Below are 56301 nucleotides of genomic sequence, written 5' to 3' on the forward strand. Positions count from 1 at the left end.
CGACGATCGGCAGGGTCACGACGAGCACATGGCCGTTGTGGAGCGCGGGCCTGGTGACGCGGGCGAGCTCGCGGCCGGCGCTGTGCAGGACGACGAGGGCGCCGTCGCTGTGCTCGGCGGCGGTCGGCGTGTAGATGCGCAGGCGCAGCTCGGCGGCCTCGCCGAGCTGGAGGACGATCGGCCCGGGGCGCAGCTGGTCGAGGGTGATCGGCGGCAGCTCGATCGGCTGGACCAGCCACGGGCGGGCCGGCGGCTGCGCGGGGGGCTGGGTGTAGAACTCGAGGTCGGGGCTGCCGACCTCCACGCTCGGGGTGTGGATCTCGACACCGGTGCCGGCGAGGATGCGGAGGGCCGCGACCTGGTCGGCGCGCGCGTGCAACAGATGAGCGCCGAGCGCCGCCGCGATCGCCTCGGCGGTGGCCGCCTCGCGGCCGCCCGCCGCGAGCTCAAAGGGCACGAGCACGACGCGGAGCGCCGCACGCAGCCAGGCGCGCAGCTCGGCCACCGATGCGAAGTCCTCGCCGCCGTAGACCCGCGCGACCACGGCCTCGCTGGCGCCCTTGACCCCGAGCAGCGCGCGCGCGTAGGGCCGCAGGCGCAGCCACATCTCCTCGAAGCGGTCGTCGCGGACGACGCGGGCGTGGTCGGCGGACTTGCGCAGGCCGTCGAAGCAGACCACGCCGCCGAGCGGCGCGCCGGCGATGAGCTCGTGCTGGACGGACTCGATGAGCACGCCGCGGGTGAGCAGGGCGAACTCCGCCTTGCCGCCGATCTCGCTGCGCAGACCGATGGTGCCGTAGAGGTCGCCCTCGTCGAAGCTCATGTGGCGACGAAAGCCGATGATGCCGGGGACCCGCCGGGTCGAGTGTCCGAACACGGCGACGCCGTTGTAGAGGATCGGCACCGGCGCGGCGAGACAGCGGGACTCGATCATCCCGAGCTCGCGGTTGGGGCGGAGCTCGCCGCCGCCGCGGAGGCCCTCGGCGCGGATGAAGGTGCCGGCGAGGGCGTGGTCGGGGCGACCGACGTCGAGGCGGTCCTCGCCGGCGAACAGCTCCATGCGGGTGGTGCCCGCGAGCGTGCCGTCGCCCGACTCGATGATGATCTTGCGCGGGCTGTAGACCATCAGGGCGTTGACGCCGATCGCCAGCTCGCGCAGGTAGCCGAGGTCGGCGCGGTCCTTGGAGGCGAACAGGAAGTCGAACAGGCGGCCGAGCGCGGCCTCGGGGATGCCGCCGCCGACGTACGCGAGGGTGACGGTGTCGTCGTCGCGTTCGACCTCGATCCACGAGGCGCCGTTGGCGATCGCCGACTGGACCAGCTCGAGGATGTAGCCGGCGGGGTCGGCGAGGGCGAACTGGCGCAGCTTCTGGATCGCCTGCGTGCGCGCGAGGGTGAAGCGCTTGCGCTCGCTGAAGCCACCGGCGCGGCGAGCCTCGGCGATGACGGCGTCGATCGAGCTCATCGCCGGCCTCCGCTGCGGCCACCACGGACGGACGCCGCGGCCTCGCTCGGGCGGGCCGCGGCCATCAGCGCCATATCGCGTCCGAGCAGGCGGTCCTCGACGAGCAGCAGGTCCTTGGCCAGGCAGTAGGCCGCGAGCTCGGGGGCCCGGCGCTGCAGGGCGAGCCAGCGCTGGAACAGCGGGTGCGCGCGGTGGACCGCGGCCTCGGGCCGACGCGGGCGCTTGGCGAGGAACAGGCGGCCGTCGGGTGGTCGCTGCATCATCGGGGCGATCGCGCGGCCGAGCACGAACAGCGGGCCGCCGTCGTCGAGCGCGCACAGGACCAGGCGGCGGTACCCGGCGTCGATCGCCGCGAGCAGCTCGGACGCGGCGGTGACGAGGCGCTGCTCCTCGGGGCTCGGCGTCACCGCCACGACGCGCAGGAACACGGCCTCCGGCGCGGTGACGTGGAGCTCGGGCTCAGCCAGCGGCAAGCCGAGCGCGGCGAGGCGGCCGCGCAGGCTGCGACGGTGGCGGTGACTCGCATAGCGGGCGGCGAGGCGGGCCGGCGCGCCGTGGCTCGACAGCGCATCCGACTCGCCCCCGAGGCCGGCGCGCAGCAACACCGGGGTGCCGGCGGCGAGCAGCTGATCCTCGAGCGGGCCGGCGGCGTCGCTGCAGAACACGCGGCGGTCCTCGCTGGCGGCGTCCCACAGGCGTGCGAGGCTGATCGCGCGGCCGTCGACGGTGCGCAGGAGCGGGCGATCGTCGTGGCGGGCGAGCGCCGCCTCGGGCTCGCTGGCGAGGTAGCCGAGCAGCTCGGCGTAGCGGCGCAGGTCGGCGATGGTCCACGCCGGGCGGGCGCCGAGGGCCTCGAGCTCGGCGACCAGGGCGGCCTGCAGCGGGCCGTCGGCGGCCGCGAGCACCAGCTCGATCGCCTTGAAGAAGTTGCCCTCGCGGACCACCGTGTCGCGGCTGAGGGTGTGCTCGAGGTAGCGCGACTTGACCTTGAAGGCGACGTGGGCGAGGCGGCTCGCGTGCTCGCCGAGCAGCGCGGGGCCGTCGCTCGAGACGGAGAGCGCGAGGCCCTTGTTGTAGAAGCCGTACTCGGGCTGGCGGTGGAACGCGAGCACGACCTCGGTGCCCTCGGCGGCGCTGCGGGTGAGGCACTCGCCGACGACCTCGAAGGGCTGGTTGACGGGCTCGGGTCCGGCGCCGAAGCTGCGGTCCTCGAAGCTGATCTCGGCCTCGGAGTGGACGCACCAGCGGCGCAAGGTGTCGCGGCTGCCCTGCACGAGCTCGCGGTAGCGGGCCCGGTCACCGGCGATGTAGAGGGTGATCTGGGTGCCCTCGACCGGGGTTTCGAGGCGGGTCTTGGTGAAGCTGCGGTCGGGGTGGAACAGCACCTCCCAGGCCTCGCCGCCGCGGCCGGTGTGCAGCAGCACGGCGCGCGGGTCGGGGGCGAAGATCGAGACGAAGCCGATGCCGAACTTGCCGATCTTGGTGAGGTCGCCGTCCTTGCTCGAGGAGAACAGGCGGGTCAGCTGGTCGTCGATGATCGCCTCGTTCATGCCCTCGCCGGCGTCGTCGACGTGAATCGCGATCGTGCCCTCGTCGCCGGCACCGTCGCCACCCGCGTCGCCACCCTGGTCGGTGGCCAGGAACTCGAGCCACACCTCGATCGCGGCCGAGCCGGCGTCGATGCTGTTCTGGACGAGCTCGCGGTAGAAATCGAGGGCCGAGCTGAACTGGGTGACGAGGTTCTCGACCGCCTGGACGGTGAAGTCGACCTCGAACTCGGGCTCCACGGGCATCGGCCGGCCATGTTAGGCGGGCCCGCGCGAACGCACCAGGCCCGACCTGCGGGGCCCGGCGCGGGCGCGGACCCGCCTATCACTCGTAGGCATCGACGCCGGCCTGGATCTCGGCCTGGGACATCTCCTTGATCTTCTGGGTGACGCGCCAGATGTGGCCGAAGGGGTCGCGGAAGCGGCCCGATCGGTCGCCGTAGAACTGGTCGGCGATCGGGTAGACCACGGTCGCGCCGGCCCGCTCGAGGCTGGCGCCGACGGCGTCGACATCCGCGACCTCGAGGGTGAGGATCACCGGCGAGCCGCCGAGCGAGGTCGGGGCGTCGTTGTGCCACTCGCGGTGCTCCTCGGAGATCGAGAATTGTTGGTCGCCGATCGCCAGCTCGGCGCACACAATCTGGCCGCCGAGCTTGGCGTCCGCGTAGCGCGACAGCTCGCGCGCGTCGAAGGCGGCCTTGTAGAAGTCGATGGCGCGGGGACAGTCGGCGATGACGAGGTGCGGGTGAAGCTTGGGCATGGGCGCGGTGTGGTGGGTGAGCGGGGCGCGATGCGGCGCGATGCGGCGCGATGGGGCGCGATGCGGCGAGCATACGCCGCGAGCGGGCTCGCGCGGAGCGGGGCCTCGCGCCTCACCTAACAGCGTTCAATCACCGCATTCTCTGGCGTCGCGACGGCCTCATCTCGTATGCTGGCCGCCTCGTCGATGGACCCACGCATCAAGATCCCCGTGCTCGCCCTGATCGGGCTGAGCCTCACCGAGTGCGGCAAGGATGACACCATCGTCGGCACCTGGACGGCGGTCCAGGTCGACATGGAGAAGTTCCCGATGGTCGAGATGATGGACGGCTACTCGTCGCGCTTCGGGGCCGAGCTGCGGGTCGAGGACGACCTGTCCGGCGACTTCGGCTACTACGCCGCGTACAGCATGGACGGGGTCGGCGTGCGTCAGGAGCAGCGCTTCGGGGTGACCGTCGATGATGACGACGCGCCGCGTTACCACATCAGCATCGACTACGTCCCGGACGTTCAGTCCGAGCCGCCTGGCGTGCCCTACGAGGGCCCGGTGCCCGCGGACGCGATGGGTCCGCTGGGCAGCTTGCGGGCGCGGAGTATCCCGCTGGCCGCGGAGACCTCGCCCTACTTCGACTGCGAGCTCGCGGGCGACCGCCTCGACTGCACGCTGACTGGGGTTGGTGAACCGGGCTCGCCGCCGGCGGAGTGGCACTTCGTTCGCAAGTCGGAGGAGGGCTGATGGACCCGCGCAACCGGATCCCCGTGATCGCCCTGCTGGGCCTCAGCTGCAGCGAGTGCACCGAGCGCGACGGTGAGGTCGACCCGCTGGTCGGCGAGTGGGAGGCGATCGAGATCGACGGCGAGAAGTACCCGATGGTCGACACCGGCCCGAGCGGGGGCCCGGCCGTGGAGCTCCGGCGCGGCTGGGACCTGCAGGTCACGGCGGCCCACAGCGGCACCCTGTCCTACTTTCAAGAGTACGGGGACGGCCACGCCAGCTACGGCTTCGAGTATTACAGCGAGCTCGAGATCGACGCCAACGACGCGCCCAAGTACCGCCTGTCGATCCGCGGCGACCTCGTGCACATCGGCGGCGATGAGTACACCACGGGCTACGACACCGGCTACGACACCGGCTACGACACCGGCTACGACACCGGCTACGACACCGGCACCGGCACCGGCACTGGCACTGGCACGGACACTGGCACGGACACTGGCACCGGAACCGGCACCGGCACCGATACTGGCTACGCGACCAGCACGGGAGCGCTCGACGACGACGAGCTGGTCTTCGATGAGTTCGAGCGCCAGCTGGTCGACCCCCCGCGCGAGACCCGGGCCACCGCGCTGATGATCCTCGACTGCGAGCTCAAGGCCGAGCAGCTGCACTGCGTGCGCCAGATCGGCGCGGGCGACGATGGTGAGAAGAAGACGTGGACCTTCGCGCGGGTCGCCGACGACGCCTAGTGCACGTCGTCAGGCCCGTCGTCTGGTGGTCCGCACATATCTGATCACGGCACGATCCAGCGCAGGACCGCCTCGGCGGTGGTGTGCGGGGAGCTGTTGAAGCAGAGCTTCGCGTCTGGCGCAGCGCTGTGGATCAGGTTGACGATCTGCTCGAAGAGCAGGAAGTGCGCCGGGACCACGCGGACGCCCGCGCCGATCAGGACCGCCGCGAAGCGCTTGGCGGCGAAGCGCTCGCGGATCTGCGGCTCCGCGGACGCCCACACGTGGTCGGTGAGGCACCACTCGGCGTCGAAGCCAGCCTCGCTCAGCTGGTCGAGCGCGGCCTGCAGACCGGCCGCGAGCTTGTGCTCGTCGAGGCCAGGGAACTGCGTGTAATCGACGACCTTCGGGTCGAGGCCGATGAGGAGGACGGACTTTCGCGGGCTGTGGGTCATGAGATATGGGAGGCTTCAGAGAGGGATCGCGCAGATGCTGTGATGCTGGCCTCAGGCCCGGCGGCGGCGCGGACGGGCCAGCAGGGCCAGCCCGGCGAGCGCGAGCAGGCTGTCCCCCGGGACATGTCCGCTGCGACAGCCGCAGCCCTCGTCGCTGTCCTTCTGGCCGAGCCCGGTGTCGCTGCCGCCGGCATCCGTGTTCGACGCGCTGGCATCCGTGTCCGACGCGCTGGCGTTCGTGTTCGAACCGCCGCCATCGGTGGTCGGGGTGTCGCCGGTCGGGTCGGTCTCACCGCCGCTGGCGTCGCCGGTGCTCTCGGGCTCGGGCGGGTCGGGTGTGGGGGCGGGCTTGTTGACGCCGATGCACACGGGCGTGGCCTCGCCGATGTTGCCGGCGCGGTCGAGGCCGGTGGCGCCGATGCAGTAGCCGCCGGTGGGGAAGGAGGGCTTGAACTCGTAGGGCTTGAACTTGGCGAGGCCGCCGGGGACGGGCTTGTCGTTGACCAGCAGCTGCACCGATTCCATGCCCCAGCCGTCGTCCTGGGCGTCGATGGTGACGGTCACCTGCACGTTGCCCATGCCCATGAACTCCTCGCCCGCCATCGGCGCGACGATCGTCACCGTCGGCGGCGTGGTGTCCGGGGTCGGATCGAAGGCCGCCCCGCAGGTCGCGCTGTAGGCCCCCACGGGCCCGCCGGAGCAGCCGTCGGGCCAGGTCCTGCCGCCGGCCGCGGGGGTGCTCGGGAACTCCTGGCAGTCGAAGCTGGGGGCCCAGGTGCCGTCGGCGTCGTGGCAGGGGGTGAGGTCGAGGCCGGTCTCCTGCTCGAACCACTGCATGCCGTTATGCATCATCGAGTACACGCCGCCCTCGCCGCAGTTCTGGCCGTAGGAGGTGATGCCGAACACGCGCCAGGTGCCGTCGGCGACCTGCAGGAACACTGGGCCGCCGGAGTCGCCGTAGCAGCTGTCCTTGCCGCCGCCGCCGATCAGGATCTCCTGGCCATCGAACCCGGTGATCGTGGTGGTGACCTCGCGCTTGAGCCCGTAGGGGCCGTTGTCGGCCTCGCCGAAGCCGACGATCGTCACCGTCTGGCCAGGCTGGAGCAGGTCGGTCTCGCAGCCCATCAGCACTGGCACGATCGGGACGTCCTGGACCGGCTCGCTGAGCTTGCAGAACGCGAAGTCGCTGCCCGTGCCTGGCCCGCCGTTGGGGTAGGTCTTGCAGAACTCGGTGAACACCGTGCGCTTGGGCTGGTCGACGTTCTCACCGAACCCGATCTGGGAGAAGCCAGTGCCGCAGTGCTGGGCGTAGATCACCACCTGCGGGTGCACCAGCGTGCCGGTACAGCTGCCCTCCATCGACACCGTGGTCGGCCATCCGCACAGGGCCACCTCGGTGCCGCCGTAGATCGTCTGCGGGTCGGTGGGGGTGGCGCGGAGGCCCTGCGGATCTCCTGCACGCGCGGGTGTTGCGACCAGACCTGCGACTGCAACCGAGAGGGTGAGACGGAGAGGCGTCATGGCAGGACGGTCGCCTGGCCGGTTTAGGAATACAAGCTTCCACGCGTCGAGCGTCGTCTCACATCGCGCGGCACTCACCGTGAGGCGCATCGGCGCCGCGAGGTATCGCGGTTGCGTGAGTTTTGCTAGCGTGGCGTTCAGGAGACCTGGGGACCATGACGATCGAACAGTGCATCTCGCGTGCGTGGATGGTGGTGCTGCTGAGCGCGGCCTGTGGCGGCGGCGACAAGGCTGACGATAGCGACACCAGCGGCGGCGAGAGCACGAGCGGCGGCGAGAGCACCGGCGACGAGGCGGTGACGACGGGCGAGCCGCCCGGGAGCACCAGCGACGACCCGGGCACGAGCAGCGGCGGCAGCAGCAGCGGCGGCGAGGACGGGCCCGAAAAGCCTGCGGCCTATGAGAAGTGGCTGAAGGTCGAGCTGCCGGGCACGGTGTGCGGCAACAACAGCCAGTACAAGTTCTTCATCAATTACAAGGAGGGCGCGAAGGACCTGATGATCATGCTCGAGCCCGGCGGCGCCTGCTGGGACTTCGACGGGTGTTCGGGCAAGACCGACCTCGGCGCGGCCAACCCCGACGGGATCATGGACAACCACATGAACGCGGCCGGCACCGCGGCCAACATCTCGCCGCTGATCCGGCGCGACCTGGGTGCGCCGACGGCCGACTGGAACCTGGTCTATATGCCCTACTGCACGGGCGACGTGCACACTGGCAACAACGTGATCAAGTACAAGGATCCGAAGGGCCAGGAGCCGGACCTCGAGTTCCACCACGCCGGTCACACCAACTCGGTGGCGGTGGCCGACTACCTGGCCAAGCAGTTCCCGGCGACCGACCGCCTGTTCGTCACCGGCTGCAGCGCGGGCGGGGCGGGCTCGCTGATCAACTACTACTTCTTCCGCAACACGATCGACGCGCAGCGCGGCTACATGATGGACGATTCAGGGCCGATCTTCCCCAGCGACGGCTACTCGATGCCGCTGCACACCAAGATCCGCTCGTCGTGGAACGTCGACTCGATCTTCGCCGAGCTGCCGCCCGAGTATCCGATCGCCGACGACTTCGGCGTGCTCAACCGCCACCTCGCCGACATCTTCCCCGACGATCGCCTGAGCACGGTGTTCTTCCAGCGCGACTACAACTACTCGCGCTACTCGTACGAGAACTTCTACCCCGACGCCAACGCCAAGGACGACATCATGAGCTACTGGGCGTCGGACACCAAGCAGCTCGTCAATCTCTACAAGACCCGCGACAACCTCGGCTACTACCTGCCCTATTGGCGCAAGCTCAACACCAGCCACTGCGTCTCGATCGTCAACTACGACGAGACCGACATCGAGGAGCTCGGGATGGACCTCGGCGACTACATCGATGAGCTCTTCGACGACAACGTGCCGGTCGGGCGCTACATGGAGAGCGTCCAGCCTGACGAGGACGTCTGAGGGGCGAACGCGAACGCGCCCGCGCCTTGCCGATTGACGGACCTGGGCGGGTGTGGTGCTCTCCCTCGGAGGAGAGCGCATGGACCTGAGCGGGCGCTGGGAGTTCAGCTTTGACCGGACCTTGAACGGGCAGCTCGTGCCGACGAGCGTGCCCCACGAGCTGATCGTCATCATGCTCGACGAGGTGAATCTGGTCGGCCGCCTGGTGTTCCCGGCGGACGACATCAGCCGCTTCAACGGGCACCTGAGCACGACCAGCCAGGGCACCCTGTTCTCGCTGCATCAGGTCAACGACAAGACCGGCTACCAGGCGCTGTACATCGGCAAGGTCGAGGGCAGCTCGCGCATCGCCGGCATCTTCACCGACCTCGCGGGGCCCGACGGCGACTTTCGCCTGCGGCGGATCCCCTGAGGGCACCACCTCGGGTGGTTAGCGCTGGCGCCTCGCCTTGTGCACGCTCGGGACGCGCTCGATGCGGCCGAGGATGCGGACCAGCTGCTCGTTGCTCGAGACCTCGAGCACCGCGGTGATGAGCGCGGTCTGGTCCTTGCGGTTGGTGGTGACGGTCGTCTGGGTCATGCTGACGCCGAGGTCGGCGAACACCTCGCTGATGTCGCGCAGCAGGCCGACGCGGTCGCTGGCCTGGATGGCGATGGTGGCCGGGTAGCGGCTGCGGTTCTGGCCCCAGCTGATGTCGATCAGGCGCTCGGGCTCGGGGCTGCTGACGATGTTGGGGCAGTCGCGGCGGTGGATGGCGATGCCGCGGCCGCGGGTGATGTAGCCGATCACGTCGTCGCCGGGGACTGGCGTGCAGCAGCGGGCGGGGTGGCTGAGCACGCCTTCGACGCCGTCGATGCTGACGCCGCCGGCGGCCGCGGCGGGGCGCGAGGGGCGGCCTGCTTGGGCTCGGGCGGCGGGGCGGCGGCGGCGAGGCGGGCGGCCTCGGCCTCGGCCTCGGCGGCGGCGGCGGCCCGCTCGGCGTCGAGGACCTTGGTGGCGACCGAGGCGGTGGCGATGTCGCCGAAGCCGATCGCGGCGAGCAGGTCATCGACGCTGCTGATCTTGGGGACGAGGGCGACGTAGTCCTCGAAGCGCGGGCGGTCGATGCCGAGGCGCCGCAGCTCGCGCTCGAGCGACTCGCGGCCCTGCTGGATCGCGGCGTCGCGGCCCTGCAGGCGGAACCACTGGCGGATCTTCTGGCGCGCGCCCGAGGTGACGACATAGCCGAGCTGGGGGCTCAGCCAGTCGCGGCTCGGCTGCTCCTTCTTGTGGGTGAGGATCTCGACGCGGTCGCCGGTCGCCAGCTTGTGGTCGAGCGGCACGATCTGGCCGTTGACCAGGGCGCCGCGGCAGCGGTGGCCGACGTTGGTGTGCACGCGATAGGCGAAGTCGACCGGGGTCGCGCCGAGCGGCAGGTCGAACACGTCGCCGCCCGGGGTGAATACATAGACTTGATCCTGAAAGATGTCGGTCTTGAGCGAGGCCACGATGTCGCGCGGGTCGACGACCTCCTTCTGCCAGTCCATCAATTGCCGCAGCCAGTTGAACTTGGCGTCGGCCTGGCGCCCGGCCTTGCGGCTCTCTTTGTAGGCCCAGTGGGCGGCGACGCCGTACTCGCCGAATGTGTGCATCTCCTGGGTGCGGATCTGGACCTCGAGCGGGCGGCCGCCGGGGCCTACGATCGCGGTGTGCAGCGATTGATAGCCGTTGGGCTTGGGCTTGGCGATATAATCGTCGAACTCGCCGGAGATCGGGGTCCACAGGCTGTGGACGATGCCGAGGACGGCGTAGCAATTGGGGATCGTGTCGACCAGCACGCGCACGGCGCTGACGTCGTAGATCTCGTCGAAGCCGACGCGCTTGCGCAGCATCTTCTTGTAGATGCTGTAGATGTGCTTGGGTCGGCCGCTGATCTTGCCGCTGATCTCGACCTCGGCGAGCTTCTGCTCGAGCACCGCGATCGCCTCGTGGATGTAGCCGGTCCGCTCGTCGCGGCGGGCGGCCAGGGCGGCGCCGATCTGGCGGTAGATCTCGGGCTCCAGCTCGCGCAGCGCGAGGTCCTCGAGCTCCCACTTGAGCTGGAAGATGCCGAGGCGGTTGGCCAGCGGCGCGTAGATCTCGAGGGTCTCACGGGCGACGTGTCGACGCTGCTCGTCGGGGCGGCTCCGCAGGCCTCGCATGTCGCGCAGGCGCAGCGCCAGGGCGACGATCACGACGCGCACGTCGGCGGCGACGGCGATGAACATCTTGCGCAGGCTCTCGGCGACGTCGGCGTCGAGGCGGTCCCAGCGGAAGGTCGCGACCCGCAGCACGCCGTCGACCAGGCCCTGGGTGTCCTCGCCGAGCTGCTCGCGGATGTCGGGCAGCGCGAGGCGGCCGTCGATCGCCAGCTCGGCGACCATCGCGGCCGCCAGCGCGGGCGGGTCGAGGCGCAGGTCGGCGAGCAGGTCGCAGGCCTCGATGCCGCGCGTCGCGGCGTCGGCGTCGACGCGGGCCACCGCCGCGTGGGCGCGCTGGAGCAGCGGGGCCTCGCCCGGGTAGCTGCGGCTCAGCTTGTCGCAGACGCTGTCGAGGGTCGCTTCGGCGGGCTTGACCATGGGCGGCCGCGAGCCTAACACCGCGAACCCGCCGCGGGCACGCCGCGGGGCCGGCCGATCTTGCGGGCCGCGGGATCGGCGGCGGTCCGGGCTCTGGTACGGTGAGCTGCGATGCGGAGCGGCCACGATCTCGGGGTAGACGGCCAGCGCGGGCTGAGAGGCGTGAACGTGCAGGCTTCACGGGCCGCGTGGAGAGATTCATATGTCCGCCGCGGTGAAGGGGTACGATCGGCCGATGGCGCAACCTCTCGTGATCTCGCTCGCCCTGATCACGTCGCTCGCCCTCGCGGCCTGCGACGCCTGTCCTGCAAAGACCACGACGCACAGCGAACCCGCGCAATTCGCCCCGCCGGGCGCGCCGAGTCCGCTCGCCTGCCAGAGCGACGACGAGTGCGTCCCCGGTCCCTTCGTCGATCCGAGCAACGGCTGCTGCGACACAGGCCTCGCGCTGGGTGTGTTCGGCAAGCAATACGTCGAGTGGCGCGCCGGCTGGGTCCGCGAGCACTGCGCCTCGGCTCAGTGCCCGCCACGACCGTCGCCGGCGCTTCCCCGGCCATGCGCGACGCAGGGGCGTTGCGCGTCTGGGTCCTGCATGGACCGCTGCCCCGAGCCATCGTCGGCGCCGACGAGCGTCGAGCGGGCGATCCTTCCGGCGGAGGTCGCCGAGCGCGTGGGTGTGTCGGCCGCAGCGACGGCGTGGCCGCCGACGCTGGAGGAGCTTGAAGGCGCCGATCGACTGCTGACGACCTGCATCCCGACGCTGCCGTCGGTCGACGACGAAGCCGAGCAGGTGCCGAAGATAATGGCGATGCTGCACCAGTATCGCCGCCAGGTCGTGGCTTTCCGCGGCGAACAGGGGCAGCGAATGCTCTGGCTCAATCTCTTCCTCGACCGCACAGGGGACCGGCATCCCAAGTGGCGCTCGGAGTACGTATCGGTGCGCGGCGGCGGGTCGCAATACTTCTCGATCCTGGTCGACGTCGACGCCCAGCGCTGCTCCGACCTGCGGATCAATTCGGCGCGTTGAAGCAACGACTGCTCGAGCGCCTCGATTCGCGTAGTGATGGTGGAGGTCACGCCGGGTGCCGGTCTGGCATGGAAGCGCGCGGGCACGCCGTGGGGCCGGCCGATCTTGCGGGCCCGCGGGATCGGCGGCGGTCCGGGGCTCTGGTACGGTGAGCTTCGATGCGGAGCCTGCTCACGGTGCTGTCGATCGTCGGTGTCGTGCTCGCGGGGTCGACCCTCGCTACGGCGACGGACCCGCTGATGGCGCCGAACCCCGCGGCCGCGACGCGGCTCGACGGCGTCGAGCTGCGCCTCGCCGTGTCGCCGAAGGTGTGGGAGGGCGACAAGCCGCCGACGCTGACGCTGACCTTCGTCAACCACGGAACGGCCAGGGTCCGCGTGGTCTCGCCGCTCGATGGATCGTGGGAGGGCATGCGGGCCCCGGGCTACACGCTCGAGATGATCGACGAGCGCGGCGCCGTGGTGCAGGACGTGCTCGGCGTGCCCGGCGGGCGCTGCGGCATGACCAACCCGCTGGTGCCGGAGCAGGACATCCTGTCCCTTGAGCCAGGTGCACGCATATCGGCGCAGCGCAGCCCCAACACCTTCCCCTTCTACGGCACGGTCCTCGCCGACGCGCGTCCGGGCAACTACCGCGCGCGCGTGCGCTACCGGGCCGACGCCGCGGAGTTACCGGGGGCGACGGCGCTCGAGCTGGTGTCGAACTCCGTGGCGGTGACGGTGCGGGGCGGCAACCTGGCGCTGTGGCAGTGTCAACGCGAGCAGAAGCGGCTGGCGATGAAGCAGCGCTACGTCGCCATCGAGCCGCTCGACCTGCGCGCCACCGGTGACGGGACGCTCGCGCTGTACCGGGCGCAAGAGACGACGGTGACCGGCGCCACCTCGCGGCGAAGCGGCGAGCTGTTCCTGCAGCGGCTCGGGCCGACCGGCGCCCCCTCCCCCCGGTGGCCGGCGCTGTCGCTGGCCCGCGCCGACGGCCTCGCGCTGGCCCGGGTCGCCGCGATCGACGGCGGCGCGCTGGTCCTCTACACCGTCGACGCGCGCGTGCACGGGACCGGGCCGGAGACCCTGCACGCGGTAGTGCTGCGCGGCGCGGACGATGCCTGGCAGGTCGGTCCGGCCCGACAGTGGGCGACCGTGGCGACCGCCTACGGCCTGGCGCTGGCGCGCTCGGGCGATCGCCTGGCCGCGCTCTACCTGAGCAAAGGGACAGGTCCGATCGGACAGGCGCTGAGCTTCCAGGCGATCGACCGCGCGGGCGCGGCGATCGGCGAGCCCGTGCGCCTCGCCGCGAGCGCGGGCCTCGACGCGCAGCTGGCCGTCGACCCGCGCAGCGGCGAGTTCTGGGCCGCGTGGACCGACACCGGCAAGAGCTTCGTCCAGGCCCTCGGCGCCGACGGGCGGGCCAGCACCCCGGCGATCGCGATCGGCGAGGGCTTCGGCTCGCTCGACGAGCTGTGGCCGCAAGCTCCTGGCTTCGCGCTGGCCTACCAGAAGAACTTCACCCGCGGCGAGATCGCCAACGACGCGATGGCCTACTACCTCCAGGGCTTCGACAAGACGGGCGCCAAGCTCGACAAGCCGGGGCTGCTGTCGCCGCCGTCGCGCGGCGACCCGCACTGGGGCGAGCTGGCGTGGAGCGAGCGCGGGGCGGCGCGGGCTTACGTGCAGCAGCGAATCAACCGCGACGGCCGCCAGCAGGAGCCGTCGGATCTGATGTTCGGGCCGCTCGGGCTCGACGCGCGGGTGGTCGCCAGCAGCCTGCTCGGCGAGCCGACGATCGCGGCGAGCGGCGAGGAATTCGTGGTCGCGTGGAGCGACGCGCGCGACGACGGCTCGAAGGCCTGCCTGCGCCTCGGCGCCTGCGTCGGCGAGCTCTACGTCGCCAGCTGGCGCCTGGACGGGACCCAGCGGCTGGCGCCGACCCGGCTCACCCGCCTGGCCGTGCCGCGCCCGCCGGTGGCGATCGACGACCGCTGGCGCGAGCTGTGCGAGTGAGGCCGGGCTCCACGCCGCCTGGCACCACATACGCCGCGAGCCGGGGCACCGCTGTTGTTGCGAGCTGGAAATAGCGTGGATCCTGCTCGATGCCGATGCTGTGATAGCCGTTGAACTCGGCCGCCGCGATCGTCGAGCCGCCGCCCATGAATGGGTCGAGGACGATGCCCTCGCCCAGCGGCAGCGCCGCTCGCACCACTTGTCGCATGAACCGCTGCGGCTTGAGCGACGGGTGGTTGGCGATCTGACGCTCCGACGATCGCGTGGGCGAACACTGGATCACGTCGGTGAACGGGCGCTGCGCGGATTCACGGCGCAGCCCGCCGGTCTTCCACTTGCGCAGATTGTCCTGCACGAGCCCCTCGCAGGGCTTGCGGAACAGGCCCCACGGCTCCCACGCCGATCGCGGCATCACGCTGACGTCGGCAAATTCCGCGTGCGCATTCTTCGGCCGGTCGCCGCCCCGCAATGTCTGCACCAGGCGGATGACCTCGCCTCGCTTCTCGAAGCCCGCCTCGAGCATCGGCATATAGGCGAGGTGCGAGACGAGGGGATTCGCGGCCAAGAGAACATGACCGCCCGGGACCAGCACGCGGAGGATTAGGCGGGCCCACTCCGCGAAGAAGCCGCGCATCGCCAGCTGCTCCGGGCCCGACAGCGTCGTGAAGCGCGGCAGGGGCATCCGCTTGCAGCCGTCCAAGGCCGGGGGGATCCGCCACACGCCGCCGCGACCCGCGCGGAGCTTGGCCTGCTCGACCGCGTTGAACTCGCGCAGGCCGTAGGGAGGATCGGTGACGACCGCGTGGATCGAATTGGCCGCGCGCTCGCGGAGCCATTCGAGGCAGTCCGCGTGGACCAGGGTCGCCCGACCCACGCTCAGCGCTTGCGCTCGTGCAACCATACGCCGATACCGCCGAAGCCGAGGCCGAGCACCAGGCCGACGCCGTGGGCCCAGTTGGCGATCGGTCCGACCGCGCCGGTGAGGCACACGCAGAACCAGATGCCGACGAACAGCGCGTTGTTGGCGCTCATCACCATACCGGCCGAGGGGGCGAAGCGGGCCATGAGCAGCACATAGCCGAACAGCCCGAAGACCACGCCGGACATGCCGCCGAACGACGGGCCGTCGGCGAGGTATTGCGCGTAGTTCGAGGAGCAGCCGAGGACGAGGACCAGGAACGCGAGGGTGAGGGTGCCGCGCGAGGCCTCGATCTGGCGCCCGAGGTCGAAGATCCACATCATGTTGAACAGCAGGTGGATGAAGCTCATGTGCACGAAGCACGGGGTGAGCAGGCGCCAGACCTCGCCGCCGCGGATCTCGTCGAGGCCGTTCCAGCCGATGCGGGCGACGTCGATGCGCTCGATGGTGGCGATCGTCAGCTTGGCCAGGCGCGGCGAGTAGGTCGGTTCGAATTGCGTGTAGATCGCGACCACCACCGAGAAGGCGATCAGCGCCAGCGCCAGCGGGGTGCCCATGAGGCCGACGCGGACCGCCGCCGGCACGCCGCTGGCGACGGCGGGCGCGGGGCGAGGCGCCGCCGGGCGAGGGGTAGCTACCTCGGCCTGGCGGGCCTGTTCGCGCAGGCTCTCGGCGGCGCGCGAGAGATTGTAGCGGGGGTCGTCGGGCGCGGCGAGGAAGCGCGGCAGCTCGGCGCGCACCTCGGCGAGGCGATCCTCGTCGTGGACCCACACGGTGTAGCCCTCGGCGCCGAGATCGAGGCGCGCCGAGATCCCGCGGGTGAGCAGGAAGTCAGCGAAGCGACGGGCCTGGGCCTTGTCGCGGATCGTGCCGGCCGAGCGCATGCGAGGGGTGCGGCCGAAGCTAACACAGCCGCTCAGGCCGCGGGTGCGTGCCCGTGGAGCGCCCCGAAGCGGCGGATCTCGGCGATCTTGGCGGTCAGCGGGGCCCAGTCGTCGGGCCCGGCGATCGCCGACCACAGGGCCTCGACCTCGTCGATGAGCAGGGCGCACGGGCCGGCGCCGGCGTAGTAGGGATCTGCGAGCCGCTGCGGGGCGACGGGCTCGTGCTCCGACCACGCCCGCCGCAGCTCGGCGAAGGCCTCGCCCTGGTACTGCCCACCCGCCGGCCCGGCCAGCGCCCGGGCCTGGCTGGCCTCGCCGCCGTACCAGTCGAAGAAGAAGCGGTCGTACTCGACCTGGCTGGCGTGCAGGAAGGCGTAGGCGGCGTCGACCAGGACCTCGTCGGGCCCGACCCCGCGCGGCCGCAGGCCCAGGCGGGCGAGGAAGCGGCGCACCAGCTCCGCGGCGTAGGTCGGCGCGTAGACCCGCAAGCTGTCCACAAGGACAGCCTCGGGCGCGAGCGCCAGCAGCGACTCGGCCAGGCGCTCGAGGTTCCACAGCACGACCGAGGGTTGGCGGCCGAAGGCGTAGAGGCCCGACTCATCGAAGTACGCGGCGGTGAAGCCGGGGTCGAAGCGCGGCAGCCAGCGCCACGGTCCGTAGTCGAAGCTCTCGCCGCTGATGTTCATGTTGTCGGTGTTGAGCACGCCGTGGACGAAGCCCGCGACCATCCACGCCGCGGCGGTGGCCGCCGCCCGCTCGGCGACGGCGCGCAAGAACTCGCCGGCGGTCGCTGCGAGCCCTTGCCGCTGCGCGTCGGGGTAGAAGAGGGCGACGCTGTGCGCGAGCAGACGCGCGAGGCGATCGTGCTCGCCGAGGTAGGCGAGGCGCTGGAAGCTGCCGAAGCGGATGTGGCCGTGGCTGAGGCGGACCAGCACGGACGAGCGGGTCGGCGAGGGCTCGTCGCCACGGACCAGGCGCTCGCCGGTCTCGAACAGGCTCAGGCTCTTGCTGGTGTCGACGCCCAGCGCCTCGAGCTGCTCGGTGGCGAGGAGCTCGCGCACGCCGCCCTTGAGCGTGAGCCGGCCGTCGCCGCCGCGCGCGTAGGGGGTGGCCCCGCTGCCCTTGGTGCCGAGGTCGAGCAAACGATCGTCGACCGCGTCGCGCAGCTGGGCGAACAGGAAGCCGCGACCGTCGCCGAGCGCCGGGTTGTACGACCGGAACTGGTGCCCGTGATAGCGCAGCGCCAGCGGCTGCCTCAGGTTGTCCGGCAGCGGCGCGAAGCCGGCGAGGTGGGCCTCCCACTCGTCCGGGGTCAAGCTGTCGAGGCCGACCCGCGCCGCCCAGCGGTCGTTGCGAAAGCGCAGGACGTGCCGCGGGAAGCGGGCCGCGGCGACGACATCGGCGAAGCCCTCACCGAGCTCCTGGTGGCGAGGATCGGGCCGGTAGCGCGGGGACACGGGCACGCCGCGACCTTGCCACGCGCCCGCCCCGGCGACCAGCGTGCACCTGGCGCGAAGGACAGGTGACTGTGCGCCCTGTCCGGGCCAGCGCCGCGAGGTCGCAGGCCCTGGCATCGCGTCGCCCGGGCCAGCGCCGCGACATGAACTCGCGCTGCCCGGGCCATCGCAGCCGGTGCCCGTGATATAGAGCGGCCGTGCGTCGCCTCGCGCTGCTGCTCGCGCTGTCCGCCTGCGCCCCGCGCCTCACCTCGGATGCGCTCGCGCCGATCGACCCCGTCGCGCAGCCGCAGGGCGACGACCCCGACGCGCCGCTCACCGACCTCGCCGGCCTGCGGGCGATCGTCGGCGCGGCGCGGGTCGTCGGCCTCGGTCAACCAGGGCCGGGCGTGCGCGAGCTGACCCGCCTGCACCACCGCTTCCTCCGCTTCCTCGTCGAGCAGGCCGGCTTCACCGGCCTCGCCCTCGACGTCGACGCGAGCACCGCGGTCGCCCTCGACCGCCACGTCCGCGGCGGCGCGGCGGACCTCGACGCCACCCTGCTCACGCTCGGTGATCGCACCTTCGCGACCCACGAGCTGCGCGCCGTCCTGCAGTGGATGCGCAGCCACAACCAGGCCCATCACGCCGACCTGCGGGTCTTCGGCCTCGCCCCTGGCGACCCCGAGACCGCCCTCACTCTCGTGCGCGTCTGGCTCGCGCAGGCCGATCCTGCCCACGAGCCCGAGGCCACGCTGCAGCTGCGCAGCGGCGACCTGCGGGCGATCGATGCGGTGCTCGCCCGCCTCGACGAGCGCCGCGACGCCCTGATCGCCGCGACCAGCCGCGACGCGTGGGCCACCGCCCGCCAGCAGGCCGAACTCGTCGCCCAGTACTGGCGCCTGGCCGCGAGCTGGGACTACCGGGCCGGCGAATTCATGCGCGCCCGCAGCGTCGAGTGGTCGCTCGCGCAGCTCGGCCCCAATGGCAAGTTGATGGTGTGGGCCGACAACCGCAGGATCGCCGCCGAGGTCCCCGGCAACGACCCGTCGATGGGCGACTTCCTGCGCCAGTGGCTCGCCGCCGACTACCGGGCGATCGCCACCAGCGTCGGCGCCGGCTCGCATCTTGTCATCCGCGACGCCGTGAACCTGTGCGGCGCGATGCTGCCGCCCGCGCGCGCGGGCAGCCTCGACGACGCGCTCGCCGGCCCCCTGCCCTTCACGCTGATCGACCTGCGAGGGCTTCGAGGGCTGCGAGCTCCGGCCCTCGGGCGCCCGCAGCGGCTGCGCGGCTTCTCCGGCGACGGCGACATCGCCGAGCTTCGCGTGCGCCCGGCGATCGCCTTCGACGCGATCGTGGGCGTCCAACATGTCCACCCCGCGACGCCGCTGGCCGCCGGCCCGCACGCGAGGCAATACCCCGAGGGGCCCTGCTACCAGCACATCGGCGCGTGAGGCAGGTCAGCGCACTTCCACGCATTGTCGATCTGGACGCTGGCCGGCGCCCGCGTAGTTCTCCCCGCTGTGATAGGGTCCTGCGATGGCGCTTCGCTGCAGCATCCGCGGGTTCTTCCTCATCGGCATTCACGGTGCCCTCGCGCTCGGCTGCGGCGACGACTCGCGCGCGAGCGGCTCGGCGGGGCAGACCGAGGCGAGCGCCTCGGCCACCGGCACCGGCGGCGCCGGGACCGGCACTGGCAGCGCCACCGACACCGCCACGCCGACCACCACCGACGGCAGCGCCTCGAACTCGGCCTCGCAGGGCGACAGCAGCAGCGGTGATCCGCTCACCACGACCAACGCGAGCCTCGGCACCAGCACCGGCGAGGACGCGAGCAGCGGCGGGCCCGGCAGCAGCAGCGACGGCACCACCGGCGCGGTCGACCCCTGCGCCGGCGAGATGGGCGGCTTCGACTTCAGCTACCTGTGGGTCGCCAACACCAGCCAGGGCAGCGTATCGAAGATCAATACCAAGACCCTGATGGAGGAGGGTCGCTATTACGCCGACCCGAACCCCGGCAATGCCAGCACCTCGCGCACCTCGGTCAACATCGACGGCCACTTCGTGGTGGTATCCAACCGCCAGGGCTACAGCCTGACCAAGATCGCCGCCAACGTCGACGATTGCGTCGACAAGAACGCCGACGGGATGATCACCACCTCGCAGAACAAGGACGACCTGCTCCCGTGGGGCACCGATGAGTGCGTCCTGTGGAACACCGCGGTCAACTCCTTCAGCTACAACGGCGGCCCGCGCGGCACCGCCTGGGCGCCCGGCGAGTTCAACAAGGAGACCTGCAAATACGAGAACCAGAAAGTCTGGGTCGGCTGGATGGACGCGCCGCTGCACGCGATCATCGGCCGCTTCGACGGCGAGACGGGCGTGCAGGACGCGACCATCCCGCTCGACAACTGGACCAGCCAGATCTCGCCCTACGGCGCCGCGGCGGACGGCTTCGGCTACATCTGGACGATCAACGTGTACCAGGAGCTCATCCGCATCGACAGCGAGACCCTCGAGGTCAAGCGCTATCCGAGCGGCGGCATCAACTTCTATGGCATGACCGTGGACGCCAAGGGCAACCCCTGGTTCGGCCCCTACAGCAACGGCCCGGTCGCCATGTTCGACGCCCAAGCCGAGGTCTTCAACCAGATCCCGAACACCAACGAGAACCACCGCGGCGTCGCCGTCGCCCCCGACGGCATGGTCTGGGTCGCCAGCAACGCCGGCGGCACCCACGGCTGCGGCCTCAACCAGATCGACTCCAACACCATGACGGCGGTGCAGTTTCACACCTTCCCGCAGTGCGGCACCCCGGTCGGCGTCAGCATCGACGTCGACGGCTTCGTATGGATGGTCGACTACAGCGGCTGGGCCTATCGCATCGACCCCAACACCTACGAAAAGACCCAGGTCATCATCCCTGGCGATCATTACACCTACTCGGACATGACCGGCGGCGGACTGCAGAACGCGATCATCCCGAAGTGAATCGCGGCGGGCGAGAGCCCACATCGATGTCGGCCACGCCACGCCTCAGAAGCGCAGGCCGAGCCCGGCGACCCAGGTGCCCTGGGCCGAGCGGGCCAGCGCGGGCGTCCAGCGCCGCGTGACCTGCTTCGCGCGCCATTGCCGATAGCGGTGGTGACGGACCGCCCCGACTGTTGTCATCGCCGCGCCGCTGGCGAAGACCAGCAGCCCCGAGAAGAAGATCGACGCGCCGAAGAAGCTCAGGCCGCGTCCGGCCGACCCGCACGGCTCCGCCGCGCATACGCTGTCCAGTTCCTCATACAAGAACGCCCCGCCGATGCCGAGCCCGACGATGCCGAGCACACTGACCGGCACGCCAGCGCTGAGCAAGCCGATCCCTCGACGCGGCCGCGGTGTCACGACGGGCGCGGCCTCGGGGCTCGGACGCTCCGGTGGCTCCACCGCGGGCGCCTCCGCCGGTGGCTCCTCGGCCACCGCGGGCGCGGGCGCCTCCGCCGGTGGCTCCACCGCGGGCGCCTCCACCGGGCCATTCGCCCGCGCCGACAGGGGCGCCGTGGCGACCCCGACCGAGCCGAGAATTATGAGGACAGTCTCGCAAGGACGGGCACGCACGCCCGGACTGTACCGCATGCGCGGGAGACAATACACCGACGATTACAGGTACGGCGGCCGACGGAAGAACGAGATCACTCGGGTCAGGCATCCGCCGCGATCACCGATTGGAACGCAAACCCCCGCTCGCGCGTTGCCCTCGCCATGCCCCCTGCTCCGCCGCAGCCTGCTCGCCGCGCTCGCGACCCTCGCCGTGGTGCCTGCGGCGCGGGCCGTGGTCCCCGCGGCGCGGGCCGGCTTCAGGCCGCCGGGCAAGGCGGCCCGGCGCGCGGCGATAGGTCCGCTGGACGGGCTCCCGCCGGAGCTGCGGCGGGCCTTCGAGCTCGGCGACGAGGTGCCCGCGCTGCCGCGGCCGGGCCCGGGCGACTGGCTCGCGTCGCACGCGGAGTCGGGCCAGACCTACGCACAATTCCTCAAGGCCCGGCCGAACCGCCTCGGGCTCACCCGCAACAAGATCGTGATCCAGCCGATCGGCGACCTCGGCGGGGGCAGCCCGGCGCTGACCACCCTCGTCGACTTCGCCAATCGTTACTGGCCTGCCCGCGCTGGCCCGGCCGGCGATCACGATGGCGAGCCTGCGCGCCCGCTCGCGCGTCCGCGGCCGCCGGCAGTACCGCACGGGCGACCTCCTGGACGCGCTGCAGCGGCGGATCCCCGCGGAGGCCTATTGTTTGATCGGTGTCACCCAGGCCGACCTCTACCCCGGCCCGAGCTGGAACTTCGTGTTCGGCGAGGCCCGCTTCTTCGAGCGCGTCGGCGTGTACAGCTTCGCCCGCTACGACCCCGCCTTCTACGATGAGCCGCGCGCGGCGGACACCGCAACCACGATCCTGCGCCGCGGCTGCAAGCTGATGGCCCACGAGATCGGGCACATGTTTGCGATCGACCACTGCATCCACAACCACTGCGTGATGAACGGCAGCAACAGCCTCGAGGAGACCGACCGCAGCCCGCCGCACCCGTGCCCGCTAGTGCCTGCGCAAGCTGCACGAGATCGTCGGCTTCGACGTCGCGGCGCGTGAGCGCCGGCTCGCCGGAGTTCTACCGCCCGCTCGGCCTGGTCGCCGAGGCCGACGACTGCGAGGCGAGGCTCGCCCGCATCGTCGGTGATTGAGACCCCGCGAGTACGTTCGGCGCCTGCGGTGTAGGAGGTGGCCGCGCCATGGTCGACGACGCGGCGTTGGTGGAGGCCTGGCGACGCGGAGACCGCGGCGCTGGCTCGACCCTGTTCGAGCGCCACTACGACGGCGTGGTCCGCTTCTTCCGCAACAAGGTCGGCGACGTGGTCGCGAGCGACCTGGTCCAGAAGACCTTCCTCGCCTGCTTCGAGGGCCTGGCCGCGTATCGCGGGGAGGCCAGCCTGCGCACCTATCTCTACGCGATCGCATATCGCCTGCTGTGCAAACATTACGAGGCGCAGCGGCGCAACCGCATCGATCTCGGGAGCGTATCGGTGCACGACCTCGGGCACTCGCCGAGCGAGGTGCTGGCGGCCCGCGAGGAGCAGCGCCTGATGCTCGCGGCGCTGCGGCGCCTGCCGATCGAGTATCAGGCGCTGCTCGAGCTGCACTACTGGGAGCAGATGACCGCGGCCGACGCGGCGCTGGTGCTCGAGATCCCCGAGGGCACGGCCAAGACGCGGCTGCGACGCGGACGGCAGCTGCTGGCCGCGCAGCTGGCCGCGCTGGCCAGCTCGCCGGAGCTGCTCACGCGCACCAACAGCGACCTCGAGGGCTGGGCCCGGGGGCTGCGCGAGCAGGTCCTGCCAGCGCCGCCGCGAGGCGCGCGTTGAGCGGCGAGTCCGGGTCCAGCGACACCCAGATGCGCACGGCGCAGACCGGCAGCGGGCCGCTGGGCGCCGCGCCGACGCTGATCCCCGACGCGGCCGAGGACCACCGCAAGGCGCTGCGGGCCCAGCTGTCCGGTGACAGCGAGCCGCCGGTGAAGATGGAGATTCACCGTACTGCGCATGCTCGGCGCCGGCGGCATGGGCGTGGTGTATGCGGCGCGGGACGAGGCTCGCGCGCAAGGTCGCAATCAGGTGCTGCGCGGCGCGGCCGACAGCGACGGGCGTCCGCTGCTGCGCGAGGCCAGGCGCTCGCGCGCCTGGCCACCCGAACGTGGTCGGCATCCACGAGGTCGGCATCCACGAGGGGCGGGTGTTCCTGGCGATGGAGTTCGTCGAGGGCCAGACGGTGAGCGCGTGGCAGCGCGAGCGCCCGCGCGGCGTCGGCGAGACGATCGGCGTGTATGTGCAGGCCGGGCGCGGGCTGGCGGCGGCCCACGCGGCGGGGCTGGTGCACCGCGACATGAAGCCGGACAACGTGCTCGTCGGGGTCGACGGTCGCGTGCGGGTGCTGGACTTCGGACTGGCTCGCCTGTACGATCGGACAGGTACGGAGATACCGGGCCAGGACGCGGCGCTGCTGGCCACGGGGGGCCTCGCCGGCACGCCGGCGTACATGGCACCCGAGCAATTCCTCGGCTCGCCGCCCGACGCCCGCAGCGATCAGTTCAGCCTGTGCGTCGCGCTGTACGAGGGGCTGTATGGGCGACGACCCTTCGCGGGCGAGACCGTGGCGGCGCTGATCGACGCGGTCACGCGCGGCGAGCCGAGGTCGCCGCCGCCGGAGCGCCGGGTGCCGATGCGGATTGTGCGGGTGGTGATGCGTGGGCTGGCGCGAGATCCAGCGCGGCGCTGGCCGTCGATCGACGCGCTGGTGGCCGCGCTCGGGCGCGGGCCCGGTCGCGCCAGGCTAGTGGGCCGCGGCGGCCGGGCTGGATGCTCGCGGAGGCCAGCGGGCGGCGCTGATGACCGCGGCCGAACCGCCCTGCGCCCGCGCGGGGGCGCCGGAGCTCGAGGGCCTGTGGGACCCGACGCGACGCGACGCGGTCCACGCGGCCTTCCTCGCCACCGGGGTGCCGTTCGCGGCGGCGGCGTGGACCCGCAGCGAGCAGCAGCTCGACGCATACTCTCGCGGCGTGGAGCGAGATGCGGCGCGAGTCGTGCGAGGCGACGCAGGTGCAGCACACGCAGTCGATGGCGTTGCTCGACCTGCAGGACGATCCGCCTCGACCGGCGGCGCGAGGCGGTGCGGGCACTGGTCCGGGTTGCTCTTCGCCCGGGCCGACGCCGACGTGGTGGAGCACGCGGTGCAGGCTAGCGGTGACCTGGCGCCGCTCGCGACCTGCGGTGATATCGAGGCGCTGACCCGGGCCGTGGCGCCGCCGGAAGATCCCGAGGTGCGACGCCGGGTCGAGGCGCTGCGCGGGCTCCTCGATCAGGCGCGCGCCCTGCTGAGCACCGGCAAGTATGTGAGCGGGGGGGATCAGGCACTGTATTGCGAATCGCGGGCCGCGGGCCTTCGATTATCCGCCGCTCACGGCGGAGGCGCTGGTGCTGGCGGCGGAGCTGCACGACGCGGCCGGTGAGCCCTTCGCGGCCGAGCAGACGCTACACGCGGCGATCCGCAGCGCGTCGGCAGGGACGCGCGACGACCTGCTCGCGCAGGCATGGATCGATCTGATGCATGTCGCGGGGCTGCAGCTCGGGCGCTTCGCGGAGGCGAAGGACTGAGCCGGGTCGCCGACGCGGCGGTGGTCCGGGTCGGCGACCCGCCGCTGCGGAGCCCGGCTGCTGGGCGGCGAGGGGGCGCTGCTCAAGGCTGCAGGCGCGTACGCGCCGGCGCTGGCGAAGTTTCGCGCCGCGCTCACGCTGCAGCAGCAGGTGCTGTCCGCGGACGATCCGCGGCTGGCAGATTCGTGGACGAGTGTGGGCAATGCATCGCGTGAGCTCGGCGACTTCGCCGGGGCGCTCGAATGTCATGAGCGGGCGCTCGACCTGCGACTGCGAGCATTCGGCCCCGATCACCCGGAGGTCGCGCAGGCCCACAATCACCTCGGCTTCGTGCTCGCCGACCTCGGCGCCACGCGGAGGCGCTGGAGCAGCACACGCGCGCGCTGGAGATCGTCCGCGAGGCGCTGCCACCCGGCATCCGGTGGCGACGACGATCGAGATGAGCATGGGCACCGCGCGCACGCAGGCGGGCGACCTGCCGGCAGCCCGGGCCCACTACGAGGCGGTGCTGCAGGCGTGGACGCGGACGCTGGGCCCCGATCACCCCGACCTGGCGCTGATCCACAGCAACCTCGGCGCGCTCGCGTTTCGCAGCGGGGATATCGATGAGGCGCTGACCCAGGCACGACTGCGGTACGATCTTCGAGCGAGTGTTCGGGCCCGATCATCCGCCCCTGGCTGGTGCGCCGAGCCGGTCGGCATGTGCCCCGACCCGCCGAGCGAGCCGGCGCTGGCGCTGGCGATGTATCGTCGAGCGATGGCGATCCGCACGGCCCACCTGCCACCCGACCACGCCGACCTCGCGCACTCGCACAGCAACCTCGCCAGCGCCCTGTACGCGCTCGGCGCCGCGACGAGGCGCTCAGCCACGACCCGAGGCGCTGGCGATCACCGAGCGCACCCGCGGCGGCGAGCACGAGCCGCTGATCCCCCTGCACAGCAACCTGGCGCTGTCCCTGATGGAGTTTCGGCCGCCCGGCGGAGGCGCTCAGCCATTACCATCAGGCGGTGGCGATCGCCGAGCGGGTCTGCGGCGCACAGTGCCCGGCGGTGGTGGTGCCGTGGACGGGGTCGGCGATGCCCTCGGTCGCGCTCGGGCGGGCCAGCGAGGCGGTGCCAGTGCTGACGCGGGCGCTGGCGCTGGCGCACCCGCCTCGATCGACCCGATCGACGTCGCCGGCATCCGCTTCACGCTGGCCCGCGCGCTGTGGACAGCCACCAGGACCGGGCCCGCGCGCGCACGCTGGCCCGTGAGGCGCTCGCGGTCTACGCGGCTGGCGGCGCGGGCCTGGCGGAGCAGCGCGGCGAGGTCGAGCGCTGGCTCGCGGGGCACGGTCGCTGATCACCGCAGGGACGAACCCGGCCCAGGCAGGCCGGCGATCCACGTGCGGGCGGCGCTGCGGTCGCGGCGGTCGAGCTCGAATGTATGGACTTCACCCTGGGTGCGGGTGACGACCCGCAGGGGCCCAAGCAGGCGCCCGATCGTCGCGATGGCGATATCGTCGATCGGGACATGCAGCGAATCTGCCGAGTTTGCGACCTGCTGCTCGGGCGAGAGTCCGCGCAACTCGTCGAGGTGGCGCCGACCCGCCGCCTCGGTCGCGGGGTCGGCCGAGCGCCGGGCGGCGCGGACGATGGCCCCGATGTCGGCGACCAGCAGCGCGCCGATGAGGCCGTCGACCGCATTGTCGCGGTGGAGCTGCCAGCCTGAGACGAAGAACAATCCCTCGCCCGAGAGATACAGGCGACCGAGGTCGACCCGCACGCCATCACCGACAGCAGGCAGCGGTCGCCGGGCGACCTCGATCACGTGCAACACGCCGGCCGGGTCGCTGCGGTAGGGGCCTCGGGACATTGCGGGGAAAGTAGCGCGGGTGTTCGCTGATAACAAGTCGTCCAGTGCCGCCCGGGATGACGGCACGTGGCACGATTACGATGCGGGCGATTGAAGGCGCCGTCCCAGAACGCCAACAAATTCCTGAAAATCGCGGGGTTGCTCGCCCAGCGGTAGGCGGAGCAGTGACTTCGCCACTTCCATGGCCAAGCGCTCCCCTTGCAAGAACTTACCTGCTCGATCCTTAACACGCATCGACGGCCCGATCGTGGCACGAAGCAGTTCCTTGCCTGACATGACGTCGAGCCAATGACCGGTGCCGAAAACGAGGTCGCCCACTCCGCCTCTCATCCGCGTCAATGTAAGGTCCAGCAAACGCTCGATCTCGTCGTGTTTGTGTCAGCTTCAGACACACACCCGGCGGTTGGCGGAGCTTCCATCGCATTTCCAACCAGACCAACATGGCGGCCTCGAAGTCGAGTCGGCGATTCGCCTCATCCAGGATCAGCTTCCGGACTTCCGATTCTGAAAGCCGAAGGTGTGGGCACTTACAAAAATACAACGGATCGATGAAGTAGTTCTCGAGTTCTCGTTTTCTCCAAACCAACAGATTGTGTGTGGCCGGTTCAGGAAAATTCGCCCAGCTCCTCTCGACAAACGCATCGGGACAACCATCTCGGTCAATCAAGAAATAATAGCTTGGATGATGACCAACCATCGCTTTGGCGGCTTGGTGAATATTCTCGCAAGCACCTAACGCTCGGACCGAAACGCTTGCCATCTCGTTCTGGCGCAAGAGCTCGCGGAGCACACTCGGATCGAATACTGCGTCGTCACGCCCCTCGACGAACACGACGTGCTGCGCCTTGAGTTGAACCGCGTCTTGAGACACTCCGGATAGGACGCGCATGGCGGTTCACCTCACTGATTCGGGACAAGCAGGCGCCGCCGATCCGCGTCCACCGCGTGGAAGACCTGCTCCGAGTGCGTGGCAAGAATGTACTGGTTGTCGGGTCCGACCTTACGCAGTTGCTCCAACAAATCCGCATGCCATTCTGCGTTGAGGTGGAGCTCCGGTTCGTCGACGAGGACGATTGCTGGTACCTCAACACCCTGTCGACGAGAGTAGCGCCAGATCAAAAAGAGCGTCGACACGATCTCCTTCTGCCCTGAGCTCAGTCCATCGAATGCGAATGAGGCTGCTTCACCTTGAGGACGGATTCTAAAGTCTAGAGTATTGTCGGGCAATGGCCGTAACTTTTCGATTACACCTCCGGCGTAACGTAACAATAGCTCGTTGAGGAGATCCACAGTTTCCTCGGAAGTGTGGCGATCGGTGCCCTCGAAGAGCCCGCCCGCCCGATGATGGAGCGCAGCATCTCCATCTTGAACGTGCTGAGCGCGGACATCCGTCCACCACGACGTGTAAATCGAAGTCGATCTCGCGGAGAGAAGTGATCCGACATCACGGCGAGATCCGGGTTGCCCTCCTGCACCTTTCGATAGCTATTAAAATGTAGCAGCGGCGGCGAAAGCACAGGCTCTCCCCCAAGGGCAAGGAGATTGGCTACCATTTCTGCGAGAAACAGACCTCCCTGTTCTCCGCTGCGATTGGCCATGGCCTCTCGCATGCCTGTGTCACCCTTAACCTCTAGACTAAATTCCCCCCCCTTGAGTCGACGGATTAGGAGACGGACTGCAACCATTCGCGAATCAAGCGCGAAGGTCCCGTTGATCTCCGCTTCGGTCTGACCTGAGCGGATTAGGAGGTCCGCGAGGTCAACGAACCCTTCGCGGTCGAGTACCGCTTGATGAAATAGCTTCTCACCGAATGTTGTGGCGAGGAACAAGAGCCCGATACACTCGAGAACAGACGTCTTACCCCCACCATTCTGGCTACCGAGAACAATGATGTCGAGATCCTCGGGCATCTCAGGAGCCGGGAAGTCGATGCTAAGGGCATCAAGCCGCTTATAGTTCCGGACCTCAAGACTCCGGATCTTCACGGTGGGGGGGCTCTTCGGCGCAGACATCGAGAGGGATGGTCCTAGAGGAAAGGGTGGCCGGTCTGTCGGCTGGTTTCATGACCCAGATGCGTCCGCGCAGTCAAGTTTTCGCCCAACGGATAGCCGAGTGGCGGCGCAAGATGCGCACTTCGTTGAGACCGGTCGAAATCCAACGTCGAACCTGTAGAAAAGCAAGATTAGTGTGTTGAATCCCGACACGCAGAACTTGTGCCGGGTCCCCATATCCACGAGATCGGGTCTCGGGCCCTTGACGACCGGGGTGAGGATGGCCTCGACCTGACCGAATCCCCCGATGATATGCAGTGTCGTGGCACGATGAATGGGATGACCTGGAGGTGGCGGCGGCGATATCGTCGAGCGGACGTACAGCGAATCTGCCGAGTTTCTACCTGCGGCTCGGGCGAGCGCCCGCGCGGATCGTCGAGGTGGCAGGGAGCGCGGGGGACCGATAGCGAGGGTAGCAGGAGGCCTCGCAGCCTGGAAGGGTCCGAGGAGCCCGTCGCTCAGCCATCGAGAGCGCAACGAAATCCGGTCTCACGTGTCTCCCCCTCATCGTCTTTGCCGCCGCCCTTGTGGCGTGATGTCGCCAGAGAATAGCCCACGGCGCTCAACGACCAGGCGCCCCACCCCGCACCCCGGCGAGCCACTGATTCCCCGGTCGGCTCGCGCAGCGGATCCACCGTGGGCAGCGCAGCGTATCCGGCGGAGTCGTAGCCATCAGCGGCCCATTCGGCGACATTGCCTGCCATGTCGCACAGACCGTATACCGATGCTCCGCGCATACAGAACATCGCCACCGGAGTCAGCGTGCGGTACTCCTCGCGGTACGGGCATTCGGGACCGGGCTTGTTCCCGGCGATGTCCCAGGGCTTGAAGTTGGCGTGTTCGCAAGTCGGTTCATCCATGCCCCATGGATACTTGCGGCCATCGGTCCCTCGCGCTGCCTTCTCCCACTCGGCCTCGGTCGGTAGGCGTTTACCCTGCCACGCGCAATATGTATTTGCCTGAGACCAGGTTACTGACGCGGCCGGCATCTCGGCGAGGGCTGGGACGAAATTGCTCATACCGTCTACACCCCGGTTCCACTCCACGTCCCACTTGGGCGGGGGCACGCAGATCCCAGCGTTCAGGCACTCTCGATAGGCCCCCTTGGTCACCTCGGTGCGATCGATCCAGAAGGCCGACACCGTGACCTCGCGGTACGGGAGCTCGCTCTTGGCACAGGAACCGGAGAATTCGTCAGTATCGAAACCCTCGTGACAACCCATCCAGAACGGCCCCGCCGGGACGTGCATCATCCCATCGCGCTCCTCCGTACAGGTGCCCGTGTTTGCTGTACAGGTGCCCACGTTGCAGCTCTGGTCAGGACGACACGCGCACCCCAACGTTCCGCAGGGGCAGGCATCGTCGGTCTCACAGGCTGGGGGAGCGGTGGTCCCGGTGCCGTTGCTGGTCGTGTCGATGGTCGCGCTGGTAGCCGTCGTTTCGCTCGATCCGACCGGGGATCCACCGCAGGCCACGACCAGAACAGCGATGCTCGCGCAGCTAAACGAAAGTTCCGCACATGACCGCGCCATGGCCGGTAGTTTCCATGCGGGCATACCTTGATGAAATCGGAAGCCCGGGGCATGTCAAGCTGCACGCGGATGGACGAACCCCCCACTCGCTGCTCACTTGGCCGGCGGGCCCTGGACGCTCAGCGTGACCGCGGCCTCGCCGAATTGTTTGTGGTTGTCGGTCGCGCGCAGGGTGATGCGGTGCTTCCCGGGGCTCAGCTTGCGCAGCACGATCCACGGGCCCTGGCCGAGCTCGCCGTCGCGATCGGAGCGCCAGCGAAACGCGGACGCGGCGGTGATCGGGCCGTCCTCGAGGTCGAACGCGGTCCCCGCGAGCACCAGCGGGTTCGCGGAAGTCAGCGCGATGGGCTTCGCGCCCGGGCCGGTCACATCCGTGGGCGCGTCGAGGTTGACGCGCGGCGGCTTGCGGGCGACGACGAAGCTCGAGGTGCGGGCCTCGGTCGTGCGGACGCCGTCGGAGCTGAGGACGCGGAGCACGGCCGCGTCGCCGCCTGGCAGATCGCGGAGATCGACGGCGAGCTTGGGCTGCGACTGCGCCACGGCCACCGGCCGCCAGCTGTCGCCGCCGTCGGGGCTGTACTCGATCGAGTGCACCAGCGTATCGCCGTCGCTGTCCTTGGCGGTCCACGTGAGCGGCGCGGAGCCGCTGGCGGCGAGCTTGGGGTCGAAGGTGAGGCCGTCGATCTGCGGCGCGCTGGCGCTGACGATCCGCTCGGCGATTGGCTTGTTCTTGCTGCGCAGCACGATCTTCGCGGTCGCCGGGTCGTACGGGACGATCACCGCGAAGGGCTGCGGCGCGCCGGGCTTGGCGTCGTGGGCCACAACGTCGAAGTCGTGGCGCAGCAGCGCGGCGCCGCCGCTGTCCACCAGGGTGAGGCTGTAGCGCTTGCCCTGCGAGGTGCTGCGCAGATCCTCGCGGCGAAAGATCTGCTCGAAGGGCGCGAAGCTGGCCTTGTCGCCGCGCAGCGTGCCGCGGACCAGCAGCCAGGGGCGCTCGGCGGGCGGAGCCTGGAGTGCCCACATACCCGGCGGCGGCGCGACGAAGCCCAGCATCGTCGACGCGGGCGCGGGGCGGCGCAGCTCGGCCCGCTCGGCGCCGTCGGGGCAGCGCAGCGCGCCGTTCGTGGTGCGATCGATGAGGCGACAGTAGGTGTGCGGCGAGACCCACTGCGGCCGCGCGTAGGACATGATGTCGTGGGTGTGCCCGCCGTTCCAGGTCGCAGGGACGATCTGGAAGCTGCGCGAGGCATATGTACGCAGTCCGGGGTTCGGGCCGATCGCGGCGTGGGCGTAGGGGTGGTCCTCCCAGGTGGGGCCATCGTTCTGGTGGTCGGCGCTCATGACGTTTGAGTCGTGGACGTGGAGGAGGCCGTAGAAGTGGGCGACCTCGTGGGCCATCACCTCGCCGCCCTGACCGCCGCGGACGTTGTGGCCGAACATCACGTTGAGCCCGCCGTACTCGACGCCGCAGCCGCAGCGCGCGTCGGGCATCAGCATGTAAAGCCCGTGCTCGGGGCCCTGGGGCAGGCGGGCGACGGTGTTGACGGCCCACTGATAGGCCTCGCGCGCGTGGGCCGAATCGTCGGCCCAGTCGAAGGTCGGCGGCGAACCGAGCATATACGCGGGCACCACCGTCGCGGACGAGACCGGGAACAGGCTGCGGGTGTAATCGACGTGCTCGTTGAAGTCCGAGAACGGCGGCGCGGCCTGGTTGCCGAGGGGGTTGGTGGTCGAGGTGGTCGCGTAGGTGGCCCCGTAGAACCACAGCGCCTGGTTCGCCGCGAAGCGGACACGGCGAGCCAGGACATTGTTGGTGAGCGACTGCTCGGCGCGCTGGGTGACGGACGAGACGCGGACCTCGAGGTCGCGCTCGCCGGGCGTGGTCTGGTCGAAGTCGAGGAGGAAGTTGAGGCTGCCGGTGACCATGTTGCGGTCGCCGGGCAATGGCGTGACGGAGATCGTGCTGCTCGAGTTGTTGGTGATCGGGCCGAGCACGCGCTCGCCGGCCGAACCGCCGCCGACGTTGCGCACGGCGAGGGTGCCGGTGACGGCGTCCCAGCGGCCGCGCGAATCCTCGACGCCGCGGATGTATACGCGGACGAGCGTGCGCTTGCCGCCGATGAGGGGGATGCGGTTATCGGGGACCTGGATCGCCTGGGTGACCTCCATGCCGGTGACCACGAGGTCGCCGACCGGGCCGAAGAAGAAGTCGTCGACATTGATGTGACCCCAGGGGCCGCTGGCGTTGTCGACGACGCGCAGCCGCGCGGTGCGGCCGATATAGGTGGGGGTATCGAAGACCTGGCGGATCATGGTCTCGTCATTGCGCCCGGTGACGGCCCGCACGACCACGTACTCGCCGTCGGGGAGGGTGACGCGGGCCCCGAGCGAGGATCGCCGGCGCCAAGGGCTGCTCGCCGGGCGCGACGCGGACGAGCAGCTCGACGCGCAGGCGCTGGAGGTCGTTGCCGCCGCCGACCAGGAAGCTGATCTCCGGGACCGTGACGACGAAGGGGTCGGACAGCAGGGTGCCGGTCGGGCGTCGCCGTTGTCACCCTCGTAGGTGCCGACCCAGCAGCGGCCGAGCTGACCGGGCGAGGTCCAGGCCGACGCGCGGCGACGGTGTTGCCGACGATCGGTTGGTTGCTGAAGGCGGTGCCCGTGGCGCTCCAGCCCTGCAGGTCGCAGCGCTCGAAGCCCCACGGCGACTCCGGCGGCGGCGCAGCGACGGCGGCCCCGGCGTGCAACAGGGTGAGGATGGCGAGGGATGGGAGGGTGCGCGATTGGAAAGACATGGCGAGCGGTGTCGCGGTAGTTCCTTTGGCGTCGCGGCGAGATTGCGGGGGGAGAGAATTATTTTTTTGCGCGATCGTGGGCGGTGAGAAAGGCCGGGGCGAGCAACGTGGTAGGCTGCCGCGCCATGAGCTCCGATTCGGACGCAGCCGCCGCCAGACTCCGCACCGCGCTGGAGCTCTCCGAGCTCGCTACGCGGATGATGGAGCAGAACCTGCGCCGCCGTCACCCCGCGGCGAGCAACACGGAGATCCGCAAGCTCCTCGGGATCTGGCAGCGCACGCGGCCGGGCGCCGAGGACGGCGACTGCGTCGGTCGACCGATCGCCCTGTCGAGGTTCGGCGTGTGAACGAACTGGTGCGGGCACTCGCGGCGATCGCAGTGGAACTGGAGTGGTTGAGACGCCCATGGGCGCTCGTCGGCGGACTCGCCGTCAGCGCGCGGGCTGAGCCGCGCACCACGCGAGACGTCGACGTCGCGGTGTCCTTCCTCCGACAAATCCTGGATCGACGAGATCCCGTTTAGTGGTCATGGCATCTCGCAGGCAGAATCTGCGCTGCAAACCCAACCATCCACGGTACTTGGCCTTTGTCAGCCCCCGTCGCGCCCAGTGCCCGTCGCCGCCCACCGCCCGTGCCTTCGTTCGCGAGATAGGCCGTGACGCGCGAGGCGAACCGGCGGGGAGCGGGGAGGACCAACGCCCCTCTTGGGTCCACCAGCGTTCGGCTCAACATGTGCATCGTGACGCGATTATCTCCCCGCGCGTTCGTGCTCCGCGATGAACCCCCGCAGCTCCGCGAGCTCCGCCTCGCGCGCCGGCCCGCCCTCCGCGAGCACGCCCTCCGCGAGCCGGGCCAGCGCGAGCGCCCGCGCCTGTTTCGCTGGATCTCCGGCGAGCGCCTGGGCCAGCGCAAAGCGGATGCTTGCGACTTGCAGCGGGTCCTGCTCACTGGCGACGGCCGCCGCCTCGGCCGCCTCGAGCTGCGCCACCGCCTCGCTCACGCGACCGCGGGCCAGCGCGACGCGACCGAGGCCGGCGCGGGCGGACGCCAGGTCGAAGTGGGGGTGGGCCGGGTCGGCGGTGTAGAGCGTGACGGCCCGCGTGAACGCGGCCTCGGCCGCGGCCAGGTCGCCGGACGCCAGCGCGAGCTCGGCGAGCGACACCAGCAGGGTCCCGAGCTCGGGGTGGTCCGGGCCGAGCAGCTGCTCGCGCAGGGTGAGCGCCGACTGGAAGGCGCGGCGGGCCGCGTCGCGGTCGCCCGCCGCGAGCCAGGCCTCGCCGAGGTTCGCGTCGGCGTAGGCGATATTCGGGTGGGCCGGGCCGAGGCTCGCTAGCAGGTCGGCGCGGGCCCGCTCGAGCTGGGCGACCGCCTCGCTGTGGCGACCGACCTGGCTGAGCTGACCGCCGTAGTTGAGGCGCAGGCCGGCGGTCTGCGGGTGGGCCTCGCCGAGCGATCGCTCGCGCAGCGAGAGGCCGCGCTCGAAGGTCGCCAGCGCCTCCGCGCGGCGGCCCTGGTACGACTGCACATTGCCGAGGTTGTTGAGCACGCCGCCGAGCTCCGGGTGCTGCGGGCCGAGGCTGCGCTCGAGCAGCGGCAGGGCCTCCTGCAGGTCGCGCTCGGCCGCGGCGTTGTCCCCGAGGGCGACGTGCACGCTGCTGAGGCCGGTCAGCGCCGCGGCGCGTCCAGCCGGTGAGAGCTCGCGGATCGCGAGGGCACGCTGATAGCTGGCCGCGGCCGCGGCATATTCGCCGCGTGCGACCTGGACGGCGCCGCGTGAGCGATCGAGACGGCTCTGCAGTTCGGCCGGCGCGTGGACGCGATCGACGACGGCCGCCGCGATCTCGGCCCAGCGTTCAGCCTCCTCGGGGCGGGCGAGTCGCTGGCCGAGCACGCCGACGCGCCAGGTCGCGGCCTCGGCCCGGAGCTCGTCGTCGCCGGAACGATCGGCCAGGGCGATCGCGGCGCCGAGCTCGGCGTCGGCGTCCTCGTAACGTCCGAGGCGCTCGAGCAGGCGACCGCGGGCGAGCCGGGCCGCGGCGGTGAGCGGCGCGTAGTCCAGCGGGATGGCGAGAGCCAGCGCCGCGTCGGCCCGCACCAGGCCCGCCGGGTACTGGCCGGTCCGCTCGCGGGCGTCGGCGGCGTCGATCTCGGCGCGCGCCGCTGCGAGCTCCTCGGCGCGCTCTGGCGGCGGGTCGAGCTGCCCTGCCCTTTGCTGCAAGCTCGCGACATCGGCGCAGGGCGCCAGCGGACGCAGCTGGGCAGCGCCGCGGGCCGCCTCGTCGAGCGAGGCGGCGTCGATCGTCGCCAGGGCGTCGCGGAGGGCGGCGAGCTCGTCGCGGCGGCGCTCGAGGCAGCTCATGCGCAGGTCGAGGGCGGCGCCCGACTGCTCGCCGCGCTGGTGCGCGAGGCAGGTGTCGGTGTGGGCGGCGATCCAGTCCGTCGCATATGCATCGAGGCTCGCGGCGACGCGCTCCCAGGTCGCGGTCGCGCGATCGAGGTGGGTCGCCAGCAGGGCGCCGCGGACCCGCTCGCGCTGGGCCTCGTCCCACACACCTTGCATTCGCCCGGCCGCGCCGGTGCAGGTCGGCGTCACGGCCGGCTCGCGGACGATCGCCAGGCCGGCGAGGCCGAGGCCAGTGACGAGGCCAGTGACGAGACCGAGGCTCACGCCAATGCGTCGGCGCCGGACCGCCGGGTCGTACGCGAGGGCGGCGAGCAGCGCGTCCATGTCGGCGAAGCGCGCCTCGGGCCGCGCGGCCAGGCCGCGGCGCAGCGCGGCGTTCACCCGCGCCGGCACCTTGCTGTCTCTCGGGACAGGTGTGAACATTCCCCGGCTGGCGTTGCGCCACACCTCGGCGATGGCCTGGCCGGCGAAGGGTCGCTGGCCGTGGAGCGCCTCCCACAGGGCGACGCAGAAGCTGAACTGGTCGCTGCGGGCGTCGGCGCGGCCGTCGATCTGCTCCGGGGACATGTACGCCGGGGTCCCGACCGCGGCGCCCGCGGCGGTGAGCGAGCGCTCGAGCGGGGCGCTGCGCTCGAGGGTCGCCAGGACGCCACCGGTCATGGTCGCGGCGCGGGCGTCATCGTGGCCGTCGAGCGCCCGCGCGAGGCCGAAGTCGGTGACCTTGACCTCGCCGTTATTGCTGACGAGGACGTTGTCGGGCTTGAAGTCGCGGTGGACCAGGCCGGCCGCGTGGGCCGCGGCCAGCCCGCGCCCCGCCTGCAGGAAGCAGGCGAGGCGCTCGCGCCAGGTGTGCGTCGGAGCCAGCCACGCGCGCAAGGTGACGCCGCGGATCAGCTCCATCACCACGTAGATCTGCGCGTCGTGCTCGCCGGCCTCGTACACGGCGATCACGTTGGCGTGGGCGATGCGGGCCATCGCCTGGGCCTCGCGGAGCAGGCGGGCGCGACTGTCGGGGTGGACCAGCAGCGCGGCGCGGACCAGCTTGATCGCGACCTTGCGGTCGAGCTGGCGATCGTAGGCGAGGTAGACGACGCCCATGGCCCCGGCGCCGAGGCGGCCGAGGACGACGAAGCGGCCGAGGGTCGCGCCGTCGGGCAGGAGCTCGTCGACCGGCCGCGGCGCGAGCGAGAGCGCGGCGGAGGTGGCGAGCCCGGGCGCATCGGTGGCCTCGCGCGCGTACGCGGCGAGCACGGCGGCGCAGCTCGAGCAGCCGGCGAGGTGGACGTCGATGCGCTGGCGCTGCGCTGGCGTGGCGACGCCCTCGAGCAGCGCGGCCAGCTCGGACTCGTCGGGGCAGGTGGCGGTGGCGGTCACGCCTCACCGAGGCCGCGGCACAGCGAGACGTTGAGGTCGCTGCGGATCAGCCGGACGATGCTGGCCAGGGCGACGCCGCGGTCGCCGAGCTGCTCGGCCAGCAGGCGCCCGGTCTCGGCGACCAGGCGCTCGCGGGCCTCGGCGAGCCAGCGCTTGCCGGTCGCGCGGTGGACCTTGTAGATGCGAGCGATGTCGGTGGCGCTCAGGCCCTCGACCGCTTGCAAGCGGAGCAGCGCGCGCTGCTCCGCGGTCAGCAGGGCCAGCGCGGCGGTGAAGGCGGCGCGAAACTCGGCCCGGTAGTGGTGCTTGAGGTGCTCGAGCTCGGGGTCGTCGCCGACCTGCTCGGCGAGGCGCTCGGCGTCGGTGAAGTTGTCGCGGCGGTCTCGCTTGCGCCGCTCGAGGTCGATGCGCAGGCGCAGGGCGACGACCTTGAGCCACGCGCGCAGCGAGCCCTGGCCGCTGTACTCGGCGATCCGCGGCGGGCGACCGTCGGCGGCGATGAACAGGCGGGCGAGCAGCTGTTGCCGGAGGTCTTCGGGGTCGCTGCCGCCGATCGCCAGGCGGGCGAACGCGGCCGCGAGCTCACCGGCGTAGCTGCGCTGGAAGGCGGCGATCGCCGCGGTCTCGCCGCGAGCGCAGGCGCCGGCGAGGTAAAGGTCGTCGCTGCACAGCGGCGCGAGGCCGATCGCGGGATCGACGTCCGCGGGGACCCGGGTGCGCAGGAGCTCGACGAAGTCGGCGTCGCTGAACGCGAGGCCAGGCCAGGCCTGACGGGCGGCGCCCAGGCGAGCCCGCAGGAACAGCTCGAGGGCCGGGCGCGCCGCGACCGGGACGGACGGGAAGCGATCGGCGAGCGGGGTCGGGTCTGGCGAGGACATGGCGCGCTGGCCGGGCGGGCGACGATCGCACGAGGCCCGCCGCCGCCGCAAGCTCGCGGCCGACGCTCACTCGCCGTCGCAAGCACCAGGCCCGTCGCCGTCGCAGGCTCGCAACCCACGCTGACTCGCCGCGAGCCCGGGCGCTCACTCGCCGTCGACAATGCGCTGAAGCTGGGCCGCGAGCTCGGCGACCAGCACGGTGTCGGGCCCGCCCGCGAAGGAGCGCAGCGGCAGCGCGCGGCGGAACATCCAGGCGCCGGAGATCAGCGCGAGCAGCAGCGAGGCGCGGGCCTCGGCGCGCGGCGGGCCGAGCCAGCGCGCCAGCGGCTGGACGATGCGGGCGGTGAACAGCTCGGTCGCCAGCCCGCGCACCTCCTCGTCGCCCGCGGCCAGCAGCAAGATCGTCAGGATGTCGGCCTCGGGGCGCGGCTTGCTGAACAGGTGGCGCGCGATGTGCCGGCCGAGCACGCCGCGCTCGGCCGCGAGGAAGGGCTCCAGCGCCAGCTCGCCCGCGATCGCGGCGACGAAGAGGCCCTGCTTCGAGCCGAAGTAGCGGACCACCAGCGCCGGGGTGATGCCGGCCGCGGCGGCGATGTCCCGCATGCCGGACCGGGCGTAGCCCGCGGTCGCGAAGGCCCGCCGCGCCGCCCGCAGGATGTCGGCCCGCGTCTGCTCGGCGTCGCGGAGCCGCGGGGCGGCGGGCTTCACTGGCTGCGCACGCGCCTTGAATGGTTGCGCGAGGGGGGCTGGGGTGGTGCGCTTGCGGGGCGGCATCGATTTCTTGTAAACGGTCGTTGACTTCTACCACGACCGGGCCAAGACTCGCGCCAAGTAAACGTTCGTTTACTGGAGAACGGAGACAGAGCCATGAGCAGCTGGACAGCAGCAGACATCCCCCGGCAGAGCGGCAAGCTCGCGGTGATCACCGGGGCCAACAGCGGGATCGGCTATTACACGGCGCTGGAGCTGGCGCGCGCCGGGGCCACCGTGGTCATCGGCTGCCGCGACGCGGCCCGCGGCGAGGCGGCAGCGCAGCAGCTGCGGGGTGAGTCGGGCGGCGCCGTGTCGCTGGTCCCGCTCGACCTCGCCTCGCTGGCGTCGGTGCGGGAGTTCGCGGCCCGGGTCCGGGCCCTGCACCCGCAGGTCGACCTGCTGGTCAACAACGCCGGCATCATGGCCCTGCCGCGGCGCGAGCTCACCGTCGACGGCTTCGAGCGCCAGTTCGGCACCAACGTGCTCGGCCACTTCGCGCTCACCGGCCTGCTGTGGCCGGCGCTGCAGGCCAGCCCGGCGGCGCGGGTGGTCACGGTCAGCAGCCTGATGGCGTGGAACGCCCGGCTCGACCTCGGTGATCTCCAGAGCGAGCGACGCTACAGCCCGATGGCCACCTACTCGCGCAGCAAGCTGGCGGACCTCGTGTTCATGCTCGAGCTGCAGCGCCGCGCCGCGGGCAGCCATGTGCGCAGCGTCGGCGCCCACCCGGGCGGCAGCAACACCAACCTGCAGCGCCACGCCTTCAGCGGGATCATGGGCGTGATGGGCCAGTCGGCGGCGGCCGGCGCCCTGCCCTCGCTGTACGCCGCGACGGCGCCAGACGTGCAGGGCGGCGACTACTACGGCCCGCGCAGCTGGTTCGGCATGCGCGGCGCGCCCGGTCCGGCCCGCGTGCCCCGACGCGCCCGCGATCCGCAGATCGCCGCGGGATTGTGGGCGGCGTGCGAGCAGCTGACCGGCGTGCGCTTCGAGCTCGCCGCCGCGGGGGCGCAGGCGGCATGAAGCCCGCCGGGCGCCTCACGCGAGCGTGAGCACCCGCTGCAGCTGCGGCCGGCGGTACTCGGCGGCGCCGGTCAGCACGCGCAGGTTGGCCTCGATCTGCGCCTCGCCGGCGCCGTGGGTGTGACCGCAGACCACGGTGATCTGGCGATCGGGGTGGGCCCGCGCCTGCGCGCGCAGGACCTCGCCGACCGCGGCGCAGGTGAAGTAGGGCAGCCAGTTGGCGTCGCTGCGCTGACCCTCGTGCCAGCACGCCTCGGCGAAGGGCGGCACGTGCGTCACCACCAGCAGCTCGGCGTGGCTCGCCAGCGCGGCGCTCACCAGCTGCGCGCACTGGCTCGCCTCCGCGTCGCCGCGGGCGCGCAGCTCGGCGTGCAGGGCCCGGCGATCGACGCCGCGGAGGCGGCTGCGGTCGCGCAGCGCGGCCGGGTCGAGGGTCGCGGCCAGCTCCTCGATGAGGATGAAGTCGTTGAGGAACACCGGCGTGTGCTCGGGGTCGCCGAGGCGGGCGTCGGCCCAGCCGTCGACCCCGATCATGGCTGTCCTTTCGGACAGATGGATCACCCCGCAGGCGGGCAACCAGCGCAGCCGGGGCTTGCGCGCGCAGACCTCGGTGACGGCCTGGCGCACCGCCGCGACCCCGCTGCCGTAGTAGTCGTGATTGCCGAGCACGAAGTAGATCGGGCAGGCGGTGGCGCTGGCGAGCAGGCGCAGGTGGTGCTCGAGCTGCTCGGCGTGCGACAGGTCGCCGCTGAGGATCACCGCGTCGGGGCGGTCGGCCACCAGGCTCGCCGCGAATGCTCGCACTTGCTCGTCGGCGAGGAAATCGAGGTGGATGTCGGTCGCCCAGGCGAGACGCATTGGCGATCAGAATATCCGCTTCATGCGCCGGCCGACAGGGCCGCGAGCTCGGCGTCGCTGGCGGCGCAGCGAAAGCCGTAATGGTGATACGGGCGGTTGCTCGGCACGTGCGTGCGGCGGTAGATCGCGGTCGCGTACTCGGCCTCCCAGTACCACGAGCCGCCGCGGACGACCCGCTCGTGGTGGCGCTTGCACGGGCTCGCCCCGCCGCAGGGGCCCAGCGGATCGACGCCCTCGCAGGCCGCGCCGCAACGCGCGTAGCTCTCGCTGGCCCAGTCCGCGACCCACTCCCAGGCGTTGCCCGACATGTCGTAAAGGCCATACACGCCGGCCGGGCGCGCGCCGACCTCGAAGGTGCGGCCCTTGTCGGGGCGCTCGCCCAGCTTGGCCACGCCGCAGCTGCGCCGGCGCTTCTCCTTGATCACCGCGCGGGCGCAGCTGGCTTTCTCATCGCCCCACGGATACAGCGCGCCGTCCGGCCCGCGCGCGGCCTTCTCCCACTGCGCCTCGCTCGGCAGGTGCTTGCCGTGCGCGGCGCAGTAGGCCACCGCGTCGTGCCAGCTGACGCCGACGATCGGCTGGCGCGGCCGGTCGTAATCGTTGTAACGCGGACCCGCCGGCGCGCAGGCGCCACGCGCCTCGCAGGCCTTGTACTCGGCGTGGGTGACCTCGTGCGTGTCCATGTAAAACGTCTGCAGCCACACCGTCGCGCGCGGGTGGGTGTTCTCGGGGCCGTCGTCGGAGCCGCGCAGGAACGGCCCGCCGGGCACGCAGGCGAGGCCCGCGGGCGGCGTGCGACAGGGCAGCGCTCGCGTGCCGTCGGGCGCGACCGGCAGCGCGGGCTCCACCGCTGCGGGCGACGCGGGCGGGCTCGCGGGCACGCTGGTCGCGGCGATCGGCGCGACCGGGGCCGGGCCCGGCGTCAGCTCGGCGAGCGCGAGCGAAGGGCTCGCGGCGGGCGGTGCTTGCACGTGCACCGGCCGCGGCGCGGGCTCGCGGGCGCAGGCGAGGCCGATGCATGCACACGCGATCGCGGCGGGGCGCACGGCCCCTTCTAACACGCCGCCGGCTCAGCCGAGCACGCGGCGCAGCGCGCGTTGACCGAGCGCCTGGAAGTGCAGGTCGGCGTGCTCGTGGGCCCAGGCGACCGTGGCCATCGCGTGCATCGCCGCGAGCACGCGCAGCTGCTGCTGCTCGACCGCGCCGAGGGCCCGCCCGTAGCCGGCGAAGAAGGCCGCCTCGAGGTCGGGCCGCTCGCCCCACACGTCGGTCCACAGCTTGACGATGTCGAACAGCGGGCAGTCGAGGTGGGCGTGCTCGAAGTCGACGACGAAGAAGCCGCCCTGGCCGGCGATGTGGCCGTCGATCACCGGGCCCGAGACCAGCCAGTTGCCCGGCGTGAAGTCGCGGTGACAGGGCACGCGGCGGACCCCGGCGAACAGCTCCGGATCGACCGGCGCGGCCCGCTCGCACAGCTGGGCGTACTCGTCGGCGCTCACGGCCGGACGCACGCGAGCCAGCCACGCGGCGTGGCGCAGCTGCACCGCCTGACCGATCGACACCGGGTCGCGATCGGGCTCGGGCACGCCATGCAGGGCCCGCAGGAAGTAACCGGCCCGCTTGTGCGCCGCCCGCTCGAGCCCCGCGGTGACCGGCGCCTGCGCGAGCGGCTCGCCGGGCACCTGCGCCAGCACCAGCGCGCGCACCGGGGCGTCGCATACGGCCAGCAGCGAGGCTGTCTCTTCGGGCAGCTGCGGCAGCCAGCGCTGGTAGGCATGGCGCTCCTGCTGAAAGGCGCGATCGCTGCCGAACTGCTTGACGATCACGCCGCCGGCATCGCGGACGCCGCTGACCTGCCACACCCGGCAGGGCCCGCGCGGCGAGCCGATGAAGCGCCAGCGCAGCTGCTCGCTGTCACAGCCGACCTCGCGGGCGACCCGCTGCAGCAGGTTGGCGTCGGCCCCGACCTCGCTGGCACGACCCGGCTGCAGCGGGTCGCGGGGCGGCATCAGCGGCCCCGCGCCCGCAGCGAGCCGAGCGACACGCGGGTCTCGCCGCGGGTGTAGAACCACAGGCCCGCGAGCAGCACCGCCAGCGAGACGAGGCCGCAGGCGAGGCCCCACAGCCAGAACGGTCCGCCGAGGTGACGGGCCATCACCGCGACGTCCGAGGGCATCGCGCCGGCGCTCGACTCGGCGACCGCGGTGAACAGGTAGTCCCCGCGGGTGAACACGCTGAGGGCCAGCTGGACCGCGAGGAACACGAGGATGAACTGCGTCCACGCGGCCGACACGAGCGCCGCGGCCAGCAGCGCGAGGCCGCCGACCACGCCGAGGTAGGCCTGACTGAAGCCCGGGTCGGCGACCAGCACGGCGGCGGCGACGAGGCCCGCGCCGAACAGGCCGAGGCAGACGCGGGCGGCCGCGGGTCGGCGCCCGAGCACGAACCACAGCCCCGCGACGATCGCCGGCCCGAGCAGCCCGCCCGCCGAGACCAGCGCGCCGACGACATCGCCGCCGCTGGTGCTCGTGAACGCGGTGCCCGAGCCGTCGGGGCGGATCACGAAGTGCTCGAGGCGACCGCCGAGCGCCAGCGCCGTCAGCCCGTGCCCGAGCTCGTGCGCCACCGTCGACAGCCACATCAAGGGCACCGCCAGCACCGCCAGCACCGGGATGCGGGGCAGCAGCAGCGCCAGCCCCACGCTCCACAGCAGCACGGTCCGGGCCCGCCGCGTCGCCGCGACCTGGCCCGTGGCCCGCTCATGCGCTCGCGCGGCCATCGACATGGACGGCGATGCTATCACGCCCGCGGCCGGGGGTCCCCCCGCCCCCGCGGGGGCGCGCCCCCGCGCCCCTCCGGGTGCGTGGTGCGAGGCGATCAGTTGGCGCCGCTCTTCACCCAGTTGATCAGGCTGCACTTCTCGGCGTCGGTCAGCGCCAGGCCGTTGAGCGGCATCTGCCCGCCGCCCCCGTTGGGCACGTTGTTCTGCTGGCCGTGCACCTTGTAGAGCAGGTAGCTGGCGTCGATATTGTTGGGGGTGATGCGCTTCATCGACGCCATGGTCGCGTCGATGTTGACGGTGTTGGCCTTGAAGGTCGCCGCGCTGCTCATGGTGAGCCCGCCGGAGCCGCCGACGTGGCAGCCGCACTTGGGCATGATGACGGCCGCGTAGGCCTGCGCGCTGGTGACGTTGGCGGCCACGCACGGCCCGATCGTCAGCGTGAGCGGGACGCACTTGTTCGCCTTGCAGACGTTGCTGGCGCAGTCGCCGTTGTCGACGCAGGCCTTGCCGTTGGCGCAGTCCGGGCAGTCGGTGCCGCCGCAGTCGACGTCGGTCTCCGCCGCGTTCTTGAGCTTGTCCGAGCAGGTCGCCGACTTGCACATGTTGCTGCACGCGTCGGCGTTGCTCATGTTGCCGTCGTCGCACTCCTCCTTGCCCTCCTGCACCAGCATGTCGCCGCACTTGGCCGCCTTGCAGCCGGCGACGCAGGCGTCCGTGTCGACATCGTTGCCGTCGTCGCACTCCTCCTTGCCCTCCGCCACGAACTTGTCGCCGCAGCTGGCGTTGACGCAGGTGCTCAGGCAGGCGTCGGTGTCGATGTCGTTGCCGTCGTCGCAGTCCTCGCCCATCTGCTTGACGCCGTCGCCGCAGCTGCCCGCGGCGCAGGCGTTCGAGCAGGCGTCGTCGTCGACCTGGTTGGCGTCGTCGCAGGCCTCGCCGGGGCCGACGAAGCCGTCGCCGCAGCTCGCGTTCTTGCAGTCCGCGACGCAGCCGTCCGTGTTGTCGTCGTTGGCGTCGTCGCACTCCTCACCGTCGTCGACCTTGCCATCGCCGCACACCGGCGGGGCGCCGCTGGTGCTGGCCGGCTCGCCAGTGCTCTCACCGGCGGTGGTCGGCTGGTCGGTGGTCGACTCGCTGGTGGGGCCGCTGGTGCTGGCGTCGACGCCGGTGGTGGTCGGGCCGTCGCTGGCGCTGGTGGTCTGGCCGTCGCTGGCCGTGCCAGTCGTCGCGGCGCCAGTGCTCTCGCCGGTGGTGCTGGTGTTGTTGCCGTTGTCGCCGCAGGCGACCGCGAACAGGGCGAGAGACAGGGACAGGGTCAATGTACGCATGGGATAATCGGTCTCCAGGAGATCCGAGCGAGGATGCCCGCCGCCGCGTGGGCCGCCAAGCGGGAAGATCGGCGGCGGCGCATGGCCTTCCGCGGCGGCGGACCGCGAGCGGCCCTTCGCCACCCAGCTACACCGCGGGCACGCCGAATCGCTCGCGCAGCGCCGCGATCGGCTGGTCCATCTCATCCCAATAATCGTGCTTCTGCGAGAAGTCGACCGCGGTGCCGCGGCCGCGCTCGAGCGCGCGGAGCACCTTCTCCGGGTCGAACAGCGCCCGCGCGCGGGCCAGCGCCTTCAGCCCCGCGGTGAATTGCAGCAGCACCAGGAACAGCGCGCTGAACGGGTCCTCCTGGCGCATGCCGGCCGTAAATGCCAGCGTCTGCAGCTCGCCCTCGAGGCTGCTGTCGTAGCCCGAGATGATGTGGACGATGTCGTGGTGCACCAGCACCTCGGGCACCGAGCCGGGCTGGTCGGCGAAGGCGAACTGGCGCTCGCGATAGTAGCGCCACAGCTCGCGACCGAGGGTGCCGTCGGGGAGGTTGCCGAGCTGGCGGTAGCGCAGCGCGAGCTCGGCGTTCTCGCGGGCGTGGTGCGGCGAGGCGGCGGCGAGCACATCGGCGGGGAAGAACTGCATGACGCCCTGCCAGCCCTCGCTGGCGTACAGCGTGACGCGCTCGGGGCCACCGTGCGCCGGGCTCCCGCTGGCGCGGCCGGCCTGGCGGCGGTAGTCGTGCATGAGCAGCTGATGATGGCGATAGGCGAGGTCGTGGAAGCTGTGCAGCGCCGCCTCGTCGATGGCCAGCGCGCCGCGGAACCCGGACAGCACCTTCCACTCCTCGGGTGAGATCTGGCCGTCGACGATACCCATCACCAGGCAGGCCTTGAGCGCGACCATGCGGGCGTCGGCGCCGGCCACCGCGACGGCGAGCTCGGGCGCGGTGATCGTCGGCAGGTCGCACGGGTCGGCCTCGACCCCGAGCAGCTCGGCCGACGCGACCAGCATCGTCTGCTCCTTCAACTCGAAATTGCCGTCGGCCATCGCCACGGTCTTGAGCGCGCGGAGGACGGCGAGCGACTCGGAGGGCGAGAAGTTGAACAGCGATTGCATGCGCCCAAGACGCTATCAAAACCCAGGACCGGGGGCAGCCGGCGAAATTGTCGCGTGGGCCCCGACGCGGCCCGCCTGGCCCGACTTGACCGCGACGCGGCGCGCGGTCTATGCCGCCGACCGTGATCACGCTGTACCAGCCGCCGCCCGCCTGGGGGCTCCCCAGCCTCAGCCCGTTCTGCACCAAGGTCGAGACTTACCTCCGCATGGTCGATCTGCCGTACCGCACCCGCGGCGGCGACCCGCGCAAGCACCCGAAGGGCAAGCTGCCGTGGATCGACGACGACGGGCGGACGATCAGCGACTCGAGCGACATCCTCGACCACCTGAACGCCCGCCTCGGCGACCCGCTGGACGGCGCGCTCGATCACAGCCAGCGGGCGCTCGCCCACCTGGCCCGGCGCACCGTCGAGGAGCACCTCTACTGGTGCCTCGTGTACGCTCGCTGGGTCGATCCCGGCGGCTTCAGCTTCACGCGCGAGGCATTCGAGAAGCTGCTCCCGCCGGTGATCGGCAAGCTCCTGGTCCACCAGGTCATTCGCAAGAAGATCGTCGGCGCCCTGCACGGCCAGGGCCTCGGCCGCCACGCGCGCGCCGACATCTACCGCCGCGGCTGCGAGGACCTCACCGCGATCGCGGTGCTGCTCGGCGAGCAGCCCTACTTCCTCGGCCCGAACCCCACCTCGATCGACGCCAGCCTCTACGCGCTCACCGGCGGCATCTGGCTGCACCCCGCCGACAACCCGATGAAGCAGCACATGGCCGCCCTGCCGAACCTGGTCGCGTACAGCGAGCGCATGCACAACCGCTACTTCGGCGAGCGCCCGCCCGGCGGCACTGTTCCTTGAGCCGCGTCAGCGCTCCATGGTGCGCTTGAAGTAGCGCGGCACGAGCTTCTGGTAGAAGCGCTCCGGGCTCATCCGCTTGATCCGCCAGGCCCAGGCGCCGTCGGCGTGCGGCAGCGAGTAGAGCTCACCCGCGTCGACCGAGGCGAGGGCGACGCGGGCGACCTCGGGGGCCTGGATCTTGGCCCGGGCCATCAGCTTCTCGGCGACGTGCTGGTGGTTCGCGTTGCGGCTGCGCGTCGCCTGGATGATGTTGGTCTGGAAGAAGGTCGGGCACAGCACGGTCACGCCGATGCGCGCCGGCTTGAGCTCGCTGCACAGCGTCTCCGAGAGCGCGACCACCCCGGCCTTGGTGACGTTGTAGGGCGCCATCTCGGGCGTGCACAGCAGGCCCGCGGCCGACGCGACGTTGAGGATCGCGCCGTGGCCCTGGGCCTTGAAGCGGGGGATGAAGGCGCGGCAGCCGTAGATCACCCCCCAGAGGTTGATGCCCATGATCCAGGCCCAGTCGGCCGACGGGATCTCGGCCATCGGCCCGGCCACCGCCACGCCCGCGTTGTTGACGATCAGGTCGGTGCCGCCGAAGGCCTGCGCCGCGTGCTCGGCCAGCGCCTCGACCTGGGCCTCCTGGGCCACGTCGCAGGCGACCGAGCGGGCCTCGCCGCCGGCGTCGCGCACCGCCGCGGCCGTGATCTCGGCCGCGTCGAGGTCGATGTCGGCCGCGATGACGCGGGCCCGACGACGGGCGAGCTCGAGGCACAGGGCGCGGCCGAGGCCGCCACCTGCACCCGTGACGACGGCGCGAGGACGTTGCGGGAGTGACATGCCGCGAGAGGGTAGCCCAGAGCGAACAAGCCGGGGACCGCGGAACGCAACGCCCGCCGCGACGCGGGCGAACACGCGGCCATGCCCCACCCCGCCCTTCGCCCCGCGCCCGCCCGCAGCGACCAGATCTCCCGCGAGATCGACCGCGACGAGCGGGTCGTCCTGCAGCTGCTGCGCCGCCGCCTGCTCGCCGAGCTGGGCCCCGCCCTCGCCGGGCCCCGCGAGCTCCCGGGCGTCCTCGACGCGCTCGCGCGGGTGCTCGCCGAGGCCCGCGTGCAGGCCCGCCGCCTCAACGACGCCCGCATCACCCGCCGCGCCGAGCGACCGCAGGCCCTGACCCTGCGCCCGCCCCCGCCGGCCCTGGCGATCCACGCCTGCCACGGCGCCTACCTCGGGGCCTTCCCCGACCTCATGGCGATCGGCCGCATGGCGATCGTCGGCGGCCTCGCCCGACCTGGCCCTTACGACCTGTCCGAAGGGTCACTCGCGGACCTGGCCCTCGACCTGCACCTGCGCGGCGTGCTGTGGACCCTCGAGCACGCCGGAGCGGTGCACGTGTTCCTCTGCCTGTAACCGGCGAGCTCAGCCCCAGGGGTGCCCGTTGGGGAACAGCACCGCGAGCTTGCGGCGCCGGAGCGCCTGCTCGTCGCGGTACACCGCGAACACTGCGTCGACCTCGGGCTCGGGCACGCCGAGGACCATCGCCATGGCGCGGATCGTCTGCTCCTCGGCTGGATCGAGCACGCCGTCGGCGTCGGCCGCACAGATCGCGTTGTAGACCAGGCTGTGCACGAACAGGCCCGGTCGCTCGGTCTGGGCCAGCAGCTGCATCGGGTCGAGCGCGCGCGGGTCGAGCGTCCGCAGCTCCTGCAGCAGCTCGTAGGTGCCCCCCGAATTGGCGGTGAAGCCGATGATCCACTCGAGCTCGGCCGGCGCCAGCTCGCCGTCCCCCGCGGCGCAGATGATCATCGCCTTGGCGAAGCCCTCGAGCAGCGGCAACATCTTGCGCTGCTCGCTGAGGTTCGGCGCCGGCGGCAGCTGGGTCGCCCCCAGCTGCGTGCGCAGGAAGAACTTGAGCGCCTGGTGGAGCACGGCAGCGTCGCCCGTGCCGGCCGGCGCGTCGTAATCGATGGTGTCTTGCAGCAGCGTCGGGGTGCTCATTTCGCCCCGGTGTATGCGAATCCACACCCGTTGTCGACCCCCACACAGGTGGCCCAGGCGAGCGCTGGCAGACCAGTTGGCGGCCGATTTGGGGCTCTTCGGGGACTACCCGCGCTGCGGGTTGTCGCCGACGAACAGGATCGGCTCGCTCGCCGGAGCCGTGTCCGCGACCGGCGGCTCGCCCCGCAGCTGCACGCCGGGCTGGTAGCGGTCGCCCCGGACCGTGCGCAGCAGCCCCAACATGTCGAAGCGACCCGCGACGTGATCGCGGACCATGTCGATCAGCAGCTCCTGGAAGAACATGCGGCGGTAGGTGAAGTCAACGACGACGTCGGCGCGCAGCTTGGTCGGCTCGACGAAGCTCGCGTGACCGGGCCGGACGAAGCGCTGGTAGCGGTCGATGTTCCAGCGGATGTCGGCGCTGCGCTCGTCGAGGTCGCGCAGCAGGCGGCCGATGAGGCGCTGGTCAGCGTCGACGTCGAGGAACACCCGCAGATCGAAGAGCTCGACGATCGGGGGGTTCAGCACGAACAGGCCCTCGACCACCACCACCGGCGCGGGCTCGACCGCGATCGCGGCCGGGCGCTGGACCTGCTCGCGAAAGTCGTAGCTCGGCGCCATCACCCCCTCGCCCGCCCGCAGCGCCCGCAGGTGCTCGAGCAGCAGCGGGATGTCGATGTGCGACGGGTGGTCGAAGTTCACGTCGCGCGGGTCCATCTCCCGCTCGACCTGCGACAGGCTGCGAAAGTACTGGTCCATGCTCAGCACGGCGACCTTGTCGACGCCGGCCTGCGTCTGCAGCCGCCGCGCGAGGTAGGTCTTGCCGCAGCCCGAGCCGCCCGCGATACCGATAAGGACAGGAGATACGCCGCTCATGCGCTGGGGAGCGCGACCGTATCACGGTCCAGCGCGACGTCGCAGGGCCAGCCGAGCGTCTCCGCGATCCGCAGGCGCAGGGCGTCGGCCGCCGCCAGCTCGCCGTGGACCAGGTAGACCTGCCGCGGGCGCGCGCCCGCCCCGAGCCAGGCCAGCAGCTCGCGCTGATCGGCGTGGGCCGAGAGCGTCTCCAGCTGGGCGACCTCGGCGTTGACCGCCACGTACTGGCCGTGGATCTTGATCTGCCTGGCGCCGCCAGCCAGCGCCGCCCCGCGGGTGCCACCCGCCTGGTAGCCCGCGAGCAAGATCGTGCTGCGCGGGTCGGGCGCGAAGTACTTGAGGTGGTGTACGACCCGGCCGCCGGTCGCCATGCCGCTCGCCGAGAGCAAGATCTTCGGCTCGTCGCCGCGGTCCAGCGCCTTCGACCCGTCGGCGTCGCGCACGTAGGTCGGCATCGAAAACGCCGCCTCGCACTCGGCCGCCGGCAGCCGGTGGTCGCGCCCGCGACGGAGGTAGATCTCGGTGGCGGCGATCGCCATCGGGCTGTCGACCACTACCGGCACCCTGGCGATCCGCCCGGCCTCGCGCAGGCGGTGGAGCAGCACCAGCAAGGCCTGCGTCCGCCCGACCGCGAAGGCCGGCACGATCACCGTTCCGCCGCGCTCGATCGTGCGGTTCACGACCTCGGCCAGCGCCGTCATCGGATCGCTGCCCCCGTGCACGCGGTCGCCGTAGGTCGACTCCATCACCACGATGTCGGCGTCCGGACGCCGCGCCGGCGGCTCCATCATCACGTCCTCGTCGCGCCCGAGGTCGCCCGAGAACAGCACCTGCGCGTCCTCGGCCTCGACGGTCACACAGGCCGCGCCGAGGATGTGCCCGGCCCGCGTAAAGCGGGCGTGCAGGCCGCCCGGCAGCGCGAAGCGCTCGTCGAACTCGACGACCCGCAGCTGCTCGAGCACCTGCTCGGCGTCGGCCACGGTGTAGAGCGGCAGGGCCGGGTGGTGCTTCGAGTAGCCCTTGCGGTTGGCGTAGCTGGCGTCGAGCTCCTGCAGGTAGGCGGCGTCGGGCAGCAGCAGGCGGCACAGCGCGGCGGTCGCGGCCGTGCAGTAGATCGCGCCGCGGTAGCCCTCGCGCACGAGCACCGGCAGGTAGCCGCTGTGGTCGACGTGCGCGTGGGTCAGCAGCACCGCGTCGACCCCACGCAGCGCCTGCGGCAGCGCGGCCCAGTTGCGCAGGCGCAGCGGCTTGAAGCCCTGGAACAGCCCGCAGTCGACCAGCACCTGCACCTTCCCGGTGTCGAGGAGGTGCTTCGAGCCGGTGACCGTGCCGGCCGCGCCGAGGAAGGTGAGCGTGCTGCTGTGAGCTGCCGTCATGCTGGCTACTCTGTACCAGCTTCCTCGTGCGTCTGGAGGCGGCGGCGGTTGGCCAGGAACAGGCTGACGATGATCGCGGCGCCGGTCAGCCAGCAGCCGACAAGCACGAACAGCTCAGTGGGGGAGATCATGAGGATGGTGAGAGACATGGCTGGTTCTCCTGGAAGAGGCGTCGTTGGCCTCGCCGATCCAGGGGAGCAAGGCGTGTGCCAGCCGCAAGCCCCGTGTCTTCGCGGCGCGACGCCTGGCGGTGGCGCGAGCTCTTCGCCGATGTGCAAGCCTTGCACATGGCCCCAAAAGCCACGCCAGAGCCCCGCTACAGCCCCGGCGAGTCGCCCCAGCCGGCGTCGCCGCGGGCCTTGCTGCGCAAGATCATGGCGATCCCGACCAACATGCCGAGGATCACCAGCCACACCGCGCCGAGCGCGACGAAGGCGGCCCAGTCGATCCAGCGCACGCCGTCGATCACGGGAGTCACGGGGGTCTTGAGGAGGATGAAGGTCATCATGGTTCGCGCTCCTGCTTCTCGTCCGAGGGGTTGGGCTTCTCGTGGGCCTTCTCGCGGGCCTTCGCGCTCGCCTCTTCGCGCTGCTTCGCGACCTGCTCGCGCCGCTCCCACTTGCTGCGCCGGTCCTTCTTCCACGGCTTGTAGGCCCCGTCCGGCAGCGCCGGGAGCCCGTGGCGGGCGCGGACCTCGTCGCTCAGCTGGGCCTCGGGCTCGCTCGCGCAGCGGGTGACGTGCAGCCGACGCTCCGTGCTGTGCTGCGCGAGCTGCAGCTCGGGGATGTAGTAACCGCCGCGCGCGACCTCCTCGGGCCCGGGGATCCGGTAGGTCACCTTCTTCAGCTCGACCTGCTGCGGCGCGACCCCGCCGTGCCGCAGCGCCCACTCGCGGCAGTGGTAGCGGCCGTACCAGGTCTGATACCAGTCGCCCTTGCCCGACTCTCCGCCGCTCATCCGGCGGTTCATCTTGAAGATGCGATCGTTCAAGATCCACGGGATCGGCTTGCGCTCGGGGTCGTACATGTCGCTGCGCAGGTCGAACTCCACGCCGTCGGCGTCGGTCACCAGCACCTTCAAGAACACGTTGTGCCGCGGCGGGTTCGGGGCGAACATGCTCCACCCCTGGGCCGTCTGGGTGCGCGTCAGCCACAGGCGAAATGGATCCTGCGCGGCCGCGCGGAAGCTCTTGACGCACTGCTTGTCCGGCATGCACCACACCGCGACCGCGGTGATGTGATAGATGACCAGGCCGCCGACGAGGAAGCGCCCCCACGGCCCGTAGGCCCACGGGCGATCGAGCGGCGGGCCCTCGTCGCCGCGGGCGATCCGGCGACCGTCGCGGCGCCAGGCCAGCGTCGCCCCGAGCAGCAGCACGAGCACACCAGCGACGGTGGTCCCGCGCGCCCCCGGCAACCCGAGCCCCGCCAGCGCGATCGCGGCTGTCCCGAGGGACAGGGCACCGACGCTGGCCCACAGCGGCAGGCGGGCGGCGTCGCGGTGCCCGACCATGAGGGTCGGGTCCTCGCCGGGGATCGGCCGCAGCTGCGTCGGCATGTTCGGCACCCCCAGCCGCCCGAGCACCATCCCGCAGGCCCGCAGCACGTACGCCAGCTCCTCACCGTTGAGGAACACCATGTACGTGAGCAGCATGATCGGCGCGAACATGCCGATGTTCATCAGCACCAGCAGGTGGCCGTGGAACAGCACGCCGATGGTGAGGAACATGCGCCTACCGAGGAACCAGCCGCAGAACCACTCGAGGTCCAGGACATACTCCCGCCCGAACATGCGCACGTGAAAGGGCCGGTCCCGCAGGCGCCGCCACAGCCACGCGATCCCCAGCATCAGCGCCAGCCAGCCAGCCGCGAAGCCGAGCTGCACCGCCGCCAGCGACGGCTTGCCCTTGCCGACCGCGTAGTGCACCGGGAACCCGACCTCGGCGACCGCCAGCGCCAGCAGGCCCAGCGCCACCCACAGCCCGCGCACCAGCCACAGCTGCGCCCCGCGCAGCGCCGGCAGCCGCTCGCGCAGCGCCCAGCGGGCCACCATCCCGACGATCACCAGCGGGAACGCGGCCTGCCACACGTGCACGACCCACGACATCAGGCGAAACAGGTTGGTGCCGAACACCGCCGACAGGTACTGCGGCGGGACCCGGTAGAAGTGGTCCATGTTGAGCGCGTAATACAGGCTGTCGCCGCGCAGCCACACGTCGCCGTTCTTGGCGCAGCCGCCGTAGACATAGATCGTCGCCACCTGCGCCATCATCAGCAGGCGCGGCCAGCCCGGCACCCGGCGATAGATCGGCAGCAGGCCCTGCGGGTGCTCGAGCGACGGCGGCGCCCCGGCCCCCTCGCCCGGCCCGCCCGGCAGCGACAGCCGACCCTCGCGCGCCAACCGACGGCAGCGCAGCCAGTTATCCACGCTGTACGCGTGCCCGCAGCGCGACAGCACCAGATAGAAGAACATGCACGAATAGACGAGGTCCGTGCCCTCCATGAAGAGCGGGTTTCGCAGGGTGATGCTGTGCATCGCCAGCAGGCTGAGCACGCCCATCAGCCGCGTCCGCCAGCCGACCATGAACGCCACCGTGACCGCCACGAAGCCCCAGAAGTGGATCCAGAACGCCGTGGGCGAGTCCCAGAACCACAGCAGCGAGTACTTCGGGCCCTTCAAGAATTGCAGCAGCGCCCGGCCGTCGAAGAAGCCCGCGGGCTCCCCGATGCCGTCGCCGTAGCCGGCGAATTGCTCGCGCGCCAGCAGCTCGCGCGCCGTGTCGGTCGCGAACAGCCCCTCATCGGTGAACAGGAAGGTGAAGTGCTCCCACAGCCCGCCGACGTTCATCAGCACCCACGCGGCGAACAGGATGCGAAACAGGCCGAGCGCGCGCGGGTCCTCGGTGCGCAGCCACAGCCGGCGCCAGCGCTCCGACTGCGCGATGCCGAGGAGGAACACGACGACCCCGCAGGCGAGCAGCAGCCAGCCGATCGTCGGCGACAGCGCGAGCGCCTCGGCGTTGACAGGCGGGGGATCGGCGAGGGTGAAGAGTCCAGAGCTAAGCAGGGTCATGGGAGCTCGCGACGGATCACCGCCGCGATTAGCAAGCCCCGCGCCAGCGGCTCCGCCGCGTCACCATGCGCCCGGACCGCGCCCCGCCCGGGAAGAAGCTGCGCCGCTGTGCAGCTTTTGCACCGCCCCCCTCGCCCTCGCGGTCGGCGATTGGCAGCGCCGCGGCGATCGCCTAGCGTCACCCGCAATGACCGACCCCCTGGAGACGCGGATCGAGTGCGAGGCGCTGCGGCGCAAGGTGATGCCCGCCGAGGCGGCCGTGAAACACGTGCGCGACGGCGACGTCCTCGCGGTCAGCGGCTTCACCAAGGCCGGCGAGCCCAAGGTCTTCCTGCCCGCCCTCGCCCGCCACCTCGCCGAGCTCGGCCCGGACACCCGCATCACCCTCTATAGCGGCGCCTCGCTGTCCGACGAGGTCGAGGGCCCGCTCTCACCCTTCATCGCCCGGCGCGGGCCCTACATGTCGAGCCCGGCGTCGCGCCAGCTCATCCACGCCGGCAAGATGGCCTACACCGACGTGCACCTGTCGCACTTCGCCCGCGGCCTGATGAACGGCTTCTACGGCGAGATCGACGTCGCCGTGGTCGAGGTGACCCGCATCCGCCACGACGGCAGCGTGGTGCTCTCGGCCTCGGTCGGCGTGTCCCCGGAGGCGCTGGCCCGGGCCCGCGCCATCGTGCTCGAGGTCAACACGGCCCTGCCCGACTGCACCGGCCTGCACGACATCGTCCTCCCGCCGACCCCGCCGACGATCGGCTGGCCCGTGCCCGTCACCGGCGTGCGCGACCGCATCGGCGCGCCCTTCGTGCGCCTCGACCCGAACAAGGTCGTCGCCGTCGTCGAGTCGCAGCAGCCCGACTACCCGGTCCTCTACCACGCCGACGAGGCCGTCTGCACCGCGATCGCCCGCCACGTGATCGGCTTCCTCGTCGACTGCCAGGACCGCTTCGGCTGGCGCCACTGGGTCCCGCCGCTGCAGTCCGGCGTCGGCAACATCGCCAACGCCGTGATCGCCGAGCTGCACCGCTCCCCCTTCGCCCGCCTGCACTTCTGGACCGAGGTGTTCCAGGAGGGCCTGGTCCCCCTGCTCGCCGACCACGACCGCTTCGCCGGCGCCAGCGCGGCCGCCCTCTCGCTCGCCGACACATCCCCCGCGCGCCTCGCCGCCGTCATCGCGGCGGCCCGCGGCGACCTCGTGCTGCGCCCGATGTGGATGTCCAACAACCCGGAGATCATCAACCGCCTGCACGTGATCGCGATGAACACCCCGCTCGAGGTCGACATCTTCGGCAACGTCAACTCGACCCACGTCGAGGGCTCGCGGATCGTCAACGGCCTCGGCGGCAGCGGCGACTTCTTCCGCAACGCCTACCTCAGCATCGCCCACACCCCGTCGGTCCGCCGCCTCCGCGACGGCCGCACCGTCTCCTGCGTGCTCCCGCAGATCAGCCACGTCGACCACACCGATCACGACATCAAGTGCATCGTCACCGAACAGGGCCACGCCGAGAACCTCGCCATCCGCTCGCCCCGCGCCCGCGCCCGCGACATCATCGAGCGCTGCGCCCACCCGCACTTTCGCCCGCTCCTGCGCGAATACCTCGCGCTCGCCGGCGGCGGCGACGAGCCGCACATGTCCAAGCCCGATTACCTCGACGGCTGGCGCCGCAGCTACGACGCGGCGTGCCTGCAATTCCCGGGCGGGGCGGCCGGCGGCGCCGCGTAATACCGCGACCGCCCGCGCCGGGTGGGCGATACTCGGCGCATGCGACACCACCCTCGCAGGCCAGCGATCGGCAGGCGTGAGCTCTGCCTCGGGCTGCCGGCCCTCGCCGCGGCCTGGACCAGCGGATGCCTCAACGGGCGCGGCGGCCCCGATCGCGGGGCTCCGTCGATTCCAGAGCGAGTGCATGTGGCGCTCGACGCCCCGCTCGGTCCCTACGATCGACTCTCCGGCGTCCAGGGATCGCCGTACCCCGAGGTCGACGAGGATGTCCCGCACATCGAGGCCTTCCGGGCGCACCACATCGAACGCACGCGCTTCCCCCAGGATTGCCCCGCCAACACGCTCACGCTCGCGGGCATCTTCCCCGACGAGCGGGCCGACCCCGACGACCCCGCGAGCTACAACTTCGCGGCGATCGATCGCCATGTGCGAGCCGCCCGCGAGGTCGGGCTGCGAGTGCTCTGGCAGTCGTCCTATGATATCGGCGGCTCCGATCGCTGGGTCGGGCTCAATCTCGGTGGTCGGCCGATCCGCGATCTCGATCGCTGGAGCCGCGTGCTCGCGCGGTGTCTCGAGCACTTCAGCATCGGCTGGGCCGGCGGCTTCGAGCGCGGGATCGACGACGTCGAATTCCTCAATGAGGGCAACGGCCTGGGCGGCTACGGCGCCGACGGTGCGGCGCTCCACGCCGCCTTTCGTCGCTTCCTCGCTACCGTGAGTGCGCACAATCGCCGTCACCCCGACGCGCAGGTCCGCCCTGTCGGGCCCGGCATCCCGCTGTCGATCGTCGAGTGGCCGGCGCTGCGCGGCGCCCTGGACCGCATGCTCGCCGATCTGGTGCGCTCCGGCACGGCGCTGCCCGTGCTGAGCTTTCACAGCTACGGCGCCGACACCTCGCCCGCGGCCAACGCTCGCCTCGCACGCGAGCACCGAGCATTGCTCGACGCGCACGGCCTCACCGCGACCGAGCTGTGGAACAGCGAGTGGCAGG

Annotated in this window: 53 protein-coding genes and 1 pseudogene (2 of these 54 running past the window's edge); 21 read left to right on the top strand and 33 right to left on the bottom strand. The window is 71.3% G+C overall.

Going from position 1 to position 56301, the window contains the following annotated elements:
- The 3 genes from IPJ59_RS24545 to IPJ59_RS24555 all read right to left on the bottom strand — a co-directional run.
- Positions 1-1465, bottom strand: the 5' portion of a protein-coding gene (locus tag IPJ59_RS24545) for a hypothetical protein (RefSeq protein ID WP_293261012.1). It extends 1826 nt beyond the left edge of the window; only the first 1465 of its 3291 coding nucleotides appear in the window; the start codon lies at positions 1463-1465; the stop codon falls past the left edge of the window.
- Positions 1462-3258, bottom strand: a complete 1797-nt coding sequence (locus IPJ59_RS24550; protein WP_293273527.1) for an ATP-binding protein — start codon at positions 3256-3258, stop codon at positions 1462-1464. Before IPJ59_RS24550 ends, IPJ59_RS24545 begins: the two co-directional genes overlap by 4 nt.
- A gap of 79 nt (positions 3259-3337) precedes the next feature.
- Positions 3338-3772: a VOC family protein gene (locus IPJ59_RS24555; RefSeq protein ID WP_293273528.1), complete on the bottom strand. Its 435-nt coding sequence runs from the start codon at positions 3770-3772 to the stop codon at positions 3338-3340.
- A 186-nt stretch (positions 3773-3958) separates the two neighbouring features.
- Between IPJ59_RS24555 and IPJ59_RS24560 the strand changes: the two genes are divergently transcribed.
- Together IPJ59_RS24560 and IPJ59_RS24565 are read left to right on the top strand one after the other, a co-directional pair.
- Positions 3959-4507 carry a hypothetical protein gene (locus IPJ59_RS24560; protein WP_293273529.1) on the top strand — a complete coding sequence of 183 codons (549 nt, stop codon included), beginning with the start codon at positions 3959-3961 and terminating at the stop codon, positions 4505-4507.
- Entirely contained in the window at positions 4507-5238 is a 732-nt protein-coding gene (locus IPJ59_RS24565; protein WP_293273530.1) for a hypothetical protein, read from the top strand. The genes IPJ59_RS24560 and IPJ59_RS24565 overlap by 1 nt, the downstream gene beginning before the upstream one ends.
- 44 nt (positions 5239-5282) lie before the next feature.
- Here the strand turns inward: IPJ59_RS24565 and IPJ59_RS24570 are convergent, their stop codons facing one another.
- Both IPJ59_RS24570 and IPJ59_RS24575 read right to left on the bottom strand, forming a co-directional pair.
- The gene (locus IPJ59_RS24570; RefSeq protein WP_293273531.1) at positions 5283-5672 is read right to left on the bottom strand and encodes a hypothetical protein; all 390 of its coding nucleotides are present in this window, start codon (positions 5670-5672) and stop codon (positions 5283-5285) included.
- A 51-nt stretch (positions 5673-5723) separates the two neighbouring features.
- Positions 5724-7193, bottom strand: coding sequence for a S1 family peptidase (locus IPJ59_RS24575; RefSeq protein WP_293273532.1), 1470 nt, complete (start codon positions 7191-7193; stop codon positions 5724-5726).
- A gap of 155 nt (positions 7194-7348) precedes the next feature.
- Here IPJ59_RS24575 and IPJ59_RS24580 point away from each other — a divergent pair, with 155 nt between their 5' ends.
- Together IPJ59_RS24580 and IPJ59_RS24585 are read left to right on the top strand one after the other, a co-directional pair.
- Positions 7349-8644, top strand: coding sequence for a pectin acetylesterase-family hydrolase (locus IPJ59_RS24580; RefSeq protein ID WP_293261032.1), 1296 nt, complete (start codon positions 7349-7351; stop codon positions 8642-8644).
- Positions 8645-8723: 79 nt separating this feature from the next.
- Entirely contained in the window at positions 8724-9056 is a 333-nt protein-coding gene (locus IPJ59_RS24585; RefSeq protein WP_293273533.1) for a hypothetical protein, read from the top strand.
- An 18-nt stretch (positions 9057-9074) separates the two neighbouring features.
- On the opposite strand, the gene IPJ59_RS24590 is transcribed toward IPJ59_RS24585, so the two are convergent.
- Positions 9075-9482 carry an ACT domain-containing protein gene (locus IPJ59_RS24590; protein ID WP_293273534.1) on the bottom strand — a complete coding sequence of 136 codons (408 nt, stop codon included), beginning with the start codon at positions 9480-9482 and terminating at the stop codon, positions 9075-9077.
- A complete protein-coding gene (locus tag IPJ59_RS24595) occupies positions 9431-11242 on the bottom strand; it encodes a RelA/SpoT family protein (RefSeq protein ID WP_293273535.1) in 1812 nt (603 codons plus the stop codon). The genes IPJ59_RS24590 and IPJ59_RS24595 overlap by 52 nt, the downstream gene beginning before the upstream one ends.
- 592 nt (positions 11243-11834) lie before the next feature.
- On the opposite strand from IPJ59_RS24595, the gene IPJ59_RS24600 reads away from it, so the two are divergent.
- Both IPJ59_RS24600 and IPJ59_RS24605 read left to right on the top strand, forming a co-directional pair.
- Positions 11835-12269, top strand: coding sequence for a hypothetical protein (locus tag IPJ59_RS24600; protein ID WP_293261041.1), 435 nt, complete (start codon positions 11835-11837; stop codon positions 12267-12269).
- A gap of 158 nt (positions 12270-12427) precedes the next feature.
- Positions 12428-14266, top strand: coding sequence for a hypothetical protein (locus IPJ59_RS24605; protein ID WP_293273536.1), 1839 nt, complete (start codon positions 12428-12430; stop codon positions 14264-14266).
- On the opposite strand, the gene IPJ59_RS24610 is transcribed toward IPJ59_RS24605, so the two are convergent.
- The 3 genes from IPJ59_RS24610 to IPJ59_RS24620 are packed head-to-tail and all read right to left on the bottom strand — an operon-like array spanning position 14199 to position 17532.
- Positions 14199-15140, bottom strand: coding sequence for a DNA-methyltransferase (locus IPJ59_RS24610; RefSeq protein WP_293273537.1), 942 nt, complete (start codon positions 15138-15140; stop codon positions 14199-14201). The two genes, IPJ59_RS24605 and IPJ59_RS24610, sit on opposite strands and share 68 nt — an antisense overlap.
- Before the next feature lie 2 nt (positions 15141-15142).
- Positions 15143-16069 (bottom strand): rhomboid family intramembrane serine protease, encoded by a 927-nt coding sequence (locus tag IPJ59_RS24615; RefSeq protein WP_293273538.1) that lies wholly within the window; start codon positions 16067-16069, stop codon positions 15143-15145.
- Positions 16070-16101: 32 nt separating this feature from the next.
- Positions 16102-17532, bottom strand: a complete 1431-nt coding sequence (locus tag IPJ59_RS24620) for a protein adenylyltransferase SelO family protein (protein WP_293273539.1) — start codon at positions 17530-17532, stop codon at positions 16102-16104.
- A 191-nt stretch (positions 17533-17723) separates the two neighbouring features.
- Between IPJ59_RS24620 and IPJ59_RS24625 the strand changes: the two genes are divergently transcribed.
- Both IPJ59_RS24625 and IPJ59_RS24630 read left to right on the top strand, forming a co-directional pair.
- Positions 17724-18962: an erythromycin esterase family protein gene (locus IPJ59_RS24625; protein WP_293273540.1), complete on the top strand. Its 1239-nt coding sequence runs from the start codon at positions 17724-17726 to the stop codon at positions 18960-18962.
- A gap of 85 nt (positions 18963-19047) precedes the next feature.
- Positions 19048-20499, top strand: coding sequence for an NHL repeat-containing protein (locus tag IPJ59_RS24630; RefSeq protein ID WP_293273541.1), 1452 nt, complete (start codon positions 19048-19050; stop codon positions 20497-20499).
- 45 nt (positions 20500-20544) lie between these two features.
- Here the strand turns inward: IPJ59_RS24630 and IPJ59_RS24635 are convergent, their stop codons facing one another.
- Positions 20545-20841, bottom strand: a complete 297-nt coding sequence (locus tag IPJ59_RS24635) for a hypothetical protein (RefSeq protein WP_293273542.1) — start codon at positions 20839-20841, stop codon at positions 20545-20547.
- Between the two features lie 836 nt (positions 20842-21677).
- Here IPJ59_RS24635 and IPJ59_RS24640 point away from each other — a divergent pair.
- The 7 genes and pseudogenes from IPJ59_RS24640 to IPJ59_RS24660 all read left to right on the top strand — a co-directional run bounded on the left by IPJ59_RS24640 (position 21678) and on the right by IPJ59_RS24660 (position 26030).
- A complete protein-coding gene (locus IPJ59_RS24640; protein WP_293273543.1) occupies positions 21678-22133 on the top strand; it encodes an archaemetzincin in 456 nt (151 codons plus the stop codon).
- Positions 22134-22273: 140 nt separating this feature from the next.
- Positions 22274-22903, top strand: a complete 630-nt coding sequence (locus IPJ59_RS24645) for an RNA polymerase sigma factor (protein WP_293273544.1) — start codon at positions 22274-22276, stop codon at positions 22901-22903.
- 328 nt (positions 22904-23231) lie between these two features.
- Positions 23232-24275: a serine/threonine-protein kinase gene (locus IPJ59_RS24650; protein WP_293273545.1), complete on the top strand. Its 1044-nt coding sequence runs from the start codon at positions 23232-23234 to the stop codon at positions 24273-24275.
- 233 nt (positions 24276-24508) lie between these two features.
- On the top strand, positions 24509-24688 hold the full coding sequence (locus IPJ59_RS24655; RefSeq protein ID WP_293273546.1) for a hypothetical protein: 180 nt from the start codon (positions 24509-24511) through the stop codon (positions 24686-24688).
- Between the two features lie 60 nt (positions 24689-24748).
- Positions 24749-25027 (top strand): annotated as a pseudogene (locus IPJ59_RS38075) (tetratricopeptide repeat protein); the annotation flags it as partial.
- Positions 25028-25133: 106 nt separating this feature from the next.
- A complete protein-coding gene (locus tag IPJ59_RS38080; protein WP_366524675.1) occupies positions 25134-25814 on the top strand; it encodes a tetratricopeptide repeat protein in 681 nt (226 codons plus the stop codon).
- A gap of 81 nt (positions 25815-25895) precedes the next feature.
- Positions 25896-26030 (top strand): hypothetical protein, encoded by a 135-nt coding sequence (locus tag IPJ59_RS24660; RefSeq protein ID WP_293273547.1) that lies wholly within the window; start codon positions 25896-25898, stop codon positions 26028-26030.
- Here IPJ59_RS24660 and IPJ59_RS24665 read toward each other — a convergent pair whose 3' ends face one another.
- From IPJ59_RS24665 to IPJ59_RS24690, 6 genes are all read right to left on the bottom strand, one after another.
- The gene (locus IPJ59_RS24665) at positions 26031-26543 is read right to left on the bottom strand and encodes a hypothetical protein (protein WP_293273548.1); all 513 of its coding nucleotides are present in this window, start codon (positions 26541-26543) and stop codon (positions 26031-26033) included.
- Positions 26544-26618: 75 nt separating this feature from the next.
- A complete protein-coding gene (locus tag IPJ59_RS24670; protein ID WP_293273549.1) occupies positions 26619-26861 on the bottom strand; it encodes a hypothetical protein in 243 nt (80 codons plus the stop codon).
- Positions 26862-27443: 582 nt separating this feature from the next.
- Positions 27444-27833, bottom strand: coding sequence for an AAA family ATPase (locus IPJ59_RS24675; protein WP_293273550.1), 390 nt, complete (start codon positions 27831-27833; stop codon positions 27444-27446).
- The gene (locus tag IPJ59_RS24680) at positions 27788-28528 is read right to left on the bottom strand and encodes a P-loop NTPase family protein (protein ID WP_293273551.1); all 741 of its coding nucleotides are present in this window, start codon (positions 28526-28528) and stop codon (positions 27788-27790) included. The genes IPJ59_RS24675 and IPJ59_RS24680 overlap by 46 nt, the downstream gene beginning before the upstream one ends.
- Positions 28529-29052: 524 nt before the next feature.
- Positions 29053-29847 (bottom strand): formylglycine-generating enzyme family protein, encoded by a 795-nt coding sequence (locus tag IPJ59_RS24685; protein WP_293273552.1) that lies wholly within the window; start codon positions 29845-29847, stop codon positions 29053-29055.
- A gap of 372 nt (positions 29848-30219) precedes the next feature.
- Positions 30220-32439, bottom strand: a complete 2220-nt coding sequence (locus tag IPJ59_RS24690; RefSeq protein ID WP_293273553.1) for a hypothetical protein — start codon at positions 32437-32439, stop codon at positions 30220-30222.
- Positions 32440-33046: 607 nt separating this feature from the next.
- Between IPJ59_RS24690 and IPJ59_RS24695 the strand changes: the two genes are divergently transcribed.
- Complete coding sequence (locus IPJ59_RS24695; RefSeq protein WP_293261077.1) at positions 33047-33268, top strand: hypothetical protein; 222 nt, start codon at positions 33047-33049, stop codon at positions 33266-33268.
- A gap of 401 nt (positions 33269-33669) precedes the next feature.
- On the opposite strand, the gene IPJ59_RS24700 is transcribed toward IPJ59_RS24695, so the two are convergent.
- The 3 genes from IPJ59_RS24700 to IPJ59_RS24710 form a co-directional block, all read right to left on the bottom strand.
- Positions 33670-36699 carry a serine/threonine-protein kinase gene (locus tag IPJ59_RS24700; RefSeq protein ID WP_293273554.1) on the bottom strand — a complete coding sequence of 1010 codons (3030 nt, stop codon included), beginning with the start codon at positions 36697-36699 and terminating at the stop codon, positions 33670-33672.
- On the bottom strand, positions 36696-37577 hold the full coding sequence (locus IPJ59_RS24705; RefSeq protein WP_293261082.1) for a sigma-70 family RNA polymerase sigma factor: 882 nt from the start codon (positions 37575-37577) through the stop codon (positions 36696-36698). Before IPJ59_RS24705 ends, IPJ59_RS24700 begins: the two co-directional genes overlap by 4 nt.
- Positions 37578-37721: 144 nt before the next feature.
- On the bottom strand, positions 37722-38351 hold the full coding sequence (locus IPJ59_RS24710) for a TetR/AcrR family transcriptional regulator (protein ID WP_293273555.1): 630 nt from the start codon (positions 38349-38351) through the stop codon (positions 37722-37724).
- A gap of 93 nt (positions 38352-38444) precedes the next feature.
- Between IPJ59_RS24710 and IPJ59_RS24715 the strand changes: the two genes are divergently transcribed.
- Positions 38445-39353 (top strand): oxidoreductase, encoded by a 909-nt coding sequence (locus tag IPJ59_RS24715; RefSeq protein WP_293261088.1) that lies wholly within the window; start codon positions 38445-38447, stop codon positions 39351-39353.
- A gap of 15 nt (positions 39354-39368) precedes the next feature.
- On the opposite strand, the gene IPJ59_RS24720 is transcribed toward IPJ59_RS24715, so the two are convergent.
- The 6 genes from IPJ59_RS24720 to IPJ59_RS24745 form a co-directional block, all read right to left on the bottom strand.
- Positions 39369-40211, bottom strand: a complete 843-nt coding sequence (locus tag IPJ59_RS24720; RefSeq protein ID WP_293261091.1) for a metallophosphoesterase — start codon at positions 40209-40211, stop codon at positions 39369-39371.
- Between the two features lie 20 nt (positions 40212-40231).
- Positions 40232-41257 carry a formylglycine-generating enzyme family protein gene (locus IPJ59_RS24725; protein ID WP_293273556.1) on the bottom strand — a complete coding sequence of 342 codons (1026 nt, stop codon included), beginning with the start codon at positions 41255-41257 and terminating at the stop codon, positions 40232-40234.
- Positions 41258-41281: 24 nt separating this feature from the next.
- Positions 41282-42220, bottom strand: coding sequence for an aminoglycoside phosphotransferase family protein (locus IPJ59_RS24730; protein WP_293273557.1), 939 nt, complete (start codon positions 42218-42220; stop codon positions 41282-41284).
- Complete coding sequence (locus IPJ59_RS24735; RefSeq protein WP_293273558.1) at positions 42220-42996, bottom strand: M50 family metallopeptidase; 777 nt, start codon at positions 42994-42996, stop codon at positions 42220-42222. The genes IPJ59_RS24730 and IPJ59_RS24735 overlap by 1 nt, the downstream gene beginning before the upstream one ends.
- A gap of 92 nt (positions 42997-43088) precedes the next feature.
- On the bottom strand, positions 43089-44321 hold the full coding sequence (locus IPJ59_RS24740) for a DUF4215 domain-containing protein (RefSeq protein ID WP_293273559.1): 1233 nt from the start codon (positions 44319-44321) through the stop codon (positions 43089-43091).
- Between the two features lie 127 nt (positions 44322-44448).
- Positions 44449-45429: a hypothetical protein gene (locus IPJ59_RS24745; protein WP_293273560.1), complete on the bottom strand. Its 981-nt coding sequence runs from the start codon at positions 45427-45429 to the stop codon at positions 44449-44451.
- A 122-nt stretch (positions 45430-45551) separates the two neighbouring features.
- Between IPJ59_RS24745 and IPJ59_RS24750 the strand changes: the two genes are divergently transcribed.
- Positions 45552-46277, top strand: coding sequence for a glutathione S-transferase family protein (locus IPJ59_RS24750; RefSeq protein WP_293261109.1), 726 nt, complete (start codon positions 45552-45554; stop codon positions 46275-46277).
- A gap of 6 nt (positions 46278-46283) precedes the next feature.
- On the opposite strand, the gene IPJ59_RS24755 is transcribed toward IPJ59_RS24750, so the two are convergent.
- Positions 46284-47099 carry an SDR family NAD(P)-dependent oxidoreductase gene (locus tag IPJ59_RS24755; protein WP_293261111.1) on the bottom strand — a complete coding sequence of 272 codons (816 nt, stop codon included), beginning with the start codon at positions 47097-47099 and terminating at the stop codon, positions 46284-46286.
- 81 nt (positions 47100-47180) lie between these two features.
- Between IPJ59_RS24755 and IPJ59_RS24760 the strand changes: the two genes are divergently transcribed.
- Entirely contained in the window at positions 47181-47672 is a 492-nt protein-coding gene (locus tag IPJ59_RS24760; protein WP_293261113.1) for a hypothetical protein, read from the top strand.
- 9 nt (positions 47673-47681) lie between these two features.
- Here the strand turns inward: IPJ59_RS24760 and IPJ59_RS24765 are convergent, their stop codons facing one another.
- The 6 genes from IPJ59_RS24765 to IPJ59_RS24790 form a co-directional block, all read right to left on the bottom strand.
- Positions 47682-48260: a tellurite resistance TerB family protein gene (locus IPJ59_RS24765; protein WP_293261115.1), complete on the bottom strand. Its 579-nt coding sequence runs from the start codon at positions 48258-48260 to the stop codon at positions 47682-47684.
- A 105-nt stretch (positions 48261-48365) separates the two neighbouring features.
- Positions 48366-49136 (bottom strand): uridine kinase family protein, encoded by a 771-nt coding sequence (locus tag IPJ59_RS24770; RefSeq protein WP_293261117.1) that lies wholly within the window; start codon positions 49134-49136, stop codon positions 48366-48368.
- The gene (locus IPJ59_RS24775) at positions 49133-50512 is read right to left on the bottom strand and encodes an MBL fold metallo-hydrolase RNA specificity domain-containing protein (protein ID WP_293273561.1); all 1380 of its coding nucleotides are present in this window, start codon (positions 50510-50512) and stop codon (positions 49133-49135) included. The genes IPJ59_RS24770 and IPJ59_RS24775 overlap by 4 nt, the downstream gene beginning before the upstream one ends.
- Positions 50513-50517: 5 nt before the next feature.
- The gene (locus IPJ59_RS24780) at positions 50518-50661 is read right to left on the bottom strand and encodes a hypothetical protein (RefSeq protein WP_293261121.1); all 144 of its coding nucleotides are present in this window, start codon (positions 50659-50661) and stop codon (positions 50518-50520) included.
- A gap of 167 nt (positions 50662-50828) precedes the next feature.
- A complete protein-coding gene (locus IPJ59_RS24785) occupies positions 50829-51020 on the bottom strand; it encodes a hypothetical protein (protein WP_293273562.1) in 192 nt (63 codons plus the stop codon).
- The gene (locus IPJ59_RS24790; RefSeq protein ID WP_293273563.1) at positions 51017-53584 is read right to left on the bottom strand and encodes a hypothetical protein; all 2568 of its coding nucleotides are present in this window, start codon (positions 53582-53584) and stop codon (positions 51017-51019) included. The genes IPJ59_RS24785 and IPJ59_RS24790 overlap by 4 nt, the downstream gene beginning before the upstream one ends.
- Positions 53585-53771: 187 nt before the next feature.
- Here IPJ59_RS24790 and IPJ59_RS24795 point away from each other — a divergent pair, with 187 nt between their 5' ends.
- A complete protein-coding gene (locus IPJ59_RS24795; RefSeq protein WP_293261127.1) occupies positions 53772-55310 on the top strand; it encodes an acetyl-CoA hydrolase/transferase C-terminal domain-containing protein in 1539 nt (512 codons plus the stop codon).
- A 39-nt stretch (positions 55311-55349) separates the two neighbouring features.
- Positions 55350-56301, top strand: the 5' portion of a protein-coding gene (locus IPJ59_RS24800; RefSeq protein WP_293273564.1) for a hypothetical protein. It continues 590 nt past the right edge of the window; 952 of the gene's 1542 nt are visible here — the first part of the coding sequence; the start codon lies at positions 55350-55352; the stop codon falls past the right edge of the window.

The organism is Nannocystis sp., assembly GCF_016714285.1.
In the GTDB taxonomy this organism is placed as follows: domain Bacteria; phylum Myxococcota_A; class Polyangia; order Nannocystales; family Nannocystaceae; genus Nannocystis.

What these genes read in the sequence shown, in the direction of transcription:
- IPJ59_RS24730 (WP_293273557.1), bottom strand. Translation starts at nt 42,220, where the DNA reads ATGCCGCCCCGCGACCCGCTGCAGCCGGGTCGTGCCAGCGAGGTCGGG.
- IPJ59_RS24795 (WP_293261127.1), top strand. Translation starts at nt 53,772, where the DNA reads ATGACCGACCCCCTGGAGACGCGGATCGAGTGCGAGGCGCTGCGGCGC.
- IPJ59_RS24565 (WP_293273530.1), top strand. Translation starts at nt 4,507, where the DNA reads ATGGACCCGCGCAACCGGATCCCCGTGATCGCCCTGCTGGGCCTCAGC.
- IPJ59_RS24600 (WP_293261041.1), top strand. Translation starts at nt 11,835, where the DNA reads ATGGACCGCTGCCCCGAGCCATCGTCGGCGCCGACGAGCGTCGAGCGG.
- IPJ59_RS24645 (WP_293273544.1), top strand. Translation starts at nt 22,274, where the DNA reads ATGGTCGACGACGCGGCGTTGGTGGAGGCCTGGCGACGCGGAGACCGC.
- IPJ59_RS24580 (WP_293261032.1), top strand. Translation starts at nt 7,349, where the DNA reads ATGACGATCGAACAGTGCATCTCGCGTGCGTGGATGGTGGTGCTGCTG.
- IPJ59_RS24760 (WP_293261113.1), top strand. Translation starts at nt 47,181, where the DNA reads ATGCCCCACCCCGCCCTTCGCCCCGCGCCCGCCCGCAGCGACCAGATC.
- IPJ59_RS24555 (WP_293273528.1), bottom strand. Translation starts at nt 3,772, where the DNA reads ATGCCCAAGCTTCACCCGCACCTCGTCATCGCCGACTGTCCCCGCGCC.
- IPJ59_RS24665 (WP_293273548.1), bottom strand. Translation starts at nt 26,543, where the DNA reads ATGTCCCGAGGCCCCTACCGCAGCGACCCGGCCGGCGTGTTGCACGTG.
- IPJ59_RS24735 (WP_293273558.1), bottom strand. Translation starts at nt 42,996, where the DNA reads ATGTCGATGGCCGCGCGAGCGCATGAGCGGGCCACGGGCCAGGTCGCG.
- IPJ59_RS38080 (WP_366524675.1), top strand. Translation starts at nt 25,134, where the DNA reads ATGGGCACCGCGCGCACGCAGGCGGGCGACCTGCCGGCAGCCCGGGCC.
- IPJ59_RS24560 (WP_293273529.1), top strand. Translation starts at nt 3,959, where the DNA reads ATGGACCCACGCATCAAGATCCCCGTGCTCGCCCTGATCGGGCTGAGC.
- IPJ59_RS24720 (WP_293261091.1), bottom strand. Translation starts at nt 40,211, where the DNA reads ATGCGTCTCGCCTGGGCGACCGACATCCACCTCGATTTCCTCGCCGAC.
- IPJ59_RS24755 (WP_293261111.1), bottom strand. Translation starts at nt 47,099, where the DNA reads ATGTCACTCCCGCAACGTCCTCGCGCCGTCGTCACGGGTGCAGGTGGC.
- IPJ59_RS24695 (WP_293261077.1), top strand. Translation starts at nt 33,047, where the DNA reads ATGAGCTCCGATTCGGACGCAGCCGCCGCCAGACTCCGCACCGCGCTG.
- IPJ59_RS24630 (WP_293273541.1), top strand. Translation starts at nt 19,048, where the DNA reads ATGGCGCTTCGCTGCAGCATCCGCGGGTTCTTCCTCATCGGCATTCAC.
- IPJ59_RS24605 (WP_293273536.1), top strand. Translation starts at nt 12,428, where the DNA reads ATGCGGAGCCTGCTCACGGTGCTGTCGATCGTCGGTGTCGTGCTCGCG.
- IPJ59_RS24715 (WP_293261088.1), top strand. Translation starts at nt 38,445, where the DNA reads ATGAGCAGCTGGACAGCAGCAGACATCCCCCGGCAGAGCGGCAAGCTC.
- IPJ59_RS24550 (WP_293273527.1), bottom strand. Translation starts at nt 3,258, where the DNA reads ATGCCCGTGGAGCCCGAGTTCGAGGTCGACTTCACCGTCCAGGCGGTC.
- IPJ59_RS24770 (WP_293261117.1), bottom strand. Translation starts at nt 49,136, where the DNA reads ATGAGCGGCGTATCTCCTGTCCTTATCGGTATCGCGGGCGGCTCGGGC.
- IPJ59_RS24740 (WP_293273559.1), bottom strand. Translation starts at nt 44,321, where the DNA reads ATGCGTACATTGACCCTGTCCCTGTCTCTCGCCCTGTTCGCGGTCGCC.
- IPJ59_RS24710 (WP_293273555.1), bottom strand. Translation starts at nt 38,351, where the DNA reads ATGCCGCCCCGCAAGCGCACCACCCCAGCCCCCCTCGCGCAACCATTC.
- IPJ59_RS24575 (WP_293273532.1), bottom strand. Translation starts at nt 7,193, where the DNA reads ATGACGCCTCTCCGTCTCACCCTCTCGGTTGCAGTCGCAGGTCTGGTC.
- IPJ59_RS24775 (WP_293273561.1), bottom strand. Translation starts at nt 50,512, where the DNA reads ATGACGGCAGCTCACAGCAGCACGCTCACCTTCCTCGGCGCGGCCGGC.
- IPJ59_RS24765 (WP_293261115.1), bottom strand. Translation starts at nt 48,260, where the DNA reads ATGAGCACCCCGACGCTGCTGCAAGACACCATCGATTACGACGCGCCG.
- IPJ59_RS24790 (WP_293273563.1), bottom strand. Translation starts at nt 53,584, where the DNA reads ATGACCCTGCTTAGCTCTGGACTCTTCACCCTCGCCGATCCCCCGCCT.
- IPJ59_RS24585 (WP_293273533.1), top strand. Translation starts at nt 8,724, where the DNA reads ATGGACCTGAGCGGGCGCTGGGAGTTCAGCTTTGACCGGACCTTGAAC.
- IPJ59_RS24705 (WP_293261082.1), bottom strand. Translation starts at nt 37,577, where the DNA reads ATGTCCTCGCCAGACCCGACCCCGCTCGCCGATCGCTTCCCGTCCGTC.
- IPJ59_RS24595 (WP_293273535.1), bottom strand. Translation starts at nt 11,242, where the DNA reads ATGGTCAAGCCCGCCGAAGCGACCCTCGACAGCGTCTGCGACAAGCTG.
- IPJ59_RS24785 (WP_293273562.1), bottom strand. Translation starts at nt 51,020, where the DNA reads ATGATGACCTTCATCCTCCTCAAGACCCCCGTGACTCCCGTGATCGAC.
- IPJ59_RS24640 (WP_293273543.1), top strand. Translation starts at nt 21,678, where the DNA reads ATGGCGAGCCTGCGCGCCCGCTCGCGCGTCCGCGGCCGCCGGCAGTAC.
- IPJ59_RS24690 (WP_293273553.1), bottom strand. Translation starts at nt 32,439, where the DNA reads ATGATCCGCCAGGTCTTCGATACCCCCACCTATATCGGCCGCACCGCG.
- IPJ59_RS24685 (WP_293273552.1), bottom strand. Translation starts at nt 29,847, where the DNA reads ATGATGCACGTCCCGGCGGGGCCGTTCTGGATGGGTTGTCACGAGGGT.
- IPJ59_RS24780 (WP_293261121.1), bottom strand. Translation starts at nt 50,661, where the DNA reads ATGTCTCTCACCATCCTCATGATCTCCCCCACTGAGCTGTTCGTGCTT.
- IPJ59_RS24570 (WP_293273531.1), bottom strand. Translation starts at nt 5,672, where the DNA reads ATGACCCACAGCCCGCGAAAGTCCGTCCTCCTCATCGGCCTCGACCCG.
- IPJ59_RS24615 (WP_293273538.1), bottom strand. Translation starts at nt 16,069, where the DNA reads ATGCGCTCGGCCGGCACGATCCGCGACAAGGCCCAGGCCCGTCGCTTC.
- IPJ59_RS24745 (WP_293273560.1), bottom strand. Translation starts at nt 45,429, where the DNA reads ATGCAATCGCTGTTCAACTTCTCGCCCTCCGAGTCGCTCGCCGTCCTC.